Here is a 57,671-nt window from a genome sequence, read left to right as displayed (position 1 = left end):
AGTCACACTAAGCTCACTTTCCAGAAGCAGCCCTGCCGCCCGCCTCATGACTAAATGATGATGATAGACGCGTGGCGTCATTCCGGTCTCCCGTAGAAATAGCTCATGGAAATATGTCCGCTTGAGCCCGCAGAACTGTGCCCAATCTTCGATAGATTTACCACGCTCGGAGTGGGTGTTCAAATATTCCAGCAGGCGGACAATACGATAATCACTTGGCTGATGCTGATGGAGGGCGTTATACCAGCTCAAGATCCAGCCGTACAGATAGCTATTGGCCGTCTCATTACGATAGAACAGCGCGTCATTGTAAGACTTGGCAATCATCACAAGACTATCATATAGCAGGGGATATTTAGCTAGTGGAAATACGCAAGGCAACTCGTTCAGCTCGGCACAGGGTGCTTCGGTGGCTTTTTTTTCAAAATGTAAGCCTTCAGGGGCGTGGATAAATGAAAGGTTATTAGATACTGGAGTGCGGTTGTCCCATAAATCAAAATAGATGTTGTAGGACGACAGTGGATGAGAAGGCATGATATGAAAAGCATGGGGTTGACCGGGACGGAGAAAGACAAGCGTCCTCCGTTCAATCGGATAACGTATTCCGTCGATCTCCATCTCACCAGGGCCATCAGTAAACAAGTGGAACGCGTATGCATTACCGACTCTCAGATGCTCATTGCTGCTGCCGTCGTACACATAAGGCATGATTGCGCCGACATACGGAGTTATTTCAGATAGTTTATTCATGTGGCCCCTCTTTTCTTATCTTACCGTACAAATCGTCAAATAATCGAACGGGTCAACAAAGACAGTGGTTCATCCAAATGGTACGATAAATACAATGAATCCGCAACATATTGGATAGGTTTAAGAAAGAATGATTCATCATGAAAGAGATGGAATTATGAATAGGTTTACACTATTTAGCGGATTATTTAACAACGTTTTTAGAGGGTTAACGCGATTGCACAGATTCTACTATGGACAGGAGAAAATAAAATGGGCGATTTTAGATTATGGTATTCTACCCCTGCAACGGATTGGTCACAAGGATTGCCACTGGGAAACGGAAGAATAGGTGCAGTAGTGATAGCTGCTCCGTATCGTGAGGTATGGAACATGACCGAGGTTACCTACTGGTCGGGTCAAGCGGAGTCAGAACCTGCTCCTTTCGGAGGCAAAGCTGCGCTGGAAGAGATGCGGAAGTACTTCTTTGCTGGCGATTATAACGAAGGTGACCGTCTAGCTAAACAACATCTGCAGCCGAAGAAACGAAATTTCGGTACGAACCTTGGTTTATGCGAGGTTGTCATTGACTTTGCAGAACAGGCCACGGATTCCGGGTCAGCAGCGGCTATCGAGCGAGAGCTGAATTTGACCTGTGCTGTGGCTCAGACAGTGGTTCACAGTAGAGGGACAACGCTGCATCGTGAGATTTTTGCCTCTCATGCTGATGATCTGGTGGTCTCAAGAATTTGGAGCGATGAACCGGGAGGTGTATCCTTTACGATTGGTCTGGAGGGTGGTTCAGAGTCGTTTACGACTCAAGTCGTGAATGACGACATTATTGAATTTAGAGGACAAGCCACAGAGAATGTGCATAGTGACGGCACTTGCGGGGTATGGGCAAAGGGACAAATTAAGGTAAGCATTTCCGGTGGTACGATGTACAGAGGGGAAGGTCAATTGAGAATTGCCGGAGCCAATGAGGCGCGAATTTATTTTGCCGTCAGCACCGATTACAACCGTAGTAACTCGGAGTGGGAAATGGAGAGCAGCAGCACATTACAGCAGGCTTTGATTAAAGGATATGCGCAGTTAAAAGAAGATCATATCAAAGATTATGAGCAAGAATATGGGAAGGTGGATATCCAATTAGGTACCACTGGGAAGGTGAATCTGCCGACTGACCAACGTATTCGATTACTGGCACAGGGTCAGAAGGAGGATTCGCAGTTGTTCGCGTTGTTCCTGCAGTACGGACGTTACCTGACTATTGCTGGAGCTCGGGCAGACTCCCCGTTACCGCTGAATTTACAGGGAATATGGAATGATGGCGAGGCTTGCCGTATGGGGTGGAGCTGTGACTATCATTTGGACATCAATACGCAAATGAATTACTTTCCGACAGAAGTCGTAAATCTTGGGGATAGTCATTTACCATTAATGCGCTATATTGAGGATTTGTCTCAGGCTGGAAAGTCAAGCGCTCGCGATTTCTATGGCAGCAAAGGCTGGGTAGCACATGTGTTCTCGAATGTCTGGGGCTTCACGGCTCCGGGCTGGGAGACATCTTGGGGGCTGAACGTTACAGGTGGACTATGGATTGCGACGCATCTGATGGAGCATTATGAATACAGTCAGGACCGTGTATTTCTGGAGCAACAGGCCTATCCAGTGCTAAAAGAAGCCGCAGCATTCTTCCTGGATTATATGACCATTCATCCAAAATACGGCTGGCTGGTGACCGGACCTTCGAACTCGCCGGAGAATCATTTCTATCCTGCGGATAGCAGCGAGGGGGCACAGCAGCTATCTATGGGTACCACTATGGATCAGATGCTGGTGAAAGACCTTTTTGAGTTCTGTTTGAAGTCTGCGAAACTACTGAATACGGACGAGGAACTACAGGAGCAGCTGGAGCAAGCGATATCCAAGCTGCCACCGTTTCAGATCGGCAAGAGAGGGCAGCTGCAAGAGTGGCTTGAGGACTACGAGGAAGCGCAGCCGGAGCATCGGCATTTGGCCCATTTGTTCGCGGTATATCCAAGTAATCAGATTACACCAGGTAAGACACCTGAACTTAGCGCTGCGGTGAGAGTAACACTTGAGAACCGTATGGTTCAGGAAGAACTGGAGGATGTGGAATTTACCGCCGCATTATTCGGTCTCGGCTTTGCCAGATTGTATGACGGGGAAAAGGCCTTTAATCATATTTCTCATTTGATTGGTGGACTCAGTTTCGATAATTTATTCAGCTTTTCCAAATCGGGCATTGGAGGAGCGGAATGCAATATTTTTGTGATCGATGGGAATTTCGGGGGGGCGGCTGTTATTGCCGAGATGCTGCTGCAAAGCCATGAGGGTGAGATTCATCTGCTGCCTGCGCTTCCAAAGGCATGGGGTACAGGATCGGTATCAGGACTGCGGGCCAAAGGAAATGCTGAGGTTGATGTAGCTTGGGACACTGGTCAATTGGTGGAAGCAAGGGTCCGTACCTACTCGCCAGGAACCGTGACACTTCGGCTGGGAGATAGAAGAGCTACTGTTCAAGGCGAAATAGGAGGAAGCTACTATTTTAACAGTCAGTTAGAGTTGGTATAATGATTCAGCGGGGGGGATATGAACCCCCGCTTTAATTATGCTAGGTGATTAGCGCATGATTAAAGGGCTATCCGGTCTGTTATGGACCGGATAGCCCTTTTGCCGATATCTGCAAATTAACGATTCATGCCTGAAAATAACTTTCATTTATTTGGACCATAGTAGCCTAAGGGGAAAAGAATATAATAGAAGAAACAAAAAGCAGACAACAAAGAGGAGGGGACATCCGTGTATAGTATTTTTCTAGTTGATGATGAAGAAATAGGCCTTGAGATGATGAGAGATTATATCCGCTGGGAAGAAATGGGTATTTATGTGGTCGGAACTGCGAGTAATGGTAGAGAGGCTCTAGAGAAGATAGAGGCCATTAGACCTGATATTATTCTTACAGATGTCCAGATGCCGATTATGAACGGTATTGAAATGGCTAAAAAAATACATGAAAGCTATGACTGGATGCAGTTAATGTTCCTGACTGGGCATGACGAATTCGACTATGTAAAATCGGCACTAAATGTAGGTGCTGTTGGATATTTACTGAAGCCCCTCGACTTGAATGAAATTGGAAGCGTTATCGCAAAGGTGAAGCAGCGCTGTGAGGAAGTTCAAATGAAGAAGCGTTCCATGGAGGCGGCTAAAACGAACCTTCTTAAGGAGCTTTCCTATGAAAAAAATGCGGAACATGCCGCTGATCTGGCGACCAGCTATTGCAAGCTTACCCGTGAGTCTGAGAGGAATCGCTACACAATGGCGCTGTTCAGTATCGATCCGATTGAGGCAGAGGGAGAACAGCAGAGTCTGGAGGATTGTAAGAACCGGTTGGTAGCTTTTCTGGATCATTTCTTCAAGTCAAAGAATATAGAGACGGTATTTGTGCCCTACAAAGATGGGGAGGTAGGTGTATTTATGGAAGCACGCCAACAGCCTGGGTATTATGCGTGGGAGGATTTGGCAACGGCTATCCGAAGCGGACTGGATTTCACAGTGACGGCAGCAGTCGGTGCGCAGGAAACCGAATTAACAGAGGTACATTGTCTGTATAAGCAGACGCGTGAAATCCTGAATGAGCGTTTCTATAAAGGGACGGGTTCAATTATTCATGCCTTGGCGATTTCAAACCAGTTCGATAGTGAGCATGTGCCACCTTATAATAGAAAAGAGTGGTTTGAAGCTATCAATCAGCTAGATTTCGAGCAAGCTGCACAGAAGTTGCATCAGTATTTCGAGGGACTAGCCCAACTAAGAATCAAGAAAAAAAATATCTGCGAATGGGCGATTGATCTTGTCGATGAGCTGCTGGAGCAACTGCATCAACCTGTTCCTGAAGGGGTTAAACGGGCGGAGTTATATCATTCCATCTATAATGCATTGACTTTAAATGAGATTGAGGATTTGATCCTGGGCACTGCCGGCAATGCCATGAGCTTGCTGGGTGAGCGTCTTATGGACAAAAACACGAAATTAGTTCACAAGGTCCGCAGTATGATCGACCAGAATTTCGATCAGCCGATTACGATCAATAGCTTATCTGATCAGGTTTATTTGTCGCCCAACTATTTACGCTCCATTTTCAAAGATAAGACGGGTATCACGATTCATGATTATTTAACACGTATCCGGCTCGGTAAGGCTACAGAGTTGCTGGCTGACGGCTCGCTCAAAATTCAGGATATCGCCCAAAGAGTCGGTTACGAAAGCACGTCTTATTTTATCTCCCTATTTCTGAAGAACCAAGGCGTTACACCTAACGAGTACAGGAAGAGTCTATGATTGTGTAGCGCTTCAGTTCGGCAAATAGGAAATAAAGTTACTTTCCCTTACGAATAGTAAACTTGCGATATGGATATTAATCCCTCTGCTTTTTACAATTAAGCATGTATTATAACTAGCACATGTGAGGGGCTTCATTCCTCAAGGCAATCAAAGGAGTTTTAGTTCATCGAAAATCGGTAGCGCTTTCAAGATGCTTCTTAACCAACTCCTTTGATGACTTGATGGACAGATATAGCCCGAATATCACAAAAGTGCAAGGAGACCTACAAACGGAGGGATTAAATGTTTGGGAAAGCAATGAAAAGAGGATTTTTGTTCTTTGTCATCATCTGCTTGGTAATAGGCAGTGGCGGTCAGTTTGTCAGTACGGTTTATGCCGATGGTACGGAGAATACTACCTATGAAGCTGAAGCTGATGGAAATGCTATGACTGGCAATGCTTCTATTTCTGAACACCCAGCGGCTTCCGGGGGGCAGAAAGTCGGAGGCATGTATCAAGGAAGCACTTTGCAGTTCAATCATGTGACTGTAAGTGAGAGTGGGAATTATAAAATTACAATATACTATTTTTCTGGCGATTCGCGGCCATTCAATATCAGTGCCAATGGCGGCGATAAGCAGTTTGAAGAACCACCCAAGACAGTGGATTGGGATACGGTGGGAGCTTATGATGTGACACTTCCGCTGAATGCTGGAGAGAACAGTATCCTGATTGATGACAACAACTGGTATTCTCCAGACATCGACAAGATCGTAATTCGTGGACTGGACGACAGCGACCCAGGTGAAGGATCTGGAGGCGACTGGAAGGAGAAGCTGCATGGTGCAATCATAGAAGCCGAAGCGCCTGAAAATATAATTACAGGCAACGCCAAAATAGCGGACAGCAGCGTTGGTTCCGGTGGCAAAATTGTAAAGGATATGAATAAAAACAGTGCTTTACAGTTCACAAATGTCACTGTGCCGGCAGCGGGAACGTATTTGATCCGTATTTCCTATATTTCCGGTGACCAGCGGCCTGTCTATATACAGGTGAATGATGGACAGGATGAATTGGTTGATCTGCCAAAGACAGCAAGCTGGGATACGGTAGGGACTTATGATGTAGAAGCCTCCCTGCAGGAAGGGTTGAACACGATCACTTTCTCGGATCATGACTGGTACTCTCCAGATTTCGACCGGATTGAAGTCATACCGTATACGATCAGTTATGAAGCGGAGTCTCCGGTCAATGATTTAACTGGAGAAGCACGAGTTGCTGATAGCCCGAATGCTTCCGGTGGACAGAAGGTAGGGTATCTGAATGGCGGCAGTTCCTTAACTTTCAATAAGATTACGGCTCCGATGACAGGGGATTATCGGATCACGTTAGCTTATTTCTCAGGTGACCCGCGTAGCTTATACGTCAGCGCTAATGGTGGAGCAGAGCAGTATTATGAACTGCCAAAGACACCAGACTGGGATACGGCTCTCACATATGAGCTTACCCTGCCCCTGAACGAAGGCGAGAATACAATCAAATTCTCAGACGGCAACTGGTATGCGCCAGATCTGGATCGAATTATTGTAGAACCGGCATTGGGTACAGATCCTAATCCTCCAGTTGAAGAGGATGGGGATCTGGGGACACCAGGGGCTTCGGATAACTACGGGGCCATCACCGTTACCGAATATACTTATGGAACGCTCGTATCGAATGGGCAATATGAGGTTTCCTTTTATACTAAGTCTGGATACGCAAGCTACAAGTGGACGGATGGTCAGAAGCTGCAAGGAATCTATAGCAGCATCAAACTCGGTGATACGCTCGTTGAGACTGCAAGCTATGAGAATCATGCAAGTGCTGGTGCTCCAGCAGAAATTCAGGATGGCTTCGGCAAAGGAGTGGAGCTTACTTTTGTTCACACCTCAGCTGGACAGCCAACGCTCAAACAGGTTTACAAGTTTTATGACGATCAGAAGTATTTCTTAACTCGTCTGGATGCCATTAGCGACACGGCGTTACAGACGAATTATATGTCACCTATTACCGTAAAACGTTCAGGTGGAGTGGATATCGGTGCCAGTGCAGATAACCGGGTACTGACCGTTCCTTTTGACAATGATGCTTGGATTCGTTATAAATCTCAATCTATGAACCGAGCGGATACCAGCTATGAAATGACGACTATATTTAATAACTCGACACGCAGCGGCCTTGTGCTCGGGTCGGTCACTCATGATACGTGGAAGACCGGGATCGACTGGAAAGGATCTTCTAATCGGCTGAATGAGCTGGCGGTTTATGGCGGAGCAGCCAGCGACGTTACACGGGATACCCAGCCTCATGGCATCCTTACAGGCGCAGAATTGTCCTCGCCGCTGATTATGGTGGGGGCATTCAGTGATTACCGCACAGGACTTGAGGAATACGGAAAAGCTAATGCGATCATCACACCTCCACTGTTGCTGAATCCTGAGTTGCCGCAAGGCGTGCCGGTTGGCTTTAACAGCTGGGGAGCTTACGAAGGTACACTTTCATACCAAGACGTTGTGGATGTCTCCAATTATTATAAGGAGCACCTAAATGATTTCAATAATAACGGTAATGTATTTATTAATATGGATTCCTATTGGGACAATTTGAATGATAAGCAGCTTGCTGACGCTGTATCAGTCATTAAGGGTAATGGTCAGCATGCAGGTATTTATTGGGCACCATTTGTATATTGGGGCAACAATATGAGCCAGCCGGTAGAGGGTACCGACAATAAGTATACGTATGGCGATATTGTCCTCAAAGATGCTGAGGGTAAACCGCTGCCGACGCTGGATGGGGCTTTTCCTCTGGATGTGACACATCCAGGTGCTAAGCTGCGCATGAATTATTTTTTGGACAAATTTAAGGCTCTGGGCTTTACCTTCATCAAATTGGATTTCTTGACGCACGGTTCGCTTGAGGGACAACATTTCGATTCAACCGTAACGACAGGGATTCAAGCTTATAATGAAGGAATGCGTTATGTGAAAGATCGTTTGGATGGAAAAATGTTCATTAGCGCATCTATTGCGCCAATCTTTCCAAGTCAATATGCACACAGCAGACGTATTTCCTGCGATACCTACGGTAAGATCAATGAAACGGAGTACATGCTGAATTCGTTGACTTATGGCTTCTGGCAAAATGGCACGATCTACACCTATACGGATCCCGATCATTTGGCGTTGGCCCGTGCTTCCAGCTTAACTGAAGCTCGCAGTCGAATGAACTCTGGCGTCATCGCCGGTACCGTACTTCTCGGCTCTGATGATGTTAACGATCCAAAGGCACAGGAGTACATGACTGCCTTATTTAACAACAAGGAGGTTCTCGAATTAGCGTTAAAAGGAAAAGTGTTCAAGCCGCTGGAAGGGAATACGAATGCAAATGCAGCGGATACTTTTGTGATGAAAGACGGCAACGATTATTATCTGGCTGTATTCAACTACAGCGCCAATGCTTCTGCAGACAAAACGGTGAATCTTGGTAGAGCCGGATTGGACGCAGCGGATTCGTACACGATGCAAGACCTATGGACGGGAGAGGTTTCGACGATTTCAGGAACACTTGCATTGTCCATGCAGCCGGCTGAATCGAAGCTGGTAAAATTAACAGCTGCACCTAAGAAAGTTACAGGTGTATCGCTGGATAAGACAGAGCTAACATTAACTGCTGGTGCAACCGGAAAGCTGACGGCTACGCTATCTCCAGAAGAGGCGGCGAATAAAGCAGTACACTGGACTTCAGGCGATACGTCTGTAGCTGCCGTAGTGTATGGAACAGTAACGGCTGTAAATGCTGGGAAAACCACAATTACGGTGGAAACAGTAGACGGCGGCTTAAAAGCTACGGCAGAAGTTACAGTCAAAGCAGCCTCTACTGTAGAACCGGGAAATCCTGAAGTGCCTGCGAATCCGGGTAACCACAACGGTACTCCTGGTAGCATTGTAGACCAAGAGAATGGCGCGGTCACTCTAATCCTTACACGAGAGATGCTGAAGGTGGATAGTGCATCTGGTAATGTCATCGTGGAGATTAAGGGAGATACACAGCAGATACAACTATCCTCTGATGTTGTTCGCCAGCTGGCGAATCACACGCTGGTTCTGAAGTCCGGTAAGTTCTCCATGAAGGTGCCTGCGGATCTGCTCCGCCAGTTGCAGAGCAAGCTACCGGAAGGTCAGCGGGATGATAGCACGATAACCCTGAAATTAACACCACTCAGCAGCAAGGCTAATGAGATCATTGCTGCAGCGGAGGGAACTACTCATGCACAGGTTAGACTCATGGGTGATATCTATGAGTTCAGTCTGTCGGTGACCCCGAAAACTGGCACAACAGAAACGCTTTCTGCGTTCGATCAACCCATTACGCTAAGCCTGACAGTGGGAGCAGGTTTTGATTTGAGGCGTGGAGGCATTTACTATATTGCGGATAACGGTAAGCTGGAATATATCTCTGCGAATTATGCTGATGGTGTATTGACAGCACAAGTTAATCACTTTAGTAAATATGCTGTGCTGGAGCTTAAACGGAGCTTTGTCGATGTGCCAGCCCATCACTGGGCTAGTCCTGCAATCCAAGAACTGGCGGCCAAGCTGTATGTTCAAGGGACTAGCAAAGACAAGTTTGAACCAAACCGTGCGATTACACGTGCTGAGTTCACCTCTATGCTCGTTCATTCCCTTGGGCTGACCACAAGAGGAGATGTTAGCTTTGGTGATGTTGCACCGTCTGCTTGGTACGCGGAGTCCATTTCTATCGCTTACAAGGCGGGCATCGTGAGCGGCAGAAATGCAACCAAGTTCGAGCCGGCTGCACAGATTACCCGTGAAGAAATCACGGTCATGTTAATGAAAGCCTATGAGCTGAAGAATGGCAAAGTAACTGTTGCTTCAGCTGACGTGGCATTCACCGATATGAAGCAAGTCTCCTCTTGGGCAGCATCTTCTGTAAAGGGAGCAGCCAGCCTAGGACTGGTTCAAGGCCAAAGTGAAGGTCTGTTTGCACCAAAAGGGATCGCTTCCCGAGCAGAAGCGACCCAAGTGATCTATAACTTGATTATGAAGTAAAACATTGCAAATATACAAATGAACGAAGGAGTTAAGCGATCTCTAGATGCTTAGCTCCTTCGTTTTTGGTGTTCACTGAAGCTTTATTAAGTAGCTAGCGTCCTAATGATAATGGTTATATCGAGGGGCTCGTGGCAACTAGGCTAGGTGAGAGCGATTAGGGAAAATCTCCCTAAAAATAGCCGGAAAATTCCTGGATGCAATGTAATTAGGGAAATCCTCCCTAATAATCGGGCGAATTTCCCTAATTATTAATCAATATTTCTGATTTCTCAATAAGCTTTGCGATTATTCAGATGCGTCATTCCTTACAGTTCCTTTTGCGGCAAGCGAATTTGCACAGTGGTACCTATTCCGAGTCTGCTAAACACTGTAACGCCGTAATGCTCCCCAAATCTCAGTTTTATCCGTCGATCTACGTTTGAAATCCCATAACCTCGTCCGGGCTTATCCTCAAGTAAAGCTTGAAGTGTCTCACGGCTCATCCCCATACCATCATCAATCACGGATAGAAGAATATCATTATCTTTTATTAGTCCTTTGATATGAATATTTAGCGGGCTTTCCTGATTCCACACAGCATGAAGCACCGCATTTTCTACAAAAGGCTGCAAGGCTAGCTTGACTGTAGAGTAAGGTAAGATCACTTCATCCACATGGTAGGTGATGTTCAATTGTCCTTTGAATCGGATCAGCTGAATGGCATTGTAGCTTTGCGTCAGCTTCAATTCTTCATTAATAGTTAAGATGCTCTTCCCTTTATTCAGGGAAATGCGATAAAACTTGGCGAGATGAAGCACCAAATCCTGAATACGGGTATCTTGATGTTTTAGGGCAAGAGACGAAATGGAGCCCAGTGTATTGTAGAGAAAATGGGGGTTGATCTGAGCCTGAAGCAGGTCAAGCTCTGCCTCCTTATTCTGTAGCTCCTTCTGATACACTTCGGTGATTAGGCTCTTTAAGCGTGTAGTCATTTGCTTGAAGGCAAAATGAAGCTGGCCAATCTCATCATTGCCTAAATACTCATCATTCGTAGGGTTGAAGTCACCACGTTCAAGCCGCCGGATCATTCGGATTAACGTGCGAATACGTTTGCTGAACAGCGATGCCGTAATATATATCAGTATTAATGCTACGACTATAAAAGCTAAAGAAATTTTGATGATGAGCTCGGACAGTGATTTGGCATCCTGAATGATACTGTCATAAGGAAAGATAGATACGGTTTTCCATCCGTTTTTTAGCGTATTGTAGACGGCGAATGCTTTTACCCCATTATATGTAGTATCAAATCGGCCAGAAGGCGATTCATCAAAGCTCTGATCAAGCATTTCCGGCAGACTTGTATTTAATAAGTGCTTGTCAGCAGCTGATAATATAAGGCCCTTGTCATTAACAATAAAAATATCTTTGCCACCCGTCTCTTCCTCCATTAAAGAATAGATCACCGATTCGGATATTTCGAAAACCAGAATACCATAGGGATATTGATTGCGATTATTGTTCAGTAACCTGGCTAGTGTAAACATCGCGGGATTATCTTGTGACTGCGGTGAGGATAGATGAATAATATTCCCGTGAGATTGCATCAGCTGCTTGTACAGCGCTGTATTTTTAACCTCAGGTGTCACCGGCTTGATATAATAATCATCTTTGGGAAGTGATTCATTTTCCGAATAAATGAAAACGCTACCAAAATCGGGATAAGCGGCCAGTACCGTGTCTATACGATTGCCAATATATTGATAGACGTCTAGATAGGATGGATCATCCTGGTATTCGCTTGTGAGATAAGTGGCCAGTCTGTTATCCAAGTAAATGGAAGCGGAAATATGCTCATAACTGTCCAGTTTGTTCTCCAGGTTCTTATTGATCTGCGCCGTCGAATTCATCATATTGCTGTAAATCTGATCTGTTAATTTTGATTTTGTTAACTCGTAGGAAAGGTAGGCTAATAACATCATTGGAATAATGGTGACCAGAACGAACACAAGGAACAGCTTGGAGCGAAAGCTAAGGTCAATAAAAGGCATATAAATATACTTTTTGTAGAAATGACGCATCGTAGAAGTCCCTTCTTTACTGTAAATTCACGGAAAGCCAAGTTTATCATATCAGACTGAATATCGAAATCCAATGCTCGAATGTTAAGAAACTCCTTTAAAAAGCGCTATCATTCGGAGGATTGAAGTATAGAAAGGAGTCCTATACGGACTTAAGATAAATAGGAGAGAAGTTGAATCGAGATGTTGCAGGGGATGCTGCACGAAATAAAAAGGGAGGGTATTTGATGTATAAAGCAAGCGCTATCAAAACAGTCAGGGGCAATAATTTTTGGTACAGATTAAAAGAGCAGAAATGGTTATTTTTGCTAATGCTCCCTGCCATAATTGCGACATTGCTATTTTCCTATGGACCTATGTTTGGTATGTATATGGCATTTACAAACTATCAACCGGGTGGAGGAACATTTTTTCAACAATTTTTCCATGCCGACTTTGTTGGCTTTAAGTGGTTTGAATATTTCTTTACCACAGGAGACTTCTACCGTGTAATGCGTAATACGCTTGCGACAAGCCTCTTGACCTTGTTATTCGGGTTTCCGGCGCCGATCATACTCGCGCTTGTGCTGAATGAAGCAAAACAGGGATTTTTCAAACGCTTTACGCAGACGGTTTCTTATCTGCCGCATTTTATCTCATGGGTTATCGCCGCTAACATTGTAATTACGCTGCTAGCTTCCGATGGGATGTTCAACAATCTTCTAGTAACGCTCGGGATTGTGGACGAACCCGTAGCTTTTCTACAAAACGGACCTTTATTCTGGTGGATTATCGCCTTATCTAATATGTGGAAAGAAATGGGTTTTAGCGCCATTATGTACCTTGCTGCAATATCCGCTATTAATCCAGAGCTTTACGAAGCCGCAAGAGTAGATGGAGCTAGCCGATTCAAGCAAATGTGGAATATTACGCTCCCTGCTTTACGTCCAACTATCGTGATATTGGCGATTCTCGCAGTCGGAGGTATTTTGAATGCCGGCTTTGAACAACAATATCTGTTGCAAAATAACACTGTGCTTGAGTACTCGGAAGTTATCGATATTTATGCATACAAATACGGGCTGCAAAACAGCATGTTCTCATACGGGGCTGCCGTGGGGGTATTCAAATCCGTTATTGCCTTCATTCTTGTTGTAATCGTGAATCGAATTTCTAGAAAAGTGAACGACCAAGCGTTGTTCTAAATAACAAAATGGAGAGGAGCGCTTGAGATGTTTTTGAACAGATACGGAGATCATATCTTTAAGTGTTTTGTATATTTGATTCTTATTCTTGTATTGCTAGTTACCTTCTTACCTTTTTGGAATATTCTCGTGCTTTCATTAAATGCTGCTGAGGATACTGTTCGTGGTGGCGTCTACTTTTGGCCAAGAGATATCACCTTTGATAGCTACAACCAAATTTTGAAAGATACCGAAATTATGAATGGGATATGGGTAACGGTTAAACGGACCGTAATTGGTGCACCACTGTCGGTTCTTGTGATTACGATGCTTGCTTATCCGCTAAGCCGGCGGAATTTGATGGGACGCAAGGGCTGGAACCTTTACTTCATCTTTACGATGTATTTCGGAGGCGGTTTGATTCCTTATTACATGGTGCTTAAAGCCCTGAATATGATCGACACTTTCTCCGTTTTTATTCTGCCAGGCTTGATGAATGTCTTCTATATGATTATTGTCCGTACTTTTATGGAGGGATTGCCTGGTGAGATTGAGGAATCAGCGAAAGTAGATGGAGCGAACGACTTAATGATTTTCTTCCGGATTGTGCTGCCGTTAACAACACCAGTACTCGCGACAGTGGGCCTCTTTCAGGCAATATCACATTGGAACTCGTGGTTTGACTCTTATGCCTTTACTTACAGCTCAGACCTGAAGACCTTGCAAGCTGTACTCGTCAAAATACTGAGTCAATTCCAGACCGGAGGTATGGTATCGCAATCGCAAATGCTGGCTAACTCTGCCAAACGAAATGCGGTTTCAAGCGATACGATCCGGATGGCAGCGACGATGGTTGCAACATTGCCTATCGTTCTAGTGTATCCGTTCCTGCAAAAGTATTTTGTTAAGGGTATGACTTTGGGAGCTGTTAAGAGTTAATATGATTAATAACCGAACGCCAGCCGGAGAGGAATTGTCCAACTGGCGGCCCTGAAGGGGGGTGAGCGGACAGACTTGCTTGGTTGCTTGATAGGCTTGTGACGTAACTTAATTAATGGGAGGAATTAGGGTGTCTATGATAAAGAAAAACAAATTGTTGAGCGTAAGTATGACTGCTGCATTATCTGTGGGTCTATTAGCGGGCTGTGGCTCTAATGATGGAACAGACAATACAAACAAAGCGGCTGGAGACAATACAAAACAAGAGCCGATTACACTTACATGGTTTGATTCAAATACTAAGGGAGAGCCTTTTACTGATGCTGTCGCCCAAGAAATCACTAAAAAGACTGGCATTGAGATCTCCATTCAGCAGCCAACAGGAAATCCGACAGAGAAGCTAAGCTTGATGCTTGCCAGCGGCGACTATCCAGATGTGGTCGTGATGAGCCGCGGGGATGCTTCACTTGATAAATACATCACAAGCGGTGCCTTCATTCCACTCGATGAGTTGATTGAGAAGAATGGTCCTGATATCAAGGAAATGTATGGCGACACACTGACCAAGACGCGTTATAAAGACGGAAAGAACTATTACTTGGCTAACTGGTATGGATTAGATAGTGACCCAGTCTTTGGGATGCTGATGAGAAAAAATCTGCTTGCAGGTCTGGCTCCAGACAAAGCAGATGGCAAAGCACCGCTTACAACAGATGAATTAGAAGCAATTTTGAAGGATTTTAAAGCAAAAAACAAGACGATTGATGGAAAAGAATCTGTTCCAATGACCATGAACGGTGAGAATATGGGCGCCAACCTTGGAACGTTCAAGGGCATGTGGGGGCTGAAAACCTACTACGATAATAATGGGAAATTGCAATATGATGTTAAGGATCCTAAGTATCGTGAAATGCTGCTCTATGTGAACAAATTATACAGAGAAGGTCTGATCGAAAAGGAATTTGCCATCAGTAAAACACAAACCTGGATTCAAAAGCTGGCTACCGGCGCAGTATTCTCTACACCAGGCGCATATTGGGACCCAGGTAACGCGAATGGTACTTTGAAGAAGGATGGCGGCGAAGATAATCAATTCTTCCCTTATAAGGTTGTGGCACCAGGCACAGACCCTACCCAAACGACATCTGGACCAAGAAGCTCACTGGGATGGGATGCCATCGCTATCACTAAGAATAACAAGCACCCTGAAGAAACAATGAAGCTGTTCAATTTCTTGGCGAGTGATGAAGGGCAGCATTTACTGCTGTGGGGTCAAGAAGGCGTTCAATACACCATGGTGGATGGCAAGAGACAACCAGACCCTGCATTCTTGGATAGCTTCAAGGAAAATTGGGATGACACAGTGAAGAAAAGCGGTGTCCGCAAATGGTTATGGTTTATTAAAAATGGTCTGGATGCCAATGAACAGCCTTACGATATGGCGGTTAAATATCAACGCAGTGAAGTAGATCAGTTGGCGATCAAGAGCCTTGGGGACTCCGTATGGGATACAGCGGAATATGACAACCTGACCCCTGACGGGGGAACACCTGAAGCCCTGACTGCACAGAAGGTAAAAGATATTATGGATCAAAGCATTACGAGAGTGATCATTGCTCCATCGGAAGCCGAAGCTAATTCCGTATTTGACAAGATGCTTGCGGATATGAAAAAGGCTGGGGATGAGAAAGTAGAAGAAATTATTAACCAGAAGTACGCAGAACGTATGGAATTGTGGAATTCAAAATAATTAATGTAAGGGCTTCCTCTCTGCATTCAGGCAGAGGGGGAGCCTTTTGTTATGGCATGCGTATTTTTGCGGAAATCTAGCGGGGCCTGATGATAGTATTTTTTGAATTGATGATAGAAATGGCTGACATTCTCAAAGCCGGATTCCAGGGCGATTTCGACCACACGCAGTTCAGTAGTAAGTAATAGATTACGTGCCACGTTGAGCCTAAGTTGATTGATATATTCTGTTGGTGTCTGGTTCAAATACTGGCGGAAGGCCCGGTTGACATGACCGGCACTTCTGCCCGACAACTCGTACAGGGTATGAAGACCTTTGTTCAGGTTTTCTTTTAGATGCATCTTGGAAACGGCATGTTCGAGCCACAATGGGAATTCTGGCTGCTCGATGGTTTCTGGAGAGAAAAAATGCTGGGTAAGTGTATCTACGAGTATTCCTTTCAGATAAATCCTGGACTTTACTTTGTCTAAGGTAGAGAGCATTCGGATGCGTTCAAAAGAACGAATGAAATCATCCATCTCCAGTTGAGATAGCATGGCGATTCTAGGAAGCGGAGTATTTAATAGCCCGTGCAGGAATTCTTCTTCATTCAGATAACTAAAGGCATCATTAATGAGGCTTTTTCGGCAGGGAATATTGAGAAAGCGGCAATCGTTATCCCCGTCAGCTTCATAGTGATGAGTATCATCGGGCCGGATGAAGACGAGGCAGCCAGATTGAAGAAGCTGGGTAGCCCCGTTGACAATATGCCGGCATCGGCCTTCAGTGAGTATAAAAAATTCATAAAAATCATGCGTATGTTCTGGGGATACCTGACTCAGAGATTCTACCCAGAAGGGATCAGCTAGCAATTCGGGGTTGATGTGGCTTGCCTCGGTGTATTTGATCATGCTCTTCCTCCAGCGTTTGATGATGTTAAAATAGCACACTATTTTTGCGAACACAATAGAAGAAATGTATACATATTACTGTTAAGATTTTAATACAAGAAGTCAAAATAGCACATCTGTGGAGGCGAAAATATGCAACTTATCGATCTAAATGGAAAATGGAAAATGAAACGGCTTGATGAACCAAATTGGCTGGAAGCCAGTGTACCAGGCTCTGTCTACCATGATATGTTGAACGCCGGAGCAATGCCAGATCCGTTCTACCGCGAGCAGGAGCATGAGGTTCTGGAACTGTCCAATTATGATTACGAATATCAACGTAGCTTTCAACTAGAGGCTGAAGTTCTAGAGCATGACCGCATATTTCTGCTGTGTGAAGGGCTCGATACGCTTTGTGAGCTTTACCTGAATGGAACGAATATTCTGAACAGTGACAACATGCACCGGACGTATGAAGTAGATATCAAGTCTGTATTGACGACTGGTGATAATACTATTCATGCCATTTTTCGCTCCCCAGTAGAATTTACTCTACGGAAGCAAGCAGAGCTTCCGCTTAGTGGATGTGCGGATGCGGTAGAGGGGATATCGCATCTGCGCAAAGCGCACTCCATGTTCGGCTGGGATTGGGGTCCGAAGCTGCCCGATCTAGGAATCTGGCGGAGTCTCTCTATTCAGGGTTATAACAGCGCCCGCCTTGAGGATGTTTATATTACACAATTTCATGAGAAGGATAAGGTCACGCTGGATGTTCGAGTTAGGACAGCGAGCTGGCTGGAGGCTGATCGGGAGATTGTGGTTAAAGTTCATTCACCAGCGGGTCAAATTCTGGAGCAACGTGTAATTGAGACTATTGGAACAGATCATCATATTACACTGGAAATTACCGAGCCAGAGCTGTGGTGGCCGAATAATCTCGGTGCTCAGCCGCTGTACAATGTAGAGGTTGTACTTGAGGAAAAGGCGCTGGAGTTAGATCGCAGAGAACTGCGGATTGGACTCAGAACCATTACGGTGAAGCAGGAAGAAGACCAGTGGGGAGAATCATTTGCATTTGAAGTTAACGGTGTGCTTATTTTCTCTACAGGTGCTGACTATATTCTGGAGGACAATCTTCTGCCGCGTGTGACTAGGGAGCGTACAGATCGCTTGCTTCAAAGCTGTGTGGCTGCCAATTTCAATACGATTCGTGTATGGGGTGGCGGATATTACCCGGATGATTATTTCTATGATCTCTGCGATGAATATGGTCTTATCGTCTGGCAGGATCATCTCTATGCGTGCGGCATCTATGCCTTGACCGAGGCTTTCGAGGAGAATATCACGCACGAGACCATCGATAACATGAAACGTCTTCGCCATCATGCATCGCTAGGTTTATGGTGTGGCAACAACGAGCAGGAGCTGGCCTGGGATGAATGGGACTGGGAGAAGCATTATTCTCTGCAGCTAAAGGCAGATTATATTAAGCATTATGAGGTGCTTCTACCGGCAATCGCAAAAGAAATTGATCCGAACACCTTCTACTGGCGGGCTTCACCATCCTCCAAAGGCAGCTTTGACAAGCCAAATGACGAGAATTATGGAGATATGCATTACTGGGGAGTCTGGCATGGAAAAGAACCCTTTACCGATTACCGGAAGCTATATCCGCGCTATATGTCTGAATTTGGGCTACAGTCCTTCCCAGGCCTGAAGACCATCGAATCGTTCACACTGCCGGAGGATCGTAATATCTTCTCTTATGTCATGGAGTCCCATCAGAAGAACAATACCGGGAATGAGAAAATTCTCTATTATATCGGGGAGACCTACAAATATCCGAAAGATTTTGAGTCTGTGCTATATGCCTCGCAGCTGATTCAAGCAGAAGGGATGCGCTGCGGCGTTGAGCACTGGCGCAGACATAGAGGTCGCTGTATGGGGGCATTGTATTGGCAGTTGAACGACTGCTGGCCGGTAGCTTCTTGGTCCAGTATCGACTATTATGGCCGGTGGAAGGCTATGCATTATGCGGCTAAACACTTCTTCGCGCCGATCCTTGTTTCTGCCCATGAGGAAGGAACGAAGGTCTCCCTTCATGTCTCTAACGAAAGCAGAGAACAAGTTATTGGTGAACTGAGTTGGAGACTGCACACTGCGACATCTGAGGTCTTACTGGAAGGCACAAAGCCAGTGGAAATTGCCGCATTAAGTACTGCTGAGTTCGAACAGCTTGATTTCGGTCACATATTGGATACGAAAGGGAAGAAACGTGAGACTTATCTGGAATACGCTTTTGAGGTAGACGGCGAGAGGAAGAGCGGCGGAACGGTCCTGTTTGTTAAGCCGAAGCACTTTAATTTCATTGACCCTGAGCTTGAAGCGGTACTTACCGAGGAAGAAGAGCAATTCATAATTACTGTGAAGGCCAAGACCTATGCTCGTTTCGTCGGCTTAGACTTCAAGGAAAGAGATGCCATCTTCAGCGACAATTATTTTGATATGTCGGGTGGTACAACTAGGAGTATTACCATCGCTAAAAAAGATCTCGACAAGCCAGCTACGGTGGAGGAACTTCGTGCACAGCTTACTGTACGCTCCGTATTTGATATTTAAATAGGAGGATTCGCAGGAAGTAGGCCCTTAACTTTGGCCTCTTTTTTTATGTATTTTTTTTACTATAGCCGCTAATAATCATTTATTGTTTTGCAAAGCTTAATAACATGAAATTGAATTTTTTATAGATCAATATTTTACTAATGAAGGTATAGATATTCAGATTGTATCCCCTTCCAATTATCTTTAAAATAGACTTCAAACAGCAAGATCTGAAAAGAAGAGTAGGAGGATATTATGAGTATTTATTATGATGACAGCCGCAAGGTATTTCATTTACAGTCTGAGCAATCCAGCTACATTATTGAACTCGTCAGAGGTGAGCTTCCAGCGCATGTTTATTGGGGTCCTAAATTAGAGGGAATAGTGCAAGCGCTGAATTTGGTGGAACGTTGCTCCTTTAGCCCGACCTACACGATGGAGGATAAAAAAATCTCCCTCGACACCCTTCCAAGTGAATTTCCGTCTTATGGAAACGGCGATTTCCGTGAACCCGCGCTTGAGGTTCATTTAGTAGATGGTACGAGCGTTACAAATTTCCTGTATAAGAGCCATAAGATTAATAAAGGAAAACCTGCATTAAAGGGTTTGCCATCCACCTATGTTGAAAGCGAAGCAGAAGCAGAGACACTGGAACTGTATCTTCAGGATGACAAAACGGGATTGATTGCTGTATTAAGCTACACTGTATTTAATGATCAGGATGTAATCACACGTTCCGTGCGAATTGAGAATCAGGGTAAGGATAATGTAGTGCTGAAACGTGTATTAAGCGCAAATGTTGATTTCCATGATTCGGAATATGACATGTTGCAATTATCTGGGACTTGGACGAGAGAACGCCATATCTATAAAAGACCACTTGTACCTGGTATCCACCGAATTGACAGTAAACGCGGTGCCAGTAGTTCCACGCAGAATCCGTTTATGGCCTTGCTTGCAAAAGATGCAACAGAGGATCATGGTGAAGTATACGGGTTCAGCCTTGTGTACAGTGGAAGCTTTCTTGCGCAAGCGGAAGTGGATCCATACGGGATTTCCAGAGTGGGCATCGGCATTCAACCGTTTAATTTTCAATGGTTGCTTGAACCGGGAGAATCTTTCCAGACTCCTGAAGCAGTGCTGGTAAGATCCAGTCAAGGACTTGGTGGATTATCAAGAACATACCACCGTCTGTATCGGACCCGGTTATGCAGAGGTGAATTCCGTGATCGGAAGCGCCCTATTCTCATCAACAACTGGGAAGCGACCTATTTTAATTTCAACGCAGATAAAATCAAAGAAATTGCTCAAGCAGGCAAAGACCTTGGCCTTGAACTGTTTGTCTTAGATGACGGGTGGTTTGGGAAACGAGACAATGATGATAGCTCCCTCGGAGATTGGGTAGAGGATCGCAACAAGCTTCCGGAAGGTCTCGGAAAACTCGGGGAAGACATTACGGCAATGGGCATGGAATTCGGATTATGGTTCGAACCGGAAATGGTATCGCCAGAAAGCGATCTTTATCGTGAGCATCCGGACTGGTGTCTTCATGTACCAGGTCACACAAGAACGTTAGCTCGCCAGCAGCTTGTACTGGATTTATCCCGTAAGGATGTATGTGATTATATTGTGGATTCGGTTAGCTCTGTGCTGTCATCGGCTCCGATTACTTATGTGAAATGGGATATGAACCGGAATATGACGGAGATTGGATCTGCTCTTCTTCCTGCAGAACGTCAACGCGAAACAGCTCACCGTTATATTCTTGGACTTTATGATGTGCTGGAACGTATCGTCACCCGTTTCCCTCATATTCTGTTCGAAAGCTGCTCTGGCGGTGGCGGACGATATGATCCAGGAATGCTGTACTATATGCCACAGACCTGGACCAGTGATGACTCGGATGCGATTGAAAGATTGAAGATCCAATATGGAACAAGCATGGTGTACCCTGCAAGCTCTATGTGTGCTCACGTATCGGCTGTTCCTAACCATCAGGTGCACCGTATCACCCCATTGGAAACACGAGGTCATGTTGCGATGTCTGGTAACTTCGGCTACGAACTAGATATGACCAAGCTCACTGAAGCTGAACGCGAAGATATCCGTAAGCAGGTTTCTGAGTACAAAGAACTGAGAATGCTGATTCAATTCGGAGATTTCTATCGACTGCTTAGTCCATTTGAAGGCAATCAGACGGCGTGGATGTTTGTTTCGGAGGATAAAAAAGAAGCTTTTGCCACATATTTCAGAGTTCTGGCTGAGCCTAATGCTCCTCTCCGCAGATTGCGGTTGAAAGGACTCGACCCCGCTAAGAATTACAAACTTGAGCTTAATGGTGAAGTGTATAGAGGGGATGAGCTGATGCACTTCGGACTCACTCTTCCACAGCTTGAGGGCGATTTCAAAAGTTTGCTATTTGTACTCAAAGAGGTTTAATAAAAAGAGGAGCAAGCCACGGGTTTGCTCCTTTTTTATATGAATTAATTTTCGAAAAATACATGTTTGGTGAGGAACGCTAGATCCTGTTCGCGGTAAGTCGAAGGGTTGACCCCAAAATAGGACCGGAAAACCTTTCCGAAATAGCTGGCATTATCAAATCCGGTTTCCGTCGCAATCTGGTTGATACTCAAATCTGTTGTTTTAAGTTTAGAAGCTGCTAACTCAATCCGCCGTCTTTTTAAATACTCAAAGGGTGAAAGATTGATGTTTTTTTGAAACAGTCTGCAAAGATGATGCTTGGAAACGCCAATATGAGCGGCAACATCGTCTAAGCTTAGATTATTATTATGCAGATTATCCTTCATGAATTGAATTGCGGCGTGAAGCTTGTCATTTTTTATATAGGTAGTTAACAAATTTGGTTTCCTGAGATATTTCTCCATGGACAAGATCCACTGAAAGACTTTTCCCGTTAAAAGATGCAAATCTCTTTCTTCATGAACCTGAATGTCCTTGAATGTATTCCACAATAAATCTATTGAAACCGATTCCTGAGGGAGTTCTACAATGGGACCGCAATGAGCAGCGAGCTGGTTCCAAAGTGAAATCGCTAAAGGCCCCCGTAGATTGAGCCATAAAACTTCCCAAGGCTCGGTGCCTTCTTCCGGATAATAGTACCTGTGTATGCTGGGGACAGTCACTAAAAAAGCTTTGCCCTTCGTTAACCGATGAACAACCCCATCTATTTCAATTCTACCTTCTCCCGATAATGTGTACTGAAAAATAACACAACTTCTCTCCGTCCGGTTCTGGCCGTTGAATGAATAGGCAGGTGAATCGAGTAGTTCCCAGCCGATAGAATCAAACAGAAGCATGGAAGCTTCTTCTTCCGAGCGAAAGGTGTAGGAGGAACGGTACATTAGCAACTTTCCTTTCTAAAAAAAGCTTTTGAGAACAGATCAATAATTTACTACTGTTGTTTACTCTATCAAAGTGTAAGCTTTTTTCGTTCTCTGTTCAATCTCTGTTGAATACGCAAGCCTCAGCTCTAAAAAATAAGAGCTGGTGTGGTGGGGGAAATTACCTCACCTTTTTTGTTGCTTAAAATTCCCGATTACGCATATAATACAAACAAATGTTCTTATTTTTATGGAGGCGATCGCATGCAAATCAGCATCGGCCAAATAATTGAAATTATATATCTGGATAAAGCGAGAAATATCAGCCAGCGAAAAATTGAAATACACAGTATCCGTGACGGTCGCATACGAGCAAGCTGTCTGACTACAGGGACGCCCCGCATGTTCTTGGCAGCAAATATTCTTTCATGGCAACCCGCGCAGGAACAACGTCATGCCTAAGAATCGCGTCATTCTACTGTCTGATTGCCAGGCGTTTTACGCCTCTGTGGAGAAAGCTGCCCACCCTGAATATCGAGATAAACCTGTTGCGGTAGGGGATCCAACAAGAATGAACGGGATTGTGCTGGCAGCCTGCCCGCTTGCAAAAGCAAAGGGGGTAACAACGGCTTCACGTGTAGGTGAAGCTTTAGCAAAATGCCCGGAGCTAATCGTAATAAGGCCCCGCATGGGGACTTACATTAAAGTATCACTCTTGATATCAGAGATTTACCGAACATATACCGATCTGGTAGAACCCTACAGTATCGATGAGCAGTTTCTGGATGTCACAGGATCTCTTGCGTATTTCGGAGGATCGCTGCAGGACATGATTCATAAAATTCAGCACCATGTATTACTTTCGACGGGAGTCTGGACACGGGTAGGTATTGGATCTACTAAGGTTATGGCAAAGATGGCGACAGATAACTACGCCAAGAAGATGAAGGATGGGATATATGAACTTTCTTTTGACCAATTAGAGACGACCCTTTGGAAACTTCCGGTGCAGGATATGTTTATGGTAGCGGCTAGAATGACCAAGAATTTTTGGCGTATGGGTATATCCACAATTGGAGACATTGCGCGAATGGAACTGTCAGAGTTTAAGCAACGAATGCGAACCACCATGGGTAAGCAAAGTGATATTCAAGCGGAATATTATTGGCAAACTGCGCGCGGGCTGGATCCTAGTCCAGTGGTCACAGGAATGCGCCATCAGATCAAATCTGTGGGACACGGCAAGGCTCTTCGCTGGAATTTATACACCCGGCATACAGATATTGAGGTTGTGCTGCTTGAACTCGTCATTGAAGTATGCCAGCGAGCCCGGCGGTATGGTTATATGGGATCGGTAGTTTCTATTTCAGTTTTAGAGACGGACGGAGAGCGTTCAAACGCTTACGAGCGTCAGATGACATTGCCCGAACCGACATCACTAACACACGAAGTAGCTGCTGCTGCGCAAAAATTATTTGCAGACAACTGGTCTGGCCTTCCCGTAGGTCGATTAGCGATTTCCTTGTCTAACCTATCAGATGATAGCGTCATCCAACTTACACTCTTTGATGACAGGGTTCGGGCTTACAACAAAGAACGTGCAATCGATCAAATAAAAGCCCGTTATGGCAGTAAAGCTCTAATCAGAGCTTCATCTATGCTGGAATCCGGTGTTGCCCTAGAAAGAGCTGAACAGATTGGAGGTCACTATAAATGAGTAAACTTGAGGGTAATGAGCGCTGGAAAACGAAAATGATCATGACCGAACATGTTGAGCAGTACGAGGAACAGCAGCGTGTGAACCCAGATAAAATGATAACTATGGAGGAGCGTACGATGGTTCGAGATCTCATTTTGCTTCCCTATATAGATACCATGGTTAGCAAGAGCTTGAAAGAAATCGAGCCCTCCAGCAACATTCTTAAACGCGCCTATTTGATGGCTGGGCAAGCCATTCAACGCCGGATCATGCAGGATACTTATCGGCTGCAAAAAGAGCTGAAACAGCGGAATATCAGGGTGCTGGCAGATGAACAGGAGGAATTCTTGGTGTATTACAAAATCTTTTGCCGGGGATATCAGGAACGCTTTGGATTAACCCGAGATGTTATGCGTACAGAGATAAGCTTAAGGTTGACGAAATACACTGCTGAACTAGGAGCAATATTAAAAGATCACTTGAAATAAAACAAGGCTTTGTCAGGGATTATTACTGGCGTGGTCTTGTTTTATGTGAACCAGAAATTAATCCCGGAGATCTTCTTCTGATGGAATAATCGCCCAGGGATATGATAAGCTCATGTAGAGTTATCATATCCCTAAACAGAGGAGGGAAATCTATGAGCCGTTTGATCACAGGGAACACTTATTATGGATTTCAGGTCGTTAATGAGGAATTTATCCGGGAGAACGAATCCAACGTATTCACGCTGGAGCATCTGAAGAGCGGCGCCAGGCTGCTGTTCGTGCAGAATCAGGATGACAACAAGGTATTTAGCGTAAGCTTCAGGACCCCGCCTGAAGATAGTACGGGGGTCTTTCATATTTTGGAGCATTCCGTATTATGTGGTTCAGAGAAATATCCGGTCAAGGAACCTTTTGTAGAACTACTGAAAGGTTCAATGCAGACGTTCCTGAACGCATTTACGTTTGGGGATAAGACGATGTATCCAGTAGCGAGCCGGAACGATCAGGACTTCTCCAATTTGGTGGAGGTTTATCTGGATAGTGTTTTTCAACCGAATATTTATAAGCAACAAGAAATTTTTGAGCAAGAAGGCTGGCATTACGAGCTTCAGCATCCCGAAGATGAGTTAATCTATAAAGGCGTGGTTTATAACGAGATGAAGGGTTCATATTCCTCGCCGACTACGGTTTTGATGGACCGAATCAAAAAATCATTATATCCGGATACGATTTACCGCCATTCCTCAGGTGGAGATCCACAGGAGATTCCTGCGCTAACGTATGAGCAGTTTCTTAGAGCGCACAGCAATTATTATCATCCGTCCAACAGTTATTTTTATCTCTACGGAGACGTTAATATTGAAGAAAAGCTGCAATTTATAGACCAGGAATATCTCAGTCATTATGAACATAACAGCTTCGATACTTCCATTCCCCTACAACAGCCCATTGGAATGACGGAGCTGGTAGCGGATTATCCGATTCTGGAAGCAGAAGCAGCCACAGACAAAACTTATTTGAGTCTAAATTATGTGATTGGAGAGTCTACAGATCGGGAGCTGAACCTCGCCTTTGATATTTTAAAAAGCATGCTGATGGACAGCAACGCAGCTCCGCTCAAGCAAGCCTTGCTCGAAAGCGGACTGGGCAAAGACGCGTTTTCTTTTTATTCCGACAGTATGGTTCAACCGCTGCTTGGTATTACGCTGACGCATTCCAATGCTTCCTCCAAAGATGCCTTCGTGGAGCTGGTGAAGACTACATTAAAGCGTTTGGCGGAGGACGGACTAGATGAGAAGCTGGTGCTGGCAGCGGTCAACAGTAAGGAATTTGAACTGCGGGAAGCGGACTTTAACCAGTATCCGAAGGGTCTTACTTACAATATCGAAGTGATGAAGTCCTGGCTCTATGACGGTCAGCCGACTACTCACATGCGCTATGAAGAGGTGCTCACGGCCATTCGGGAAAAGCTTGCGGACCGTTATTTTGAGAAGCTGATTGAGGACTATTTACTGAACAGTGATCATTGCAGTGTGGTGGTACTGAACCCGTCCAAGACGATCGCAGCGGAAAAGGAAGCAGCTACTCAGCATCAATTGAATGAATACAAAGCGTCACTGAAACCCGATCAGCTGGAGCAGCTTGTTCTGAGTACACAGCATCTTCTGGCGCGGCAGAGTCATGCGGATGCAGCTGAAGACTTGCAGAGGCTACCGAGCTTGTCTTTACAGGATATTAACCGCAGCGTAGAACCACAGGTGCCGACCCATGAACAAATCCATGAGGGCATTAAGGTGATCCACCATGAGGTAGCTACCCATAAGATTGCTTACTGCAAACTTTATTGGAATACGGATGTTGTAGCTCCTGAACGAATTCCTTATATGGTGCTACTGGCAGAGGTATTGGGCCAAATGGAGACTGCCTCTTACGCTATTAAAGAGCTCACCAGTGAAATCGGGATCAAAACCGGAGGCATATATTTCAGAAATGAGCTGTTTGGCGCTGCAAAAGCTGCGGGGGCAGGTTATCAGCCTAAATTCTCTGCGCTGGTGAAAGTGATGGCGGGGCATATCGGTGAATCACTGGACCTACTGCGAGAGATACTCTATACAAGTGCGCTCGATAATCTGACCAAGCTACAGGAAATTGTCCGCCGGGAAGCCTCGCAGATGGAATCCATTCTGAATCAAAGAGGGAATGAGATTGCGGCTAGCCGTCTGATGTCCTATTTCTCGGATATGGGTGCGTATCAGGAACAACAGGGCGGCGTTACTTATTACCGCTTTATACGGGAGCTTGCCGAGACGTTCGATCAGCAGGGAGCTCAGGTAGCAGACATACTGAAGGACATTTGTGGGGATTTGTTCAATAAAAACAATCTGATTATCAGCGTGACGGGAACACCTGACTTGTATGAAGAATTCGTCGCTAATGCAGCGAAGCTGGGTATCCAGGATCGGCCAGTAGTAAATAGGCCTAAGATTACGGCGCAGGGACATGCGGACAATGAAGGATTCATGTCTTCCAGCCAGGTGCAATATGTGGTTAAGGGATACGACTTCACTAAACTAGGATTCACATATTCAGGGAAAATGCAGGTGCTCAAGAAAATCATGAGTCTTACCTATCTGTGGAATGCCGTGCGTGTGAAGGGTGGTGCGTATGGCGGGAACCTGGTTCTGCGCAGAGATGGGATGATGATGTTCACTTCCTACCGTGATCCGAATTTGCAGGAGACGCTGGAGGTTTATGATCAGGCGTACCGCTTTGTTGAAGGATATGAAGCAGATTCCGACGAGATGACCAAAGCAATTATCGGCACCTTGTCCATGCTGGATCAGCCGCTGAGTCCCAGTGCACAGGGACGGCGGGCGGACAGACATTATTTTGAACAGGTGATGGAGGCCGAGATGCAGCAAGAACGGGATGAAATCTTGTCGACAACACCGGAAGATATCAGACAGTACACCGATTTACTTAAGGCTGTGACGGAACAAAATTATTTCACGGTGGTCGGCAATGCTTCAAAGCTGAAATCGTCAAAAGCATTATTCGGAAGTTTAGAGGAGCTTGTGAAGTAACGCTCTCTAATGACTCCTCTTCAGTACCTGTCTACTCGACAAGGGCTGGAGAGGAGTTTTTTTATGTTGAACTAAAAAACATTTTTACAAGGAATAGTGGCGTAGGGGAATTTTGGAACTGTAGGAGCGTTATACAATCCGGAAATCTGGGGACAACAGCGGCCGGAAGTCCAAACATTCACCATAGTCACGTACTCACCTTGTTGGAAAAAAATTAAAGTGAACTCATTTAGTTAGAACCTTGACAGTTAGGGTTCTAACTATTATGATAATGATGTTACTTAGAGTTCTAACTAATGCGAATGCGGAGGAAATAACAATGAGAAAACCCGTTGAAAACACACCATTTTCTAATTTGATTCGAGAGATCGGGATGAAACTAAAAAGTACAGCTGATGCCAGGCTGAATGAGCTAGGGCTGAATTCTCAGCAAGGACGCATGATTGGCTATATTTTTGAGCATCAAGAAAAAGGTGTGATCCAAAAGGATTTGGCGGAAGTCTTTAATCGAAAAGGAGCGAGTATCACCAGTATGCTTCAAGGGTTAGAAAAGAAAGGCTATATCAAGCGTGTCACACCTGAGAATGATGAACGGCAGAAGAGTATTTTTGTTTTGGAAAAGGGTGCGCTTTTGGTCGAGGAGTTCAATGAGATTTTCTCTGAGGTAGAAGCAAGCATTACAAAAACACTCCGTCCGGAAGAAACAGCTACCTTAAAGTCTTTACTACAAAAAGTTAATTCAAGTCTATAAACGTTCGGAGGATTAATCATGGAAACCGAAGTCTCCAATCAATATTATTTAGAATCGGCGCCGATCAAGAAGGCAATAGCTCATTTATCCATTCCTATGATGATCGGGATGTCTGTAGGTACCATCTATAATGTAATCAATGCTTATTTCATTGGGTTACTCCACAATACTAGTATGCTGACTGCCATTACGCTGGGTCTACCCATTTTCACAGTCTTAATGGCCTTTGGGAATATGCTTGGCGTTGGTGGAGGAACATTTATTACAAGGCTAGCGGGGCAAAAGGATACGGAGAAGGGGAAGAAGGTTGCCGGATACACTTTTTATGGAAGCATTATGGTTGGTATTCTTATTGCTCTACTAGCGATGTTAGCGATGGATCCAATTACGCGATTACTAGGCGCAGATGCTGCTACTCTAGCCTTTACTAAGGCTTATGCTTTGACTCTTTTCGCCGGTGGATTCGCCATTGTGCTTAATTTTGCCTTGGAACAGCTAGTCCGTTCCGAAGGTGCCTCCAAAGAATCGATGTACGGGATCTTCATCAGTACGGCTTTAAGTTTAATTTTCGATCCACTCTTTATTCTTGTGCTGAAGTGGCATGTGGCAGGTGCTGCGTTGGCGATGGTTTTAGCGAATGTGGGTTCCGCGATTTATTATGTGTATTTTTTAGAAACGAAAAGTGAGCATTTAAGGGGATTTTTGAAGCATTTCAAGATATCTGTACGAGATCAATTAGAAGTATACAAAATAGGAGTATCGGAGTTATTGCAATTTAGTTTTGTGATTGTGAGCACGCTTTTGTTAAATAACTTCGCAATTCAATATGGAGAGAATGTGGTTGCTGGATTTGGTGTGGCCTTAAGAATTGTGCAAGTTCCGGAATTTTTATCCATGGGCTTATTCTTAGGTTTGATTCCACTATTTGCATTTAACTTTGCTAGTCAAAATATGGCGAGACTTAAATCAACGATTAAACATGCTTTTGCCTATATCGGAGGCATTGCATTTGTCTTTGTAGGTCTAGTGTTTTTGTTTAGAGGAACGATCTTGCATTTCTTCTCTAATGACCCTTCCGTGTTAAGTATGGGAACTTATATTTTGGTAGCCATGTTAATCTCTGCTTTATTTAATGGTTTTACAGGTTTGTTTATGAGTGTTTTTCAAGCGACCGGACAGGGGATACCAACTAACATTATGGCCATCACACAAGGCGTATTGTTTATCCCTATGATTATCGTGTTACATTCTGTCTTTGGACTTCATGGCGTGATCTGGTCAATGACCATAACAGAAGTTATAACGAGCTTGATGGGTGTCATCTTGTTTATCATTTTTAGTAAAAAGCTTAAAAGCACGGGTGGGGATGGAAAAGATATTGTAGAGGTTGCGTCGGTGTAACAAAAGCTTTGCTTTACGTAAAAGCATAGAAATATAGTGGATGGCGGGAGCGTGGCTCGCGCTTTTTTTGCAAATATAAAAAAGTATAAGTTTTACAATATACTTTATGTCTTATATTTCTCGTATAAACACCTTTGGCGTCCTTATAAGGACGCTAAAGGTGTTTATACTTGGTTATCTAGAAGGTTTCATGACCGAAGGATCGGTAAAATTAGTTCCAAAATGAACAATTATAGTTCTTATGATCAATGCTTACTTTTTCTACAATTAGGGATAAGTAAAGGAGGAGAATTATGATACGAAAATTTCATCTTAAAATGGATACGCGCGAAGCGATCGCTGGGTATTTATTCGTCACTCCACTGATGTTGGGGCTGATCATCTTGACCTTGATCCCTGTCCTGGGTTCACTATTATTAAGCTTCACGAACTGGAACTTTGTAGCTGGTCTAGGGGGGATTAAGTTCGCGGGTTTCGATAATTTCATAAGGCTGTTTCATGATGATGCCTTTATGAAAAGCTTGCTGAACAATTTGCTCTTTATTATTACAGTACCGGTTACGATCATCGTTGCTCTGCTGTTAGCTATCCTGATTGATAAACAGGTTTTCCTGAAGGATTTATTTAAAGTGATTTACTTCCTTCCCTACATTTCCAGTGTAGTTGCCATCGCTATGGTTTGGCAGGTTATGTTTCATCCTTCCCTAGGGCCTGTCAATCAATTTCTGATGTCGCTGGGGTGGGATTCTCCACCCAAATGGCTGGCTGATATCCATTATGCGCTGCCGTCGCTGATGATGATCCAGATTTGGATTCAGCTCGGGTACAACATTATTATTTTTATCGCGGGTTTACAGAGTATTCCGAAGGATCTTTATGAAGCGGCTGATATTGACGGTGCCAATGTCTGGCGGAAATTCCGCAACATCACGGTTCCCTGCATTTCGCCAACTACCTTTTTCCTGCTGGTTACAGGGGTCATCGGCTCCTTTAAAATCTTTGATCTCATACAAGTACTGACACAGGGCGGACCGGCTAACTCCACGACCGTTATTGTCTATGAGCTGTATGACACTGCCTTCAATCAATTGAAGACGGGTTATGCTTCTAGCATGGCACTTGTCCTGTTCCTCATCTGCCTGATCATTACAGCCCTGCAGATGTTAGCGCAAAAAAAATGGGTCAATTATTAAAGGCGGAAAGGAGAAATTACAGTGAGAAAAGAGCTTCTATCCAGAACCATCTGGACAATCGCAATGGGACTGCTAGGTATCGCATTTCTTTTACCCTTTCTATGGATGTTATCCACTTCCTTTAAACTGGAGAAAGATGTGTTTAATTTTCCAATAGAATGGTTGCCTCAGCAGTGGAATCTTATTGAAAATTACAAACAGGTTTGGTCCGGTGATTTCGCTCGTTATTACGGAAATTCCATTTATATTACGTTGGCTACGACTATAATTAATGTGCTGATATGCGCATTGGCGGCTTACGGGTTCTCCAAGCTGCGTTTTCCGGGTAGAGATGCAATGTTTATAGTTGTATTGGCCCTTTACATGGTTCCTCCACAGGCTTCGCTGGTTCCGCAGTTTCTGCTGTTTAACTGGTTGAATCTGATTGATACACATTTAGGGTTGATCTTAATTAACAGTTTTAGTATTATTGGTGCGTTTATGCTCAAGCAATTTTTTATGGGGGTAAACAACGAGTATCTTGAATCCGCGCGGATAGATGGAGCAGGTCATTTTCGTTCGTTTCTACAAATTGCCTTTCCGCTGATCCGTCCTGCTGTTGCTACTTATGCTATTCTACGTTTTATCTGGACCTGGAACGACTATCAGTATCCACTCATTTTTTTGAAGTCTAAAGAACTGTTTACTATTCAGTTAGGTATTCGGTTGTTTGGGGACCAATACGGGGATGTCTATTCCCTTATGATGGCTGGTGCGGTGTCCGCAATACTGCCGCTGCTGATTATTTTTGCTCTTGGTCAGAAGCAGGTTATTGAGGGGATTGCCCTCGGCGGTGTGAAAGGATAATAAAAGTCAAAATAGTTTCTCTTCGGTAGAATATGAGAACTTTCCTCATCTATCCTGCATGTTAGGATGTTCTTGTAAGCAGTTACATAGCACTAGCTGTAAGACGAGGTATGCCCAACACATTTATAGGAGGGTCTATATGAAAAAGAAATTATTATCCGTGCTTATGATCTCATCAATGGCGTTGTCACTCACCGCATGCGGTGGAAATGCGAAAACAAATAATGCAGGAGCGACAAATGCGCCTGACACTGGTGGAAATAAGGAGCCTGCAGCAGAGAAGGTTACGCTGAAGCTGAGCACCTGGCAGACAGAAGCTAAAGCGAAGTGGAGCACGATTATTGCGGAGTTTGAGAAGGCGCATCCCGACATTCATGTAGAAGTGGATCTGCTAAATGAAAAAGGCGACTCTGTTGCCTCCATGCAGAAGCTGGATTTGATGGCCGCTGCAAGTGACCCGCTGGATATTGTCGAATTGCCGTATACCAACTATTCGCAGCGTGCAGATATCGGTGTGTTAGCACCGATGGACGAATATATTCAGAAAGAAGGGTATAAGCTCTCCGATGAATATCTAGTGGATACTACGGTCAATGGCAAAGTCTATGCGTTACCGTCATCTATGCAGCGCTGGTTCGTGCTTCTTAACAAAGAAATGCTAGATGAGGCGGGCCTGCCGGTTCCGACCGACTGGACTTGGGCGGATTTCGAAGAGTATGCCAAGAAATTGACTAAGGGTGAGGGTGCAACGAAGCGTTTTGGCGCATATCTGCATAATTGGCCGGATTATTTCCAGCTCCAGCTAATGAGTAAACCAGAGGATAATACTTTCCTGAAATCTGACGGAACCTCCAATGCCCTGGACCCGCAATTTAAGGCTAATCTGCAGATGATGAAGAAAATGATGTACGAAGATAAGAGTGCTACTCCTTACGAGGATATTATTTCGCAGAAGCTTGCCTACCGGAATCAGTATTTTAACGGTTTAGCAGCGATGCTTCCGATGGGTGACTGGATGGTTGCGGAATCGGGTGGAACGGATGCCATTCCAGCAACTTTCGTTACCGCGTTTGCGCCGATCCCTCGACTGGATAGTGAGAGCAAACATTACTCACCTGTTCAGCCAACCTATATGGGGATAGCTGCTAAATCCAAGCATAAGGAAGCTGCTTACACCTTTGTACGCTGGTATACCTCAGAAGGGCTGGAAATCGGCGGACGTGTCTTCTCTGGCTGGGCGAAATCGGACACGAACAAATTGGTCGATACGATTGTAAGTGGTTCTAAGGATCCATCTAAGATAGATGTTGATTCATTGAAATTTACAATGGAGAACTCGAATCCTGGTGCGACGCAAGTTCCGGCTAAATATGCGGATGAAGCTAAGAACAACGTTATTCCAGAAGCGGAGATGTATCTCCTTGGCCAACAGGATCTGGATGTCACTGTTACCAATATCGATAAGAAAATTTCGGAGGTCGTTCAGAACAACAGCGGAAAGTAGGCGGAGACTGATTGTACGCTTCCCCAAGGGGGCTTATAATGTGGGGGCAGGAAAGCATTTCTGCCTCCTGCTCCAAATTTAAAACAGATATGGGGCCTGTCATCCGTGTTTAGAAAGCATCAATCACTTCGAATGAAACTTGTCTGGTCTTCAATGATCTGCGTACTGATCCCGCTAGTCTGCATTTACATGGTTACAGATTACTTAACCCGGGATCTGATTCTGGAGAAGGCCGTTGGCAGCGCAAGAGAGTCTCTCAATGCGTCCAGTGCCAATATGAATGCCATTTTTGAACAAACGCTGGAGCAGTCCAATTTTGTGCTTCAGAACAGCGAAATTAGGCAGATGATGTCTGCTGATCCAGAGACACTCCGTTCAGCGAAGCATATCATCCAGTATAACCGTATGTCACGGATGCTGGATGATATGTTCGTTCTGACAGAATATTTGAAAGTAACGCTAATCGGAAAGAATGGATTTATTTATACCAGCTATCCTTATAGTGACTTTAATCCTTCAACCTTTTATAACGAGCAGTGGATGTCGCTTCTGAAAAAAATTCAACCTATCTCGACCTATTGGAAAGCGGAACACGATACTTACTATAATTACTCGGATAAGAGTTCAGTGGATTGGGTAACCATTGCAAGACCCATTCAATCAACCTCCAGCAGCACGATCGGATATATGATTATCAACATCAATGAGCGCAAACTCCGCCCGTACCTGAACAATGACAATGGCAAAGAGATGATGCTTTTGGATGACAAGGGAACTGTAGTCTCGCATGCTGACAAGGCCCGAATAGGTGAAACGATGACGTGGCGGAAAAAGGATGGCGAGCTTGATACTGTCGAAATTAACGGGGAGAAATTCTTATATGTAGACCAGGAACTGAGCAGTAACAAATGGCGGATGGTAAGCATTATTCCATTGAAGGATGCCTTATCGAAGAATAAGCAGATTTTATTTATCAGCTTAGCCGTGCAAATTCTATTCTTTACCTTGTTTTCCGTTCTCTTAACTGTTCTAATCTCTAAGCTGACTCAGCCCATCGTGAAATTAAGTGCTTTTGTAAAGCGAATAGGCCGTGGTCAATTGGATGAACGTTCACTAATCCGTGGGAATAATGAGGCGGCACAGCTGGCCCGTACCATTGACCAAATGCTAGATCGAATCGAGTCCATGATTGAACAGATCACCTATGAGCAAACAGGAAAAAGAAAAGCTGAACTGGAAATGCTGCAGGCACAGATCAATCCGCACTTTATGTTTAATCTGTTGAATTCGATCCGGTTAAATATTCTGATGCAAGGAGACAAGGAGAACGCCGAGTTAATTGGTTCGTTGTCGTCTTTGCTCCGTATGACCTTTAACAGAGACAATGAGTTTGTCCCGCTTCGTGAGGAGACAGATACGATATCTCATTATGTGACTTTGATGAATTTTCGCCATGCCAATCAGGTCAGGCTGGAAATGGATTTAGCAGATGGAACTGCTGAAGCACTGGTGCCTCGGTTTATGATTCAGCCTATGATCGAGAATGCGATCATCCATGGTTTCGAGCAATTTGGTGGTGAGATCTTTATTGAAGCTCATATTGTGGCAACTTCGGGAATGCTGGTTATCACGATTAAGGATAATGGCATCGGCATGTCGGCGGAGAATTTAACAAGACTTCGTGAAACCGCATACAGCAGCGAGCAAATTGCAGATGAGGACAGAAGAGGGTTCTCCGGCATAGGCTTACGCAATGTGGCCCAACGCCTCAGTATGATTTACGGCGCTGCTTTCAAGCTGATTATTCAAAGCGAACCTGATGTGGGGACGGAGATTTGTTTGGAGTTTCCTCTGGATGATGGAAAGGTGGGTGTGGTGAATGCTGACGGCAATTTTGGTGGATGATGACTATCCGGTGATCCGTTATTTGTCGCAGGCTGTGCCTTGGAGTGAGCTCGGGATTGAACTCATCGGGTGTTATTATAGCGGTCTCGAGGCTTGGGAAAAAGCACAGCAGAATCCACCGGATCTGATTATTACCGATATTGGAATGCCCAAGATGAACGGACTAGAGATGCTTGAGAAATTCAGAGCGGTGAACCCTGGAATCCGTGCGATCATTCTCTCCTGCCACAACGAATTCAAGTACGCTCAGCAGGCACTTAAGCTTAACGTGGGGGAATATATTTTAAAGGAATCTCTGGATATCGATCAGCTGCAGCATGCCCTTAGAACCCTTGTAACGGAAGTGGGCCTGAACAGGCAGCGGCATACGGAGATGCTGGTATATAAGCAAAAACAGTCTCAAAACCGCGCCGCGCTGAAGGAAAAGTTTCTAAAAGATACCTTGTACCAGTCCTGGGACAAGGAGGCTTGGATCGAGCAAGCCCGGTCAAACGGAATTATGATCCATGCTAAGAACTATATTCCGGTGCTTATTGTGATTAACCGCCCTGAGGAAGTTTCGAGGGTACGCCGAATGAGTGAATATACGATTTCTTTTGCAGTTGAGAATATCATGCAGGAAGTGCTTGAGGCTGATCACAGTCTGTTTATTTCGAGATATAGTCATAAGGAAATTGTCATTCTTTTTTGCAGTGACAAGCCTTCTAAAGACCACCAAGTGATCTATCATTCAATGCAAAATGCAGCTGCAGCCGTGCAAAAATATCTTAAGCTGTCTGTCTCCTGCCTATTTGGCGCTGAGGCGCGCAGTCCTGAAGAAATTCGTGGGACATTACAGCGGATGCTAAGGGAGAAGACCCAACGCTTTTATCTGCCAACAGCAGGAATTCACCGTTTTGAAGAGATTTGCTTTTCAAAGGAAGATATTTATGCCCAATATGGAAGCATTTACGCTGTTATCAATGATGATATTGCCTTGAACAGGGAAATAGAGCTTCGTGTTCATATCAAGGAATGGAGAGAATGGGTGGCCTCGCAAAAGTTCCATCCCAATGAAGTTAAGGAATGTGTGCTCCGCTTGCTGATGGACTTGCAAATGAAGACGAAACAGCTGTTGCAATCTCCATTGCCTATGGCTGAAGAGAAGCTGTTTAATGTGGTGGGTGACATTGAAACCCTGGAGCATTTGGAAGATTGGCTGGTTCAGTACTTGGAGGAATTAGCACGGAAAATAAGTATGTTCTCCATCAAGTCCAAACGGAGTGAGGTCATCAAAGCCCAGCAGTTCGTGATTAGTCATGTAACGGAGAAAATAACGCTAGAGGACATGGCAGGACGCTTGAACTTGAATGCCAGCTATTTCAGTCGCCTCTTCAAAAGGGAAACGAACCAGAATTTCATTGAATATGTAAATATGCTAAAGCTTCAGAAGGCAAAAGAACTGCTTAATCAGTCTGGAAAGACTGTAGAAGAGATTTCCGAATATCTGGGATATGCGAACAAAAGTTATTTCATCAAGCTGTTTAAGCGAGAAATGGGCATGCGGCCTAGTGAATATGCGGCTTGGCATTGAGTTTGGATTGGGAGGGACCATTACTGTGGAACTGAAGGGTACTAAAAATGAATTACAGCTGTTCTTAAATGATCTGTATGCTCCGCTAGAGCAACGATTTACTGCTGGTCATGCAGGAATCGATATGGGAGCTACAGGATCAATATACAATGAAGCTACCGCGCTTATGGAAGCCTTCGCCCGTCCGTTATGGGGACTTGTTCCCCATGCCAGCGGTGGAGGAGAAAGTGCGCTCTGGCCGATGTTTCTAGAGGGGATCATTAACGGGACTGACCCGGAGCATGAAGAATATTGGGGTGAATTCTCGACCAAAGACCAGCGTATGGTGGAACAAGCCGTCCTGGGACTGGGGCTTGCTCTTGCGCCGCATAAGCTGTGGGAACCATTGAGTGATGTTCAGAAAATGCAGGTATATAACTGGTTGAACCAGATCAATCATGTGGATCGCTCGAATCCGAATAACTGGCTGATGTTCACGGTTCTTGTCAATGTGGGCTTTAAGAAAGTCGGATTGCCCTACGATCAAGAGATCATGGATGATTATCTGGAGAAGATTGACACCTACTACTTGAGTGATGGATGGTATTCCGATGGGCTGACCGATCAGAGAGACTATTATATTGCTTTTGCTATGCATTATTATACGCTGATATATGCTAAATTGATGGCGGAGGATGATCCTCAGAGGGCTGCAGTTTACCGGGAAAGATCCGCGCAATTTGCCAAAGATTTTATATATTGGTTTGCTGAGGACGGAAGTGCGATTCCTTTCGGACGTAGTCTGACCTATCGTTTTGCACAGGTCTCTTTCTGGAGTGCGCTGGTGTATGCCGAGGTGCTTCCTTTCTCATATGGCGTTCTCAAAGGAATTATAATGCGTCATTTTCGTTGGTGGTTTGAGAAGCCTATTGTGGGAATAGACGGATTACTAAGTATCGGATATGCTTACCCGAATCTGGTAATGACGGAGAACTACAATGCCCCCGGATCACCGTATTGGGCCTTTAAAGCTAATCTCATTCTAGCCTTGCCGGACGATCATCCTTTCTGGCAGGCAGAGGAAGAGCCGCTACCTGAATTGAAAGAGCTACGGGCTCTCCAAGAGGCGCGTATGCTGGTGAGTCGTCCGGAAGGAAATAAGCATGTTATTGCCTATACCTCTGGTCAGATGGCGAACTTTGATATGGCCCATAGCGCAGCTAAATATTCCAAGTTTGCTTACTCCACGCTGTTCGGATTCAGTGTGCCGAAGGCGGGTTACGGGTTGGTTCAAGGCGCTTACGACTCTACGCTGGCACTGTGCGAATGCGATGAACATTACCGGGTACGCAGATTTTGTGAAATGTGGGAAATTGGAGAGCGTTATGTATATTCCCGCTGGCATCCCTGGAGTGATGTACAAGTGGAGACATGGATTATTCCGGCAGGTTTATGGCATGTCCGTATTCACAGCATTCATAGTGCTCGGCATCTAGATCTAGCAGAAGGTGGATTTGCTATTGGCCAGTCTGCTGGCTTCTCGCGTAGTGAACGGGAAAGCATTAATGTAACTAACACGGCCGTTTCCGTGCAAATGCCTTGGGGAATAAGTGCTATACATATGCTAAACGGCTTTGACCGGGCAGAGTGCGTGTATCCTGAACCCAATACCAACCTGCTGAAGCCGCGGACACTTCTTCCTAGCTTGTGTACTCGATTGGAGCCCGGAGATCAGGTATTGATGTCTGCTGTCTTCGGAGCAACGAATACGCCAGAGAACCAGTCAGCACTAGCTTTGCCACCAATTATTAAGCAGCATTCGGATGGAAGGATTTCTGTATACGATTCCTGTAACGGTGAACTGCTCTATACTGCTGACTTATCGGAAAGGAGAAACAAAGATGTGGAATAAGGCGATTGAGGATGCGATTCACAAAATTAAGAGAAATATTGCTAACCATCCGGGCAAACTGCCTCATATAGCAGAGGGACAACAGTACGAATGGGGAGACAATGATGATTGGATAGAAGGATTTTATGTAGGGATGATGTGGCTTGCTTATGAATATAGCAAAGATCCAAGCTATAAGGAGGCGGCAGCCTCTTGGTTAGGTGACTTCAGGCATCGTTTGGATCATCATATTGCGTTGGATCATCATGATATAGGTTTCTTATATTCACTTACTGCTGTAGCGGAGTGGAAAATAACAGGCAGCGAAGCGGCACGGGCTGTCGGTCTACAAGCTGCGGATACGCTATGCAAGCGCTGGCGTGAACCAGCCGGGATTCTTCAGGCATGGGGCTTGGAGAATGACCCGGAAAATGCGGGACGCATTATTATTGATTGCTTGATGAATTTGCCGCTGCTGTTCTGGGCGACAGAGGAAACGGGGGACAATCGCTATTATGATATAGCTCTCCAGCATGCGCTAAAGAGTCAGAAATTTCTTGTGCGCGGCGATGCTTCCTCTTACCATACGTTTTATTTTGATCCGGTCACTGGAAATGCAATTCGTGGAGGAACACATCAAGGCTATGAGGATGGGTCGACTTGGACACGGGGGCAAGCCTGGGGAATATATGGATTTGCTCTAGCTTATCGTTATACACGAGAGGAAGACTTTCTTAATACCTCTAAAAGTCTGGCCCATTACTTTATCAGCCATCTTCCAGAGGATAATGTGGCGTATTGGGATTTTGATGTGCCAGTGGAAGCGGGTACGCCTCGCGACAGCTCGGCTTCGGCCATTGCGGCTTCCGGTCTAATAGAGCTGCTGGATCTTCTAGATGCAGATGACCCGGATCGCGCTGTTTATGAAGATGCCTTACTCCGCAGCATGAAATCCTTGGTGGAACATTATGCGACCTCTGGGAATCCGGAGTCGGAGGGGCTTCTAAAGCATGGTTCTTATCATGTCAGAGGTGGACGTGTGCCGGATGGTCACATGATTTGGGGAGACTATTATTATTTGGAAGCACTGATCCGTATGCAGACCGGAATCCGCGGGTATTGGTAGTAGATGAATGGAACAACGGTTCATTCACGTAGTGACCACAAAGAGCGTCAACATACATCCTACTCTGAAAATAAAGGGAGAGTTCCGCAGCCGTTTCATGGCTTGTGGGACTCTCCCTTTTTGTGATGTGCGTATATTATTCTCCATACAACATTCCTGTCTATATGAACTGATTATGTATTTGGATGTTGTGTGGATTCCCTAATGATCAGATGGGTAGGAAGGAGAATTTCTATGAAAGGCTCCTCGGGATGATCGATGCGCCAGAAGAGCTGTTCTATAGCTTTTCGTCCAAAGTAAGACAAATCTACATCCATCGTTGTAGTCAAAGGAGTTGTTATCCGTGATAACTGTCCATTATCAAAGCTTACAATAGATACATCTTGGGGGATCTGATACCCAAGCTTGTACATCACGGAATTGATCAAGAACCCCAAGCCGTCATTGACACAGAACCAAGCCGTAGGCTGCTTATCCAACTTTTGTACAGCGTTGAACACATCATCCATTTCTTCAATGGCATGATCGAACACCCATATTGGGTTGTATTCAATGGCAGATTGGTATAGAGCCAGGCGATAACCTTCTAAACGCTCGTAATAGCTTGGTGAGAATTGAATATTGCCGATGAATCCAATACGGGTATGTCCCAATCCAATTAAATGCTGCACCGCTGTATAAGCGGCATAACGATTATTGGTGAGAATACTATCGGCCTTAAGATCAGGGTGATGATGATCAATTAACACGGTGGGAATCCCTGTGCCCGTCACTGCTTGAATATACGGGGTCGTAATATGGGACAAAATCAAGATTCCTTCTACAGAAGGATCAAATAATATAGGAGGCAGAATCAATTGTTCGGAAGCGTGATGATCAATCGATTGAATAACCATACGCTTATTCCGCTTCGCTGCTTCCTTCTCAATACTCAAATAAATTTCTCCAAAAAAATTACGTTTGGAAAATGCAAATTCTGATGCCAAAATGACAAAGGTTCCAGCTTCTTCTTCTGTGCTTTTGCGCCCTCGCGAATAGGTGTAACCCATTTCATTCGCAGTATCGATAATTAATTGTCTCGTTTCCTCACTCACACCGTCTTTACCGGAAAGAGCCTGAGAAACAGAGTTCTTCGATATATTCAATCGATCGGCGATATCTTGCATTGTCACCTTCACCTTCATGCGAAGATACGTCCTTTCTAATTAGAAGTGTAATGAATATTCTTCCATACTGTCTCTCATAATACTAAAAATTATGCTGTAAAACTACATTACAACTATAAATTATTTTAACATTACAAACTATTTAAGTAAAGGTAATTTGTAATGTGATTAATTGTGTATTTTTCATTAACACTCGAATAACAGGTTGACATTTTCGCTAAAAACTATAATAATAGCAATTGTAACGCTTACAAAGCTGCTTACAGGTATATATTTATTAAATTTTGTAACGTTACAAAATTATATCTAGGAATTACAAAATGCTGCACTGATGTGCATCGATACTCAGGGAGGGTTTATTTTATGAAGAAGAAGCTTTCAGTAATGCTTGCACTTACGCTTGTATTCACGATTCTTGCCGGTTGTGGATCAAAGAGCGGTAATTCAGGCACTTCAGCTGATGGAGTAACAACTATTGAGTTCTGGGCTGCACCTAACCCGACTCAACAAGCATATTGGCAGAAAATCGCCAAAGAGTATGAGACTGTTAACCCTAAGGTGAAAATTAACGTAAGTGCGATCAAGGAGTCCCCTACTTCTGAGGCAAGTATCCAAGCCGCAATCGCGGGTGGAAGCGCTCCGACGATGACTGAGAATATTAGCCGTGGTTTTGCAGCACAACTTGCGAACAGCAAAGCGTTAGTTCCATTGGATACGATTGCTGGCTTCAATGATATTGTGACAAAACGTAATATGACCAAAACGATTGAGCCTTGGGAATTTGCCGATGGTCATCAATATGTTCTTCCAATCTACTCCAATGCAATGTTGTTCGGATGGAGAACGGATATTTTGAAAGAAGCTGGTGTGAACGAAGTTCCGAGAACATACAGCGAAGTGATTGAGGCAACGAAAAAATTAAAAGCGAAATACCCGGATAAATATCTTTGGGCGAAACCTGACTTAGCAGACCCTACCTCTTGGAAAAGATGGTTCGACTTCTTTATGCTGTACAATGCAGCTTCAGATGGCAACAAATTCATTGAAGGAAGCCAATTTGTTGGCGATGAAAAAGCTGGTGTAGACGTTCTTTCTTTCGTGGACAATCTTCGTAAGGAGAAAGGGCTGTTGTCTCAGAATGTAACAGAACCTTTTGAAAATGGAGTGGGCGTATTTACGGATGTAGGACCTTGGACATTCAGCACATGGGCTGAGAAATATCCAGAGCTTCAGTACAAGGAAAACTTTGAAGTAACATTGCCTCCTGTTCCTGACGGTATGGATCCAGCGAATGCAAAAACATTTGCGGATGCTAAAGGAATTGTTATCTATGCTTCGGCAAGTCCAGAGCAACAAGCTGCTGCAATAGAATTCATCAAGTGGGTTTACTCGGATGACCAAAATGATGTTGCCTTTTTCCAAGAAACTAACTTGCCTCCAGCACGTGATGATGTAGGTACAAATGAAGTATTTAAACCAGTATTTGAAAAAACGCCTGTATTGCAAGAGTATGCAAAAGCAATCCCGAATGCTGTTCCATCCATGGACAATCCGAAATTCAACGAATTGCAAACCTTTATTGGTCAAGAGGCCTTTAACAAAATCGTTCGTGGTGAGATTGATCCAAAAACGGGTTGGGACAATATGAAGAAGGCGATTGAAGGGGAACTTCAATAATGATTGAAAAAAATAATAATCGGTTAGGCTGGCTTTTTGCCAGCCCTTACCTTATTTTTTCGACTGTGTTTTTCTTGGGCCCGCTTATCTGGTCTTTATATTTGTCTTTTACTAACTGGGACTTGATTTCACCAACTTATGATTTTGTTGGATTCAAAAACTTTACCAAAGCATTAGGCACGCCAGGGGTAAGATCGGCATTTTGGGTAACGTACAAATTTATGATCGTATTTGTACCGATTGTCACAGCCATGTCGCTTTTTGTAGCGGTAATTGTAAAAGGCTTGCCTAAATTAAAAACGGTATTTCTTATTGGATTCTTCTTGCCTTACCTATCCTCAGGGGTTGTTGCATCCCTTATTGTTAAAGGCTTTTTGTCACATACAAGTCCTGTTCAGACGTTTCTAAGGGAACGGTTAGGTCTTGATATTGACTGGCTCGGCGGATCTTTCTCGGCATTGTTCGTCGTTGCGATGATTATGGCTTGGAAATTTACCGGTTACTATGCGTTAATTCTTACTTCAGGTTTAGAAAGCATTGATCAGGAAGTATATGAAGCAGCGGCAATTGATGGCGTGAAGGACAACCAAAGGTTCTGGAAGATTACGTTGCCTTTGCTTTACCCTGCGATTTATACAACCTTAATTTTATCCTTCGGTGCAACATTCGGTATCTTTACTGAGGTCTACCAATTAACAGGCGGCGGACCAAACTACGCAACGAATACATGGCAAATGGAAATATACAGTCAAGCATTTAAGAACCTGCAGGCAGGTTACGCGTCAGCTATCGCGATTATGGCTGCGGTTGCGACATTTATATCTATATTCGTAATCCGAAAAATTCTGGAAATGTGGGGTAAGCGCAATGGTTGGGTCTAATTCAAACATCAAGCTCCGGCTGTCGATCCGCTATCTGATTGCGATCGTACTGCTTGTGATTATGGTATTCCCCTATTTATATATGGTATTGAATTCACTTGCAGATTGGTCACAGGTAGACCGGAAGCTGATACCGACGAAATTTACGCTGCGCTCGTATCAATGGCTCTTTACAGGTGGTGAGACCGGGATTACAAGACCATGGATTCACGCCTTCTTTAACAGTGTGTTCGTTTCTTTGGTATCTACAGCCTTAATGATGATGTTCGCGATTATGGTAGCTTATGCGTTGGCGAAGCTGAAATTCCGCGGGAGAGACTCTATTAACAACTTTGTGTTGTTTCATATGTTCTTCCCGGCAATCATTCTGATCATCCCTAACTTTTTGATTATTCAAAAAGTAGGACTGTTCGATACGTATTGGGCGCTCATTATTCCCAAGGCGATGAGTTTATGGGGGATCTTCATGTACACCAACTTCTTTAAGGCGGTGCCCGACGCCTTCATTGAAGCCGCCAAGCTGGATGGGGCATCCGATTTCAAAATCCTGTATAAGATTATGATGCCGATGTCGAAGTCCATTACGACCGTTGTATTCCTATTCCTGCTAATGGAACGTTGGACAGAGCTCCTATGGGATATGATCGTCGTCCGAAGTGACGGCATGCTAACATTGAACGTTTTATTATCTCAGATGTTTGGTCCGTATCAATCGTATCCGGGTCCGATGTATGCCGGTGCAGTGATGCTCACCTTGCCAATCATTATTTTGTTCATTATTTTCGGCAAGAAGTTCCAGGAAGGCATGCAATTTAACTTGAAATAGGTCTGCACAGGAGGGGTATCGGTTGGAACAGCCGTGGTGGAAAGGGACGGTATTCTATGAAGTGTATATGCCAAGCTTCTGTGATAGCAATGGGGATGGGATTGGTGATTTCGAAGGTCTTACTTCCAAGCTGGATTATTTGCGGGAACTTGGCATCGGGGGGATTTGGCTAACGCCGTTCTATAAGTCTCCTAAAGTAGATAACGGGTATGACATTGCAGATTATTGTCAGATTGATCCAGACTTTGGAACGATGGAAGATTTCGAACGGTTTATTCAGGAAGCGAAGGCTCGCGGGATCAGAGTGATTGCCGATCTTGTCCTGAATCATACGTCTTCAGAGCATGCATGGTTCAAGGAATCGCGATCTTCAAGGACGAACCCGAAGCGGGATTGGTACATTTGGAAGGACGCTGTGAACGGCGGCGTACCTAATAACTGGGAATCGTTTTTTGGTGGAACCGCGTGGGAATGGGATGCTGCAACAGAACAGTATTACTATCATGGGTTTGCGAAAAAACAGGTCGATTTGAACTGGGCAAATCCCGAAGTTAAAGAAGCGATGAAGGATGTTATGGCTTATTGGCTGGGCAAAGGCATAAGTGGCTTCCGGTTAGATGTTATCAACTTCTTATCGGTGTCCGATCAATTCCTGGATAACCCGATGGATGAAGTAACGGGTGAGCAGAAGCATGTACATGATCAGAATCAAGATGGAATTATGGATGCCATCGAGGAAATTAGCAGGTTTGTTCATGCGCATAGCGGAATGTTCATGGTAGGTGAAGTCGGCTCTGAAGATATGGACATGCTGAAGCGTTACAGCGGAACGGGTAAGTTTGATGTGGTCTTTAATTTCAATCTGGGAAGCCAGAAGGAATTTAGTCCAGAGAATTTGTTCGCCGAGCTTAAGACGATGGAGAAGATGCACCGTGCAGATCAGATTCCAACGTTATTCTTCGGTAGTCATGATATGGACCGCGTAATTTCGCGTTTTGGTGAAGGGGACGCGGAGATTGAGGAAGAACGGGCCCGCCTTATGGCAACGTTGGCCTTGACCGCAAAAGGGGTACCCTTCTTATATTTCGGTGAAGAGATTGGGATGCGGAATTTCGTAGCCCATAAGCTGGAAGATATGCGGGACATCCAAGGATTGAAGGCATATGAAATCGCACTACAGCGGGGGACAACTCCAATGGAAGCCCTGGAAATTGCGAATGCAAAGGGAAGAGATGCATCTCGCTCCCCAATGCAATGGAACGCAAGTCCACATGGCGGGTTTACGTCAGGAACACCATGGATTGGCCTGGGCCCAAATTATCAGCAATTAAACGTGGAGTCCGAATGCAATCAACCGAATTCATTATTACATTATTATAAAAAGCTTCTCCACTTGCGCAATACACAGGATGTATTTCAATTCGGGGATTATGACGTGCTGGAACGCAGAGGCAATCTTATTTTATATGTAAGAACATTGAAAGAAACCAATACCAGAGCGCTCGTAGCCTTGAATTACGATAATCAGAGCATACAGATTGAACCTAGTGAGCTGCTGGATGGGCAAGCAATTAATATATTATCGAGCCGCCGAGAGATAGTGAGCGGCACAGACTTGGTAACGCTGTTGCCGAATGAAGCCGCAATATGGATGCGTGCGCCGCTATTATTTGACTAGAGAGGAATTTTATTATTATGAAACTGCTCAAGAATGCTGTGAAGACATGTGAACAACTGCTTATGGAATACGCGATGAAGGACGTATCCGTAACCAATACACAGAAGTTAACATTCACAGGTGTAGATCATAAAGATGTCTACAATATTACAGCTCCATTCCAAGATGAGGGTGAGTGGGTGATCGCGGGTCGGGTTGAATCCCGTGACAGCGAGCATTCCGATGTCGTCTTTTTTGTCGAACGTGATGGACAATGGGTACCTCGTGAAGGAGCGCCTACCCTTGAACTTCAAGATCCTTTTTTTACGAAAATTAATGGCGAATTGATAGTTGGCGGCGTTCAAATTTATCCACATCCGGTAAAGGCTGATGCCTTAATGTGGCGTACAGTATTCTACCGCGGGAAGAACATCGCGAGCTTAGAACCATTCTTTAAAGGACCGGATGGCATGAAAGATCTGCGCCTAGTGGATCTGAAAGATAGCATCGGAGTACTGACCCGCCCTCAAGGAGATAAAGGAGGACGCGGTAAAATCGGCTTTACCCGCATTGCATCTTTAGAAGCGTTATCCATTCCATTGATCGAAGAAACACCGTTATTGGATGGACAGTTTGTTGATGAAGAGTGGGGCGGTGCGAATGAAGCACACTTGCTAAAGAACGGACTGCTCGGTGTTCTTGGGCATATCGCTTCTTTTGATGATGCGGGCGATCGTCACTATTACCCGATGGTATTCGCTATCGATCCGGCAACAGGTGAATATTCAGATATTCAATTAATCGCTGTACGCAATCAGTTCTTGCCAGGTGCCACGAAACGGCCTGATTTGGAGGATGTTGTATTCAGCGGCGGGCTCGTACGTTATGAAGACGGTACAGCTAACATATATGCAGGAATCAGCGATGCGGAAGCACAACGTGCGACAATCCCTGATCCATTTGCTCAATTTGAAATTTTGTAAACATGAAATCCATTTGGTTAAGGGAGTTATTACAACATGAAAATCTATCGTTATGAACAAAATCCACTTATTACACCGGCGGACGTTAAGCCGTATCACGATGACTTTGAAGTGATTGGTGCATTTAATGCCGGTATTGCTAGCTATAATGGTGAAATATTAATGTTTCTCCGTGTAGCAGAACGCCCAATTAGCAAGGATCCAAAAATTGTGAAAGCTCCGATTTATAATCCGGAGACCAATGAATTGGATATTTTGGATCTGGATACAGATGATGAGCGCTTCGACTTCTCTGATCCGCGTGTGATCAAAAATAAATCCGCTAGTGCTACATTTCAGTACTTGACTTCATTATCTTATATCCGAATCGCTCGAAGTAAGGATGGACATCATTTTACGGTGGATGAGAAGCCATTTGTGTACCCTTCCAATTCACTGGAGACCTTCGGGGTAGAAGATCCTCGGGTAACCCAAATTGGGGATACCTATTATATTTATTTCTCGGCAGTCTCCCCTGTGGGCGTTGGAGAATCGCTGGTATCCACTAGAGATTTCGTGAATGTAACTCACCACGGCATGATCTTTGGGCCGGATAATAAAGACGTATTGATTTTCCCGGAGAAAATTAACGGCAAATATTATGCATTGCACCGTCCAACAACGAAAAGCACGGGAGATCCGGAAATATGGATCGCAGAATCGGACAACTTATTATATTGGGGTAACCATAAGCATCTGATCGGTTTGCGTGAGGGGATGTGGGATAGCGGCCGGATTGGCGGCGGTGCGGTTCCATTCAAGACTGATAAAGGCTGGTTGGAGCTGTATCATGGGGCCACGCTGGAACACCGTTATTGCATGGGGGCAGTCCTATTAGATCTCAATGATCCCTCGAAGGTGATTGCACGTTCCAATGCTCCTATCATGGAGCCGGAAGCGGATTATGAGAAGAATGGATTCTTCGGCGATGTTGTATTCTCTTGCGGTGCACTCGTGGAAGACGATGTTGTAAAAATGTATTACGGAGTCGCGGATACATCAATGGCTTGCGCAGAACTTAGTGTACAAGAAATTTTAGATAGCTTGATATACGTATAACAATAAAACGTCAAAACCGAAGTGGTTTTGGCGTTTTAATTTGGGAGAGAGGATGAAGAGAATGAACATTAAATTAACTGAAAACTGGAAACTTCGTGATTTTCATGTGGGGGAAGCCCGGGATCTTGAAGTTGCATCGCCAGAGTTTATAGATTATTTCTGGATGACCACTTCAGTGCCCGGTGACATCCATACGACGCTTCGGGAGAAAGGCATTATTGATGATCCTTTCTTTGGCCACCAAGATCAGAAATGTCGTTGGATTGAAGAAAAGGTATGGTGGTATCGTACGGTCTTTTCATACGATTCTGATCTTAAACCTGGTGAGAAGATGGAGCTATTATTCGAAGGGTTAGATACCTATGCAACCGTATATCTCAACGGTGTGGAGCTTGGATCAACAGATAATATGTTCATTAGCCATTCATTTGATGTAACCCGTGAATTAAATAAAGGGAAAAATACGCTTGCCGTAAAATTTGATCCTATTCATGTACACGCAGGTGATAAGGTTCAATATTATTGGTCAGGCTTTAGTAAGAAACGGATCTGGACACGTAAAGCGCAGAGTCATTTTGGCTGGGACTGGGGTCCGCGTCTGGTCTGTGCAGGCATTTGGAAAGAGGTGCATTTGATTAAACGCCGTCATGCACATTTAGATCATGTGTTTGCTCGAACAACTTCGGTAGAGGGTCAAGTGGGTGTTGTTGATGTGGATTTATGCGCACATGCCTTTGATCGCGGATGTTCGTATACGGCGCGTGTGGAACTTTTAGAAGGTACAGAGCGTGTTGCGGAAGAACATGTCTCTTTGGATAAGGTTGGAGGGATTACAGTTGACGGTGCGATTACAGCGCGTACGCTTCATCATTCAGTTACCTTGCAAGTGACGGATCCGAACTTATGGTGGACCCATGATCTAGGAACGCCTTTCTTATATCATCTACGCGTTACGTTATTTGCTGATGGGGAGCAAATAGATACCTATGAGCAGCCATTTGGGATTCGAAAGATCGAGTTGATGCAGCTGGATGAAGAAGGGCGCCATGCTTTCACTTTTGTATTGAACGGGGTTAAGGTTTTTGCTAAAGGTGCAAATTGGATCCCTATTGATAGCTTTATTGCGACCGTGCCAGACAGCCGCTATACACATCTGCTTCAGATGGCCAAGGATGCCAATATGAATATGATTCGCGCTTGGGGTGGAGGCATTTATGAGCGGGATATTTTCTTTGATGAATGTGATCGGTTAGGAATTTTAATCTGGCAGGATTTCATGTTCGCTTGTGCGTTGTATCCAGATTACAATCGTAATTTTATGAATAATGTTCACCGCGAAATTGAGCAGGTCGTAAAACGTCTTCGGAGTCGTACGAGCCTTGCTCTATGGTGTGGGAATAACGAGAATGATTGGTTGTATGAGGCACTGTCCTCTAACGGCGAGATCACACATCCCTTTTATGGAGAAAAAATTTATCATGAGCTCATGCCCGCAGTACTAGAGCAACTTGATCCATCGCGAACGTTTTGGCCTAGCTCGCCTTTTGGCGGCAATGATCACAATTCACGTGATGTGGGTGATACTCATAACTGGCAAGTCTGGCATGGGAATAATGAGCCGCGTCAGTTTGGTGAACCGCAGACACAGGATTATAGTGTTGAAGGGATATCGTTCAAACGATTCAAGTCAGACTTCACTAAATTTGCCAGTGAGTTCGGGCTACATGCCGCTTCCAATCGCTACACCTTAGCAAAGAACATGCCGGACAATCAGTTCTATTGGGATAGCGATGAAATGAAATATCGTAATAAAGATGTCCATTACCCAAAGGGTATTATGCTCATGGAAGGTTATACAGGCGTTCCGAAGGATATCAATGAATATATTCAGTTCTCCATGCTGACCCAGGCAGAGGGATTGAGGTATGGGATTGAGCATTACCGCCGTAATAAGCCGTATACAAGCGGGGCTTTATTCTGGCAGTTCAATGATTGCTGGCCGGGAACAAGCTGGTCTGTTATCGATTATTATGGTTTACCAAAGGCGAGCTACCACTATGCGCGTAAATTCTTTGCACCGGTACTCTTATGTGTGGATCATGATCCGAATGGACTGCTGCAGTTATGGGCTCTCAATGATCGCTGCGAAGCTTATCAGGATGAGGCGGAATTAACGATCTATCGGATGGATGGTACAATTGTATATCAGCGTACATTCGATGTTACCGTTGATTCGAACAGTAAAGTTAATTTTGCCAAGTTAACTGAAGCTGAGGTACTGCAGCAACATAGCGCTGGCGAGGTTGTGGTCGTACTTCGTTCGAAGAAACGGGTAACAGAAGATTATGTACTCTATTTAAGAGACTATAAGGATATGGATTATCAACCCGCACATGTTCAGATCTCCGTGGATGAAGCGAAAGGACATATCCACTTGATCTCAGATCGCGTTGCCCGGATGGTGATGATCGAACTGGATGCACCTTGGGTGATCATGGACGATAATTTCTTTGATCTGATTCCGGGTGAGGAGAAGACAGTTCGTGTGCATCATGTGGATGCCGGGGCACTGCCTTGGGAGACTTTACGTGTAACGGCAATGAATGATGCGGGTTAACAAAAACTTGGATTTAAGGAGATGAGTTAAGATGAAGGCGGCTGTATTTCAAGGAACTAAGCACATTGAATTTAAGAACTGGGAAGCTCCGGCTGTGGGCTCCAAAGAAGTTAAACTTCGTGTGAAATGCTGCGGGATCTGTGGTACAGATCAGCATATTTATCATGGATACCCAGGGTCTGCTGAAGTGACAGCTCCGATTGTGTTAGGACATGAGCTTGCGGGCGAAATAGTGGCTGTGGGTGATGAGGTTACGACCTTGCAAGTGGGGGACCGTGTATCGGTTGATCCGAACATCTATTGTGGAAACTGTTATTTTTGCCGGAATGGAAAGGTACATTTATGCGATAACTTGCAGGCTGTTGGGGTGACTCGTGACGGTGGCATGGGCGAGTATTGTGTTGTTCCTGTAGCGAACTGTTACTTGCTACCTGATGAAATGAGCTGGATTGAAGGAGCAATGATTGAACCTCTAGGTTGTGTGCTTCACGGTTATAAGAAGCTGGATATTCGTCCGTCACATCAAGTCCTGATTATCGGCGGAGGTTTTATTGGTCAATTGTTCTTGCAGCTCGTCAAAGCTGCGGGTGTTAAAGGGATTATTGTCAGTGAGCCAGAGGTGTTCAAACATGACCGATTAGTCGAATTAGGCGCGGATGAAGCCGTATCTCCTACAGCAGAAGGTGTGATGGAAGCTCTCCATCATCAATTTGACATTGTCATCGAATGTGTCGGCCGGGCGGATTCCATGGAGCTGGCGGTTAAGGCATCACGTAAGGGTGGACAAGTATTAATGTTTGGTGTTGCTTCCCCGGACACGTTGATTCAAGTCTCACCATTCGAAATTTTTACAAAAGAGTTGAACATCATGGGCTCGTTCATTAATCCATATACCCATGAGGAATCGATTGCGTTAATTGAAAAGGGGATCGTTCAGATTGAGTCGTTGATTAGCCATCAGTTTTCGCTGAAAGATATACCGGAAATCATGGGCGAATATCCAAAACTGCGTGTTTCTAAAGGGGTTATTATGCACGAGAGGTAGTATTGAATCATAGTAAGCGTACAAGAACGATGACTGTTGGCTATTTGCCATAGGTCATCGTTTTTTTGTGCGCTTTAAGCGGGTCCCCGATAGAAGGAGTTAATAAATATTTAATAGATAGCGAGTAGAATGGCAATACAACCTCAGACATAAAGCTTTGATAAATGACATACATGGAGAGGAAGCCTATGAACAAAATACTATTGATAGAAGAAGAGCAGAGTTCAGCTAAATGTATGGAACTGAAGTTGTCACATGAATCGTACTCCATCACTGTTACGCACGACGGACTTCAAGGTCTGCAATTAGCTAGAGAAGAAGAGTGGGATATAATTTTATTGGATGTAATGGTTCAAGGCCTTAGTGGCGCAGAGATGTGCAAAAGAATAAGGGAAACTAAACAAACACCAATCATAATCCTTGCAGAGGAAGCGGGGCTCGCGGATAAAGTCAGAGGTCTGGATAGCGGAGCGGATGATTACATTCTGAAACCATTCGCTATGGAAGAGCTGCTGGCACGAATGAGATCACTGTTAAGAAGGGCAGGTACTTTTAACACAGGACGGATGCTAATATTTCGCGATTTGGAGATGGACATTGACGGCCGAGCGCTGAGAAAGAAGAAGATATTTGTTAATTTAACGAAACGGGAATTCGAAATACTATTAGTGCTAATGGAGAATAGGGGCAGAGTAATGACCCGGGAGATGCTGCTCGAAACCGTATGGGGATATGATTCCGAGGTGGATATTAAGGTAGTCGACGTGTATATCAGCTACCTTAGGAGTAAAATTGATGAGGTGGGACAACCAAGCATTGTGCAGACGATGCGCGGCCTCGGATATGTGATTCGTAAATGAGTTACTCCGTAGATTTGATGAACGAGAAGACACTTCCATAGGTCCCTGTATATACGGGCTGCCCGAATTTTTGTGACCATTCATTAAAAAGCTTATGTGAGACTCCATTGCCGGTAATTACATAATCGGGATGATCATAGTCTACAATTTCAGGAAGATACTCAGAGAACCCGTACATGGAACGCTCAAAAGCAGTCCAGCCCAATGTACCAAGTGAAGCCTGCGTAACGAAGGGGTCCTGTCTGCCATCACACAGCACATCTCCACCTCGAAACATCACATACCCGGATGAACCATAGCGGGCAAGAACCTTTGGACGAGTACCTTCAGGGGTATGCTGCATAATATAGTTCATTTCATTCACAGGATAATTATTTGCATCAATAACAGGGGGTACAAAGAATATATACACAATATTTAGGAGTAGTCCTATCGCAAGCCATAGTCGTAAGGTGCTTTGACGGAACAGAACAACGGGTTTACGGAAGTAAGGAAGCGCATCAAAGAACACGGCCGCAAAATAAGGAACAAATAGCCACATAAACAGGTTCTGCTTGAAGTTCGATACGCCGAGATAGAGAATCCCAAGCATGAGAAAGAAGCGGAATGGTTTACGTTGGAGTGCGAAAGGAAGCGTACAGGCAAAGAACAGAAGCAAGAGTAGAATGGGTAAATTTTCCAAGCTATTGAACTGAATAGGCTGCCATTCGTTGATCAGCAGGTTAAAGTTCTTTTTCGTAACAGTCAAAATAAATAAGAGGCTTTTTGCACCTCCAGGATTTAGAAGGCCAGCTAACCAGACTAGAACAAAGACTGTGATTTTACGCCAATGGAGCGTTTTATTAATCAAGGATTCTAGCAGAGCCATTCCTGTAAATACAGCTGTTACAAGCCATACCCCTGCATGAAAGTTGGCGATAGCTATAGAAAGTGCAACCATTGCAGCGGCGTATTTCTTATGAGCTGTCATCTGGTATTCCCGTAAATAAACGAAGAACCAGACAATCATAAACGAGGAGATCATCTGCGGACGACCCTTGAAATAATTGTAGTAAATCCAGCAGGTAATTAGCAGTACAAAAGGGAGCATCAGCACATGGTCTTGTTGAAGTCCTAGCTCTTTGCGGGACACTTTCCCTAACCGAAGCAAACCGAGTACTAAAAAGAACAAACAAACAGCGGTCAAAATATACACCCCTGGCCATCCAAATGCAGCATAAAGCGGAGCAACGAGTAGTTGGAATCCGAATTCATGAGGGACATAGGGCAGCTTATCTCCGTAAAAAGTATGTATGGCATGATGCAGGATTTGTCCGTGCTCTATCATATATTGTCCTAGCTCTATGTGCCAGAAAGTATCAGGATCATTATAAGAGAATTTGGGAATCATCAGCAGTATAATAGCTATTACGAATAGACCATATAAAAACTTAGGTGATTGTAATTTTTTCATTATGGTACTTCCCCCGACTTTTAGTTCAATTATAGCGTTACATTCTTAAGGAATAGTAAAATTTATGAAGCGGAGTGAACACTCATGCATCAATTATTAACTTGGATATCTGAAACTGCGCTCCACCTTGTCAATACGATGGGAATTTGGGGCATATGGTTAGGGATGATCCTAGAGAGTGCCTGTATCCCGATTCCCAGTGAAGTGATAATGCTCAGCGGCGGTTGGCTGGTTGCGCAAGACTCACTTACTTTTATGGAAGTTGCTGTCGCTGGGATATTTGGAAATCTAATAGGTTCCATCATTGCTTACTATATTGGGAAAGCCGGAGGTAGGCGGTTATTAGAGAAATACGGTAAGTATATTCTCCTGAATGAGCATCATCTGGAGCAATCCGAGCGATGGTTCGACCGTTATGGTGAGAGTACTGTGTTTTTCACACGTATGTTACCCTTTATCCGAACATTTATTTCACTACCCGCAGGAATTGCTGGAATGAAGGCATGGAAATTCATTGTATTTACAGCGTTGGGCTGTATTCCATGGAATCTGGCGTTAATCTATCTAGGTTACCGATTAGGAGACAATTGGAGTATTGTAGAACAATATATACGTCCGATTAGTTATACCATTTGCGGTATTGTGCTTCTCCTGCTCATATGGTGGTTAGTACGGAGATACCGTACGATAAGCTCATCAAGAAACAAGAAGAGGTAGGGTGAGTATTGCATTATGTCTATACGTTGGAAATTTCTTCTATCCTATGCGGCTATGCTTGTAGTTCCACTTCTTCTCCTTATCATTACGGCTATGTTAATGAGCATTGTCTATCATGGGGATGTGCAGAGCTTAAAGAGCACGTATGAAAGTAAATTTGAAGGAATGGAAGAGAACGATATCCGCAATCTTATTAAACATACTTTTTTGCAAAATACAGATTTACTTACAGATACTGCTTTCCTGAATGAATTATCCGCTGATATGACCAAGAGAAATACGTCTGTCTATATTCGTTCGGAGGACCAGATCCTGTATGCTTCAGAGGATCTGAAGCTTAAACAAGGATTAACCGATCATTTGCCTGGATACAAAGGAGACAGATCGCATATAGAACCTATTAGACAGCAATTTAATAATGAATGGTATCAAGTAGGCCAGTTTGATCTGTTATCCAAGGATGCCAAGCCAGTAAGTATATTTTTTCTGACGCCAATCGATCCTCTTGTCCAATTTGTGCGAACGTTCTTTCCGACGCTGTTTTTGATTACGTTGGTTATTCTGGTGCTGACACATACATTGCTGACAAAATATATGTCCAGACGGATAATCCGTCCCTTGCTGGAACTTCGTAAAGCGACAAAACGAGTCACCGAAGGGGATTTGGATTTTCAGGTGGAGATTAGTGGTAAAGATGAGCTGGGCCAGCTAGGGATGGCTTTTGAGGAAATGAGACACAGGCTTCAACAGTCTATTCTTGTACAGCAGCAATATGAGACGAACCGGAAGGAGCTAATCACCAACATTTCACATGATTTGAAGACACCGATCACTGCCATTAAAGGATATGTGGATGGAATTTTGGAAGGGATAGCGGATTCTCCGGAAAAAAATGAAAAATATATGCGAACGATTGCTGCCAAGGCTGGAGAAATGGATCATCTAATTAATGAATTGTTTCTATACTCCAAGCTGGATATGCAAAAGCTGCCATTTTCTTTTGAGTCCGTAAGAATTATACCCTTCTTAAATGATTGGGCAGAGGAACTAAAGGTAGAGCTGGAGAAGCAAGAGGTCGCCCTTAACATAGAAATGACAGGTGGCGAGGAAGTATGGGTCTCTGTAGATCGTGATTCCTTTAAGCGCGTTCTTGGCAACATTATTCAGAACAGTCTCAAATACATGGATAAGCTTGAAAAGAAAATCACAGTACACAGCTGGCAGGAAGAAACACAGTTTATTCTGGCTATTGAAGACAATGGACCAGGAATTCCTCCAGAAGCAACGGAGCATATTTTTGAACGCTTTTACCGTGGGGAGCAGTCCAGAAACACACATACTGGCGGAAGTGGATTAGGTCTGGCGATTGCTAAACAGATTATCGCTGGGCATGGGGGAACGATTTATGCGAATAGCACGGAAGGAATAGGAACTATTATATATATTGCCTTGCCGATTGTGAAAGGAGACATCAGAGATGAACCGAAGCATACTGATTGTTGAAGACGAGCCTGTTATTGCTGAGCTGCAACGTGATTATTTGGAGATGAGCGGGTATCAGACGGAAATTGCAAAGGATGGAGAAAAAGGCTTGGAGATGGGCTTAACAGGAAAATTTGATCTGATCGTGCTGGATGTGATGCTACCCAAGTTGAATGGATTTGAGGTCTGCAAGAAAATTCGTGAGGAGCTGGATATTCCGGTTCTTATGGTCACCGCCAGACTAGAGGATATTGATATTATTCGTGGGCTGGGCCTTGGCGCAGATGATTATATCACAAAACCATTTAAGCCAGCCGAGCTTGTTGCCAGAGTGAAAGCACATCTTTCGCGTTATGATCGGCTGAAGGGACGTGGTTCCTCAACTAACGAATTGGAAATCAAGGGGCTGCGTTTAAATCCTGATTCTAGACGTGCCTTTGTAAGAGATGAGGAGGTAAGCTTAACGACCAAGGAATTTGATCTGCTGTATTTCTTGGCGCTGCATCCCAATCGCGTGTTCAGTAAAGATCAGCTCTTTGAGCGATTATGGGGGATTGATTCTCTGGGTGACACGCAGACAGTGACGGTCCATATACGTAAGCTCCGCGAGAAAATTGAGGAGGACTCTGCAAATCCACTCTATATCGAAACCCTTTGGGGTGCCGGCTATCGCTTTCATGTTTAGAACCACTCCAGCGATCACGTCTATTCTGACCCAACTACTTGAGGTGTCTCAGTTAGCCATTTTAATGGCTTCTGGGACATTTCTTTTTTTAATTATAAGAAAGTATAAGTTTCACGCTATATTTTATCCTTATATTTCCGCATAAACGCTTACCGTCCTTAAAAGGAC

Annotated in this window: 39 protein-coding genes (1 of these 39 running past the window's edge); 33 read left to right on the top strand and 6 right to left on the bottom strand. The window is 44.4% G+C overall.

The annotated features are described in order from the left end of the window. Positions 1-750: the 5' portion of a helix-turn-helix domain-containing protein gene (locus tag CA600_RS06720; protein ID WP_094869488.1), read on the bottom strand. It extends 120 nt beyond the left edge of the window; 750 of the gene's 870 nt are visible here — the first part of the coding sequence; it begins with the start codon at positions 748-750; its stop codon lies off the left edge, out of view. A 252-nt stretch (positions 751-1,002) separates the two neighbouring features. Between CA600_RS06720 and CA600_RS06715 the strand changes: the two genes are divergently transcribed. The 3 genes from CA600_RS06715 (at position 1,003) to CA600_RS06705 (ending at position 10,191) form a co-directional block, all read left to right on the top strand. Then, entirely contained in the window at positions 1,003-3,327 is a 2,325-nt protein-coding gene (locus tag CA600_RS06715; RefSeq protein ID WP_094869487.1) for a glycoside hydrolase family 95 protein, read from the top strand. 228 nt (positions 3,328-3,555) lie between these two features. Continuing rightward, positions 3,556-5,097: a response regulator gene (locus CA600_RS06710; RefSeq protein ID WP_094869486.1), complete on the top strand. Its 1,542-nt coding sequence runs from the start codon at positions 3,556-3,558 to the stop codon at positions 5,095-5,097. Positions 5,098-5,382: 285 nt separating this feature from the next. Then, a complete protein-coding gene (locus CA600_RS06705) occupies positions 5,383-10,191 on the top strand; it encodes an S-layer homology domain-containing protein (RefSeq protein WP_094869485.1) in 4,809 nt (1,602 codons plus the stop codon). A 308-nt stretch (positions 10,192-10,499) separates the two neighbouring features. Here CA600_RS06705 and CA600_RS06700 read toward each other — a convergent pair whose 3' ends face one another. Beyond that, on the bottom strand, positions 10,500-12,254 hold the full coding sequence (locus CA600_RS06700; protein ID WP_094869484.1) for a cache domain-containing sensor histidine kinase: 1,755 nt from the start codon (positions 12,252-12,254) through the stop codon (positions 10,500-10,502). Between the two features lie 227 nt (positions 12,255-12,481). Between CA600_RS06700 and CA600_RS06695 the strand changes: the two genes are divergently transcribed. The 3 genes from CA600_RS06695 (at position 12,482) to CA600_RS06685 (ending at position 16,106) form a co-directional block, all read left to right on the top strand. Next, positions 12,482-13,438: an ABC transporter permease gene (locus CA600_RS06695; protein ID WP_094869483.1), complete on the top strand. Its 957-nt coding sequence runs from the start codon at positions 12,482-12,484 to the stop codon at positions 13,436-13,438. Positions 13,439-13,465: 27 nt separating this feature from the next. Then, positions 13,466-14,356: a carbohydrate ABC transporter permease gene (locus CA600_RS06690; RefSeq protein WP_094869482.1), complete on the top strand. Its 891-nt coding sequence runs from the start codon at positions 13,466-13,468 to the stop codon at positions 14,354-14,356. 136 nt (positions 14,357-14,492) lie between these two features. Beyond that, positions 14,493-16,106 carry an extracellular solute-binding protein gene (locus CA600_RS06685; RefSeq protein WP_179281560.1) on the top strand — a complete coding sequence of 538 codons (1,614 nt, stop codon included), beginning with the start codon at positions 14,493-14,495 and terminating at the stop codon, positions 16,104-16,106. Between the two features lie 26 nt (positions 16,107-16,132). Here the strand turns inward: CA600_RS06685 and CA600_RS06680 are convergent, their stop codons facing one another. Continuing rightward, entirely contained in the window at positions 16,133-16,996 is an 864-nt protein-coding gene (locus CA600_RS06680) for a helix-turn-helix domain-containing protein (protein WP_094869481.1), read from the bottom strand. A gap of 132 nt (positions 16,997-17,128) precedes the next feature. Between CA600_RS06680 and CA600_RS06675 the strand changes: the two genes are divergently transcribed. Further along, a complete protein-coding gene (locus tag CA600_RS06675; protein ID WP_094869480.1) occupies positions 17,129-19,594 on the top strand; it encodes a beta-mannosidase in 2,466 nt (821 codons plus the stop codon). Between the two features lie 237 nt (positions 19,595-19,831). After that, the gene (locus tag CA600_RS06670; protein WP_094869479.1) at positions 19,832-22,015 is read left to right on the top strand and encodes an alpha-galactosidase; all 2,184 of its coding nucleotides are present in this window, start codon (positions 19,832-19,834) and stop codon (positions 22,013-22,015) included. 44 nt (positions 22,016-22,059) lie between these two features. On the opposite strand, the gene CA600_RS06665 is transcribed toward CA600_RS06670, so the two are convergent. Continuing rightward, complete coding sequence (locus CA600_RS06665) at positions 22,060-22,938, bottom strand: helix-turn-helix transcriptional regulator (protein WP_094869478.1); 879 nt, start codon at positions 22,936-22,938, stop codon at positions 22,060-22,062. A gap of 243 nt (positions 22,939-23,181) precedes the next feature. On the opposite strand from CA600_RS06665, the gene CA600_RS06660 reads away from it, so the two are divergent. The 13 genes from CA600_RS06660 (at position 23,182) to CA600_RS06600 (ending at position 40,356) form a co-directional block, all read left to right on the top strand. Next, positions 23,182-23,379, top strand: a complete 198-nt coding sequence (locus tag CA600_RS06660) for a hypothetical protein (protein ID WP_094869477.1) — start codon at positions 23,182-23,184, stop codon at positions 23,377-23,379. After that, a complete protein-coding gene (locus CA600_RS06655) occupies positions 23,372-24,634 on the top strand; it encodes a DNA polymerase IV (RefSeq protein ID WP_094869476.1) in 1,263 nt (420 codons plus the stop codon). Before CA600_RS06660 ends, CA600_RS06655 begins: the two co-directional genes overlap by 8 nt. Then, a complete protein-coding gene (locus CA600_RS06650) occupies positions 24,631-25,104 on the top strand; it encodes a hypothetical protein (protein ID WP_094869475.1) in 474 nt (157 codons plus the stop codon). The genes CA600_RS06655 and CA600_RS06650 overlap by 4 nt, the downstream gene beginning before the upstream one ends. A 152-nt stretch (positions 25,105-25,256) precedes the next feature. Beyond that, positions 25,257-28,187, top strand: a complete 2,931-nt coding sequence (locus CA600_RS06645) for an insulinase family protein (protein ID WP_094869474.1) — start codon at positions 25,257-25,259, stop codon at positions 28,185-28,187. A gap of 319 nt (positions 28,188-28,506) precedes the next feature. After that, entirely contained in the window at positions 28,507-28,938 is a 432-nt protein-coding gene (locus CA600_RS06640; protein WP_094869473.1) for a MarR family winged helix-turn-helix transcriptional regulator, read from the top strand. A gap of 18 nt (positions 28,939-28,956) precedes the next feature. Then, positions 28,957-30,339 (top strand): MATE family efflux transporter, encoded by a 1,383-nt coding sequence (locus CA600_RS06635; RefSeq protein WP_094869472.1) that lies wholly within the window; start codon positions 28,957-28,959, stop codon positions 30,337-30,339. A gap of 293 nt (positions 30,340-30,632) precedes the next feature. After that, positions 30,633-31,532, top strand: coding sequence for a carbohydrate ABC transporter permease (locus CA600_RS06630; protein WP_094869471.1), 900 nt, complete (start codon positions 30,633-30,635; stop codon positions 31,530-31,532). Between the two features lie 63 nt (positions 31,533-31,595). Continuing rightward, positions 31,596-32,378: a carbohydrate ABC transporter permease gene (locus tag CA600_RS06625; protein WP_094869525.1), complete on the top strand. Its 783-nt coding sequence runs from the start codon at positions 31,596-31,598 to the stop codon at positions 32,376-32,378. Between the two features lie 139 nt (positions 32,379-32,517). Further along, complete coding sequence (locus tag CA600_RS06620; RefSeq protein WP_094869470.1) at positions 32,518-33,882, top strand: ABC transporter substrate-binding protein; 1,365 nt, start codon at positions 32,518-32,520, stop codon at positions 33,880-33,882. A 105-nt stretch (positions 33,883-33,987) separates the two neighbouring features. Then, positions 33,988-35,787, top strand: coding sequence for a cache domain-containing sensor histidine kinase (locus CA600_RS06615; RefSeq protein ID WP_256989771.1), 1,800 nt, complete (start codon positions 33,988-33,990; stop codon positions 35,785-35,787). Further along, the gene (locus tag CA600_RS06610; protein ID WP_094869469.1) at positions 35,762-37,360 is read left to right on the top strand and encodes a response regulator transcription factor; all 1,599 of its coding nucleotides are present in this window, start codon (positions 35,762-35,764) and stop codon (positions 37,358-37,360) included. The genes CA600_RS06615 and CA600_RS06610 overlap by 26 nt, the downstream gene beginning before the upstream one ends. Before the next feature lie 25 nt (positions 37,361-37,385). Next, positions 37,386-39,251, top strand: coding sequence for a DUF2264 domain-containing protein (locus CA600_RS06605; protein ID WP_256989770.1), 1,866 nt, complete (start codon positions 37,386-37,388; stop codon positions 39,249-39,251). Continuing rightward, positions 39,241-40,356, top strand: coding sequence for a glycoside hydrolase family 88 protein (locus CA600_RS06600; RefSeq protein ID WP_094869467.1), 1,116 nt, complete (start codon positions 39,241-39,243; stop codon positions 40,354-40,356). The genes CA600_RS06605 and CA600_RS06600 overlap by 11 nt, the downstream gene beginning before the upstream one ends. 173 nt (positions 40,357-40,529) lie before the next feature. Here CA600_RS06600 and CA600_RS06595 read toward each other — a convergent pair whose 3' ends face one another. Continuing rightward, positions 40,530-41,540 carry a LacI family DNA-binding transcriptional regulator gene (locus CA600_RS06595; protein WP_094869466.1) on the bottom strand — a complete coding sequence of 337 codons (1,011 nt, stop codon included), beginning with the start codon at positions 41,538-41,540 and terminating at the stop codon, positions 40,530-40,532. A 345-nt stretch (positions 41,541-41,885) separates the two neighbouring features. Here CA600_RS06595 and CA600_RS06590 point away from each other — a divergent pair, with 345 nt between their 5' ends. The 9 genes from CA600_RS06590 to CA600_RS06550 all read left to right on the top strand — a co-directional run bounded on the left by CA600_RS06590 (position 41,886) and on the right by CA600_RS06550 (position 53,166). After that, positions 41,886-43,199 (top strand): ABC transporter substrate-binding protein, encoded by a 1,314-nt coding sequence (locus tag CA600_RS06590; protein WP_094869465.1) that lies wholly within the window; start codon positions 41,886-41,888, stop codon positions 43,197-43,199. A 2-nt stretch (positions 43,200-43,201) separates the two neighbouring features. After that, on the top strand, positions 43,202-44,080 hold the full coding sequence (locus CA600_RS06585; protein WP_179281559.1) for a carbohydrate ABC transporter permease: 879 nt from the start codon (positions 43,202-43,204) through the stop codon (positions 44,078-44,080). Next, a complete protein-coding gene (locus CA600_RS06580) occupies positions 44,067-44,906 on the top strand; it encodes a carbohydrate ABC transporter permease (RefSeq protein ID WP_076284699.1) in 840 nt (279 codons plus the stop codon). Before CA600_RS06585 ends, CA600_RS06580 begins: the two co-directional genes overlap by 14 nt. 22 nt (positions 44,907-44,928) lie before the next feature. Next, entirely contained in the window at positions 44,929-46,584 is a 1,656-nt protein-coding gene (locus CA600_RS06575) for an alpha-glucosidase (RefSeq protein ID WP_256989769.1), read from the top strand. 17 nt (positions 46,585-46,601) lie between these two features. Beyond that, complete coding sequence (locus CA600_RS06570) at positions 46,602-47,546, top strand: MTP-1 family protein (RefSeq protein ID WP_094869463.1); 945 nt, start codon at positions 46,602-46,604, stop codon at positions 47,544-47,546. A gap of 36 nt (positions 47,547-47,582) precedes the next feature. Further along, positions 47,583-48,644: a BtaManbiosPhlase gene (locus CA600_RS06565; protein WP_094869462.1), complete on the top strand. Its 1,062-nt coding sequence runs from the start codon at positions 47,583-47,585 to the stop codon at positions 48,642-48,644. A gap of 67 nt (positions 48,645-48,711) precedes the next feature. After that, the gene (locus tag CA600_RS06560; RefSeq protein ID WP_094869522.1) at positions 48,712-51,261 is read left to right on the top strand and encodes a beta-mannosidase; all 2,550 of its coding nucleotides are present in this window, start codon (positions 48,712-48,714) and stop codon (positions 51,259-51,261) included. A gap of 31 nt (positions 51,262-51,292) precedes the next feature. Further along, entirely contained in the window at positions 51,293-52,306 is a 1,014-nt protein-coding gene (locus tag CA600_RS06555) for a zinc-dependent alcohol dehydrogenase family protein (RefSeq protein ID WP_094869461.1), read from the top strand. A 188-nt stretch (positions 52,307-52,494) separates the two neighbouring features. After that, positions 52,495-53,166 carry a response regulator transcription factor gene (locus tag CA600_RS06550; RefSeq protein ID WP_094869460.1) on the top strand — a complete coding sequence of 224 codons (672 nt, stop codon included), beginning with the start codon at positions 52,495-52,497 and terminating at the stop codon, positions 53,164-53,166. A 1-nt stretch (position 53,167) separates the two neighbouring features. On the opposite strand, the gene CA600_RS06545 is transcribed toward CA600_RS06550, so the two are convergent. Beyond that, on the bottom strand, positions 53,168-54,619 hold the full coding sequence (locus tag CA600_RS06545; RefSeq protein ID WP_094869459.1) for a hypothetical protein: 1,452 nt from the start codon (positions 54,617-54,619) through the stop codon (positions 53,168-53,170). A gap of 84 nt (positions 54,620-54,703) precedes the next feature. Here CA600_RS06545 and CA600_RS06540 point away from each other — a divergent pair, with 84 nt between their 5' ends. The 3 genes from CA600_RS06540 to CA600_RS06530 are packed head-to-tail and all read left to right on the top strand — an operon-like array spanning position 54,704 to position 57,503. Beyond that, positions 54,704-55,336: a DedA family protein gene (locus CA600_RS06540; protein ID WP_094869458.1), complete on the top strand. Its 633-nt coding sequence runs from the start codon at positions 54,704-54,706 to the stop codon at positions 55,334-55,336. Between the two features lie 15 nt (positions 55,337-55,351). Beyond that, positions 55,352-56,839, top strand: coding sequence for a sensor histidine kinase (locus CA600_RS06535; protein WP_094869457.1), 1,488 nt, complete (start codon positions 55,352-55,354; stop codon positions 56,837-56,839). Beyond that, positions 56,814-57,503 carry a response regulator transcription factor gene (locus tag CA600_RS06530; protein ID WP_094869456.1) on the top strand — a complete coding sequence of 230 codons (690 nt, stop codon included), beginning with the start codon at positions 56,814-56,816 and terminating at the stop codon, positions 57,501-57,503. The genes CA600_RS06535 and CA600_RS06530 overlap by 26 nt, the downstream gene beginning before the upstream one ends. Positions 57,504-57,671 lie beyond the last annotated feature (168 nt).

This window comes from Paenibacillus sp. VTT E-133280, assembly GCF_002264385.1.
Classification (GTDB): Bacteria; Bacillota; Bacilli; order Paenibacillales; family Paenibacillaceae; genus Paenibacillus_AQ; species Paenibacillus_AQ nitricinens.
This window is presented reverse-complemented; position numbering and strand designations above follow the sequence as displayed.

Bases quoted from the DNA above. Each gene is read 5' to 3' on its own strand.
- CA600_RS06590 (WP_094869465.1), top strand. From the start codon at position 41,886: ATGAAGAAGAAGCTTTCAGTAATGCTTGCACTTACGCTTGTATTCACG.
- CA600_RS06650 (WP_094869475.1), top strand. From the start codon at position 24,631: ATGAGTAAACTTGAGGGTAATGAGCGCTGGAAAACGAAAATGATCATG.
- CA600_RS06660 (WP_094869477.1), top strand. From the start codon at position 23,182: ATGCAAATCAGCATCGGCCAAATAATTGAAATTATATATCTGGATAAA.
- CA600_RS06670 (WP_094869479.1), top strand. From the start codon at position 19,832: ATGAGTATTTATTATGATGACAGCCGCAAGGTATTTCATTTACAGTCT.
- CA600_RS06545 (WP_094869459.1), bottom strand. From the start codon at position 54,619: ATGAAAAAATTACAATCACCTAAGTTTTTATATGGTCTATTCGTAATA.
- CA600_RS06530 (WP_094869456.1), top strand. From the start codon at position 56,814: ATGAACCGAAGCATACTGATTGTTGAAGACGAGCCTGTTATTGCTGAG.
- CA600_RS06685 (WP_179281560.1), top strand. From the start codon at position 14,493: ATGATAAAGAAAAACAAATTGTTGAGCGTAAGTATGACTGCTGCATTA.
- CA600_RS06600 (WP_094869467.1), top strand. From the start codon at position 39,241: ATGTGGAATAAGGCGATTGAGGATGCGATTCACAAAATTAAGAGAAAT.
- CA600_RS06690 (WP_094869482.1), top strand. From the start codon at position 13,466: ATGTTTTTGAACAGATACGGAGATCATATCTTTAAGTGTTTTGTATAT.
- CA600_RS06625 (WP_094869525.1), top strand. From the start codon at position 31,596: ATGGGACTGCTAGGTATCGCATTTCTTTTACCCTTTCTATGGATGTTA.
- CA600_RS06655 (WP_094869476.1), top strand. From the start codon at position 23,372: ATGCCTAAGAATCGCGTCATTCTACTGTCTGATTGCCAGGCGTTTTAC.
- CA600_RS06565 (WP_094869462.1), top strand. From the start codon at position 47,583: ATGAAAATCTATCGTTATGAACAAAATCCACTTATTACACCGGCGGAC.
- CA600_RS06695 (WP_094869483.1), top strand. From the start codon at position 12,482: ATGTATAAAGCAAGCGCTATCAAAACAGTCAGGGGCAATAATTTTTGG.
- CA600_RS06580 (WP_076284699.1), top strand. From the start codon at position 44,067: ATGGTTGGGTCTAATTCAAACATCAAGCTCCGGCTGTCGATCCGCTAT.
- CA600_RS06535 (WP_094869457.1), top strand. From the start codon at position 55,352: ATGTCTATACGTTGGAAATTTCTTCTATCCTATGCGGCTATGCTTGTA.
- CA600_RS06645 (WP_094869474.1), top strand. From the start codon at position 25,257: ATGAGCCGTTTGATCACAGGGAACACTTATTATGGATTTCAGGTCGTT.
- CA600_RS06620 (WP_094869470.1), top strand. From the start codon at position 32,518: ATGAAAAAGAAATTATTATCCGTGCTTATGATCTCATCAATGGCGTTG.
- CA600_RS06715 (WP_094869487.1), top strand. From the start codon at position 1,003: ATGGGCGATTTTAGATTATGGTATTCTACCCCTGCAACGGATTGGTCA.
- CA600_RS06640 (WP_094869473.1), top strand. From the start codon at position 28,507: ATGAGAAAACCCGTTGAAAACACACCATTTTCTAATTTGATTCGAGAG.
- CA600_RS06570 (WP_094869463.1), top strand. From the start codon at position 46,602: ATGAAACTGCTCAAGAATGCTGTGAAGACATGTGAACAACTGCTTATG.
- CA600_RS06550 (WP_094869460.1), top strand. From the start codon at position 52,495: ATGAACAAAATACTATTGATAGAAGAAGAGCAGAGTTCAGCTAAATGT.
- CA600_RS06610 (WP_094869469.1), top strand. From the start codon at position 35,762: ATGCTGACGGCAATTTTGGTGGATGATGACTATCCGGTGATCCGTTAT.
- CA600_RS06665 (WP_094869478.1), bottom strand. From the start codon at position 22,938: ATGTACCGTTCCTCCTACACCTTTCGCTCGGAAGAAGAAGCTTCCATG.
- CA600_RS06595 (WP_094869466.1), bottom strand. From the start codon at position 41,540: ATGAAGGTGAAGGTGACAATGCAAGATATCGCCGATCGATTGAATATA.
- CA600_RS06630 (WP_094869471.1), top strand. From the start codon at position 30,633: ATGATACGAAAATTTCATCTTAAAATGGATACGCGCGAAGCGATCGCT.
- CA600_RS06705 (WP_094869485.1), top strand. From the start codon at position 5,383: ATGTTTGGGAAAGCAATGAAAAGAGGATTTTTGTTCTTTGTCATCATC.
- CA600_RS06635 (WP_094869472.1), top strand. From the start codon at position 28,957: ATGGAAACCGAAGTCTCCAATCAATATTATTTAGAATCGGCGCCGATC.
- CA600_RS06555 (WP_094869461.1), top strand. From the start codon at position 51,293: ATGAAGGCGGCTGTATTTCAAGGAACTAAGCACATTGAATTTAAGAAC.
- CA600_RS06680 (WP_094869481.1), bottom strand. From the start codon at position 16,996: ATGATCAAATACACCGAGGCAAGCCACATCAACCCCGAATTGCTAGCT.
- CA600_RS06540 (WP_094869458.1), top strand. From the start codon at position 54,704: ATGCATCAATTATTAACTTGGATATCTGAAACTGCGCTCCACCTTGTC.
- CA600_RS06675 (WP_094869480.1), top strand. From the start codon at position 17,129: ATGCAACTTATCGATCTAAATGGAAAATGGAAAATGAAACGGCTTGAT.
- CA600_RS06700 (WP_094869484.1), bottom strand. From the start codon at position 12,254: ATGCGTCATTTCTACAAAAAGTATATTTATATGCCTTTTATTGACCTT.